Raw genomic sequence first — 55,487 nt, 5'->3', positions numbered from 1 at the left:
CCGCATGACGGAGGAGACCCCGGGCTTCGAGGAGAAGCCCGACGTCCCCTCCGGCGACGCCACCGGCGACGCCGCCGAGGCCGCCGAGACCACTTCGCCGCAGGCGGAGGAGGTCCCGGCGGACCGGGCCGGGGACGCACACGCACAGGTGGCCGGCCTGACGGCCCAGCTGGACCAGACCCGCACCGCGCTCAGCGAGCGCACGGCGGACCTCCAGCGGCTCCAGGCCGAGTACCAGAACTACCGCCGCCGGGTCGAGCGCGACCGGGTGACGGTCAAGGAGCTCGCCGTGGCGAGCCTCCTGACCGAGCTCCTGCCCGTGCTCGACGACATCGGCCGGGCCCGTGAGCACGGCGAGCTGGTGGGCGGCTTCAAGTCGGTGGCCGAATCCCTGGAGACGGTCGCCGCCAAGATGGGCCTGCAGCAGTTCGGCAAGGAGGGCGAGCCCTTCGACCCGACGATCCACGAGGCGCTCATGCACTCGTACGCACCGGACGTCAGCGAGACGACCTGCGTCGCGATCCTGCAGCCCGGGTACCGGATCGGCGAGCGGACCATCCGGCCCGCCCGTGTCGCGGTCGCCGAGCCCCAGCCGGGGGCGGCGCCCAAGGACGCCGGGAGCGCCGCGAAGGAATCCGGTACGGAGGACAAGTCCGCCGACGAGGAGAGCGGTGGCCCCGAGGAGGGCTGACGCGTTGAGGGGTAACCGGGAGGAGGGACGTCGATGAGCACGAAGGACTTCGTGGAGAAGGACTACTACAAGGTTCTCGGCGTCCCCAAGGACGCCACCGAGGCGGAGATCAAGAAGGCGTACCGGAAGCTCGCCCGTGAGTTCCACCCGGACGCCAACAAGGGCGACGCCGCCGCCGAGGCGCGCTTCAAGGAGATCTCCGAGGCGAACGACGTCCTCGGAGACCCGAAGAAGCGCAAGGAGTACGACGAGGCGCGCGCCCTCTTCGGCAACGGTGGCTTCCGCCCCGGCCCCGGTGGGGCCGGCGGCACCTTCAACTTCGACCTGGGCGACCTCTTCGGAGGTGCCCAGGGCGGGGGCGGTGCCGGTGCCGGCGGCTTCGGCGGCGGGCTCGGGGACGTGTTCGGCGGGCTGTTCGGCGGCCGCGGCGGCGCGGGCCCGCGCACGCAGCCGCGCCGTGGCCAGGACATCGAGTCCGAGGTGACGCTCAGCTTCACCGAGGCGGTCGAGGGGGCCACGGTCCCGCTGCGGATGTCCAGCCAGCAGCCGTGCAAGGCGTGTTCGGGGACGGGCGACAAGAACGGCACCCCGCGGGTCTGCCCGACCTGCGTCGGCACCGGCCAGGTGTCGCGCGGCTCGGGCGGCGGCTTCTCGCTGACCGACCCCTGCCGGGACTGCAAGGGCCGCGGCCTGATCGCGGAGAACCCCTGCGAGGTCTGCCACGGCAGCGGCCGCGCCAAGTCGTCGCGCACCATGCAGGTCCGCATCCCGGCGGGCGTGTCCGACGGGCAGCGGATCCGGCTGCGCGGCAAGGGCGCGCCCGGCGAGCGGGGCGGCCCGGCCGGTGACCTGTACGTGGTGGTGCACGTCGGTGCCCACCCGGTCTTCGGCCGCAAGGGCGACAACCTCACCGTCACGGTGCCGGTGTCGTTCGACGAGGCGGCGCTCGGCGGTGAGATAAGGGTTCCCACCCTGGGCGGGCCGCCGGTCACCCTGAAGATCCCGGCCGGTACGCCCAACGGCCGTACGATGCGCGCCCGTGGCAAGGGCGCGGTGCGCAAGGACGGTACGCGCGGGGACCTGCTCGTCACCGTCGAGGTGGCGGTGCCCGAGGGCCTCAACGACAAGGCGCGCGAGGCCCTGGAGACGTACCGTCAGGCGACGGCGGACGAGGATCCGCGAGCTGAGCTGTTCCAGGCCGCGAAGGGGGCTTGAGATGGACGGACGTCGACGCAACCCGTACGAGCTGACCGATGAGACGCCGGTCTACGTCATCTCGGTGGCGGCCCAGCTGAGCGGGCTGCACCCGCAGACGCTGCGGCAGTACGACCGGCTCGGCCTGGTCTCGCCGGACCGTACGGCGGGCCGTGGCCGGCGCTACTCGGCCCGCGACATCGAACTGCTCCGCCAGGTGCAGCAGTTGTCGCAGGACGAGGGCATCAACCTGGCCGGCATCAAGCGGATCATCGAGCTGGAGAACCAGGTCGCCGCACTCCAGGCCCGGGTCGCCGAGCTCAGTGCGGCGGTCGAGGGTGCGGCGGCGGCGATGCGCCAGCGCGAGGCCCAGGTGCACGCCTCCTACCGGCGCGACCTCGTGCCGTACCAGGACGTGCAGCAGGCCAGCGCGCTGGTGGTGTGGCGTCCGGCGGCCAAACGCGGCGAGCAGTGACGACTCCTTCCCCGGGCCCCCTTCGTCGTACGAAGGGGGCCTTCGGGCTGTACGCGGCGGTGGCGGCCCTGGTGGCCCTCACGGCGGCCTGCGACGACGGGACGGGCAGCGCGCCCCTCCCCACCCGTACGAGCGCGTCCACGGCGCCTTCCGGGCCCTCGGTGGCTCCCACCGGTCCGGAGGCCACCGAGGTCCCGGCGGGCGGCGGTGGCGGCGATGCGCGGTGCCCCGGGTCCGGCGTCCGGGTCACGACGGGACCCGTCAGCGCGGCGATGGGGGTGCGCGGCATGGGGGTGTTCCTGGTCAACTGCGGCACGGAGCCGTTCGGGGTGAGCGGTTACCCGGTGCTGGAAGTCCTCGACGAGGAGCGGGAGAAGCTGGACGTCGCCGTACGGCTCGGGGCCCACGTCGACGGCGGGGCGCGGCGCTCGGCGTTCGTGCTGCGGCCGGGGGAGCGGGCGGAGGCGTCGGTGATCTGGCGGAACACGGTGACCCGTACGGACGTCGTGGCGACGAGCGGCGCGTATCTGCGGGTGACGCCCGCGCCGGGTGTCGCGGCGCAGACGGTCGCGCCGGACGACGGCCCGCTGGACCTGGGCAACACCGGTGCGGTGGAGGTGACGCCCTGGGCGCGGCCGCGTGACTGACCTTCCGGCCGGCCCGGGTCAGTGGTCCCGTTCGAGGAGGCCGGACCGGGCGATCAGGTAACCGAGCTGGGCGCGGCTGCCGCTGCCCAGCGCGGAGGCGAGCTTGGCGATGTGCGCCCGGCAGGTCCGTACGTTCATGCCGAGGCGGCGGGCGATCGCCTCGTCGACGTGGCCCTCCACCAGCAGCTTGGCGATGGAGCGCTGAACGCCGCTGATGCCGTGGGGGTGGGGCTCGTAGGTGACGGGCTCGTCCAGCGGGATGGCCTGGAGCCAGAACTGCTCGAAGACGCCGACCAGGTACTCCACCAGCCCGGGGTGGCGCAGTTCCAGGGCGACCTGCCGGTCGCGGCTGGCGGGCACGAAGGCGACCTTGCGGTCGACGATGATGAGCCGGTCGATGATCTCTTCCAGCGTGCGCACCTCGACCTCGGGGCCGATCCGCTCCAGGTAGGACAGGGTGATGGGCTGGTGGCGCGCCGTGTGCTGGTAGAGGGTGCGCATCCGGATGCCCCGGCCCAGGAGCGGGCGGACCCGGCGCAGCGCCTCGCCGAAGGTGTGCGCGCTGCGGCCGCTGCCGGGCTGGACGGTCAGTAGTTCCACCGAGCAGTCCCCGACGGCGCGGTCCAGGCTCGCGTTGATCCGTTTCAGGCCTTCCAGCACGCTGATCGCGTGGGTGGTGGAGGGATCGTGGGCGCTGACCGCCATGAATGGCTCGAAAGCGTCGGCAAGAGCGACGGTGAGCCGCCTGCGCTCCTGTATTTCCTTCTCGATCGGCAGTATCAACTGCGCCAGGGCCGCCGACGGCGGTACGGGCCGCAGCCACTGCGCGTCGTCCGGGTCCGGTCGCAGCAGGTCGAGGTCGAGAAGGCAGGGTGCCGGCGCGACTTCCGCGCGGGAGATGCGCCCGGCCCGTAGAGCATCCGCGTAGAGCTGAGAACCGGTCTCGCAGAGCTCCATGTGGCTATGGGGATGTCCCTGTTCATCCCTATCCGGTTGCATATGTACACCCCCAGGCTTTTCCGATTCAGGAACATGATGCATTGAGCCAGTGGTGGAAGCGTGGGGAGTGAGCCATCGTCATGGCTGCGGGGGAGCGGGATGTATTACCTTCAAGTGAGGTTGCTCGGTCATGGCCAAGAAGCTCATACGCACCGTTGTCGGTGTCGCGCTCTTCGCTGCTGCGGCGGTGGGAACCGTGGCGTCCGCCGGGGATCCTGGCTGGGGCGCGAGGACGCCGCACGTCGCGGAGGCCAAGGATCCGGGCTGGGGTGTGGCGACGCAGAGCGTCACCGCGGCCCAGGACCCGGGCTGGGAGTCGGCTCCCAGCGCCGCCGATCCCGGCTGGGGGTCCGTGGGGGCATGACAGTTCCCGAAGACCCTCGCTTCCGGCGTGAGATGGCGTCCGCCTACCGCTCGGGGTGGCACTTCATCGACCTCGTCACGGCCGTGCCGCACAGTGGCGATTCGTTGATGGTCACCCTCTTCGGAGAGCCGATCGTCATCACGCGCGGCGACGACGAGGACATCCGCGCCTACCGGTGTCTGCGCCGTCCCAGGGGCGCCCCGCAGCCCGTCCGGTGCGCCATTCGTTACGGCATGATTTTCGTCAACCTCGACCAGCGCGATCATCAGCTCGTCGAGGTGGAGACCACCACCGCCACCCCCCGCAGCGCCTGAGCGGTTCCCCCGTCGTTGTAGATCGCTCAGGTGCTTCCCCCACACAGCGGCACCATCGCGGACCTGAAACGCGATGGTGCCGCTGTGCTGTGCCCGCACAGCGACGCGCCGCGCGACCAGGGCCTGTCCTTCGGTACGGCCGGATCAGGGCGCGTGGCCCGGTGCGCGTGCCCGGCAGGATCCGGAAGACCGGCCCTACGCCCGCCCCATCGCCCGCGTCAGCGCGATCTCGATGACGACCCGGTCCGGGTTGGGTGACGGCGTACGGCCGTAGCGCTCCGCGTACCGGGCGACCGCGTCCGCCACGGCCTCCGGCTCCGTCCGGATCCGCGCGACGCCCTCCAGGGTCGCCCAGCGCCCCTTGTCCACCTGGCAGACCGCGACCCGCGCGCCGTCCGTGCCCGCGGCCAGGACGTTGGCCACCTTCCGGCTGCGCTTGTTGGTGATGACCCGGGCGATGCCCTTCTCGCCGCCCTCGGGGTCGTAGGTCACGCCGACCGCGACGACGTGCGGAGTGCCGTCGGGACGGGGCGTCGTCAGGGTGCACATGTGGTACTCGCGCCAGAAGCCGAGGTACGAGTCGCCGGGGTTCCGCAGGTCTATGGCCATGGGCCGGAACCTACCCGGGGCCGCTACCGCCCACCACCTTGAGTGGAATAGACTCAACTTTGTGTACGTTGTATGAGTAAAGGCTTCTCAGGGCTCAGAAGGAGGAGAAAGCGAACGTGGACGCCGAGCTGACCAACCGGAGCCGGGACGCCCTCAACGCCGCCACCAGCCGCGCCGTGTCCGAGGGGCATCCCGATCTGACCCCCGCGCACCTGCTGCTCGCGCTGCTCGAGGGCCAGGACAACGAGAACATCATCGACCTGCTGGCCGCCGTCGAGGCCGACCAGGCCGGCGTGCGCTCGGCGGCCGAGCGGCTGCTCGCCGCCCAGCCCAGCGTCACCGGATCCACCGTCGCGCCCCCGCAGCCCAACCGTGACCTGCTCGCCGTCGTCGCCGACGCCTCGCAGCGCGCCAAGGAGCTCGGCGACGACTACGTGTCGACGGAGCACCTGCTCATCGGCATCGCGGCCAAGGGCGGCCAGGCCGCCGAGGAACTCGACCGGCAGGGCGCGAACGCCAGGAAGCTGCTGGACGCCTTCGAGAAGGCAAGGGGAGGACGCCGGGTGACCACACCCGATCCGGAGGGCCAGTACAAGGCCCTGGAGAAGTTCGGCACCGACTTCACCGCCGCCGCGCGCGAGGGCAAGCTCGACCCGGTCATCGGCCGGGACCAGGAGATCCGCCGCGTGGTGCAGGTGCTGTCCCGCCGTACGAAGAACAACCCGGTGCTCATCGGTGAGCCCGGTGTCGGCAAGACCGCCGTCGTCGAGGGACTCGCCCAGCGCATCGTCAAGGGCGACGTGCCCGAGAGCCTGAAGAACAAGCGGCTGGTCGCGCTCGACCTGGGCGCCATGGTGGCCGGCGCGAAGTACCGCGGCGAGTTCGAGGAGCGGCTGAAGACCGTCCTGTCCGAGATCAAGGACAGCGACGGCCAGATCATCACGTTCATCGACGAGCTGCACACGGTCGTCGGCGCGGGCGCCGGCGGCGACTCCGCCATGGACGCGGGCAACATGCTCAAGCCGATGCTCGCCCGCGGCGAGCTGCGCATGGTCGGCGCCACCACCCTGGACGAGTACCGCGAGCGCATCGAGAAGGACCCCGCCCTGGAACGCCGCTTCCAGCAGGTCCTGGTCGCCGAGCCGACGGTCGAGGACACCATCGCCATCCTCCGCGGCCTCAAGGGCCGGTACGAGGCCCACCACAAGGTCCAGATCGCCGACTCCGCGCTCGTCGCGGCCGCCACGCTCTCCGACCGCTACATCACCTCGCGCTTCCTGCCCGACAAGGCCATCGACCTCGTCGACGAGGCCGCGTCCCGGCTGCGCATGGAGATCGACTCCTCGCCCGTCGAGATCGACGAGCTGCAGCGCGCCGTCGACCGCCTCCGCATGGAGGAGCTGGCGCTGAAGAACGAGTCCGACCCCGGCTCGCTGCAGCGCCTGGAGAAGCTGCGCCGCGACCTCGCCGACAAGGAGGAGGAGCTGCGCGGCCTGACCGCCCGCTGGGAGAAGGAGAAGCAGGGCCTCAACCGCGTCGGTGAGCTGAAGGAGAGGCTGGACGACCTGCGCGGCCAGGCCGAGCGCGCCCAGCGCGACGGTGACTTCGACACCGCCTCCAAGCTGCTGTACGGCGAGATCCCCGCCCTGGAGCGGGAGCTGGAGGCGGCCAGCGAGGCCGAGCAGGAGGCCGCCCGGGACACGATGGTCAAGGACGAGGTCGGCGCCGACGACATCGCCGACGTCGTCGGCTCCTGGACCGGCATCCCGGCCGGCCGCCTGCTGGAGGGCGAGACGCAGAAGCTGCTGCGCATGGAGGAGGAGATCGGCCGCCGCCTGATCGGCCAGAGCGAGGCCGTGCGGGCGGTGTCGGACGCGGTGCGCCGCACCCGCGCCGGCATCTCCGACCCCGACCGCCCCACCGGCTCGTTCCTGTTCCTCGGCCCGACCGGCGTCGGCAAGACCGAGCTGGCCAAGGCGCTCGCCGACTTCCTCTTCGACGACGAGCGGGCCATGGTCCGCATCGACATGAGCGAGTACGGCGAGAAGCACAGCGTCGCCCGGCTCGTCGGCGCGCCCCCCGGCTACGTCGGGTACGAGGAGGGCGGCCAGCTCACCGAAGCGGTCCGCCGCCGCCCGTACAGCGTGGTGCTGCTGGACGAGGTGGAGAAGGCCCACCCGGAGGTCTTCGACATCCTGCTCCAGGTGCTGGACGACGGCCGGCTGACCGACGGGCAGGGCCGCACGGTCGACTTCCGCAACACCATCCTGATCCTCACCTCCAACCTCGGCAGCACCTTCCTGATGGACCCGCTGACCCCGGAGGAGCAGAAGAAGGAGCAGGTGCTGGAGGTGGTGCGGGCCTCCTTCAAGCCGGAGTTCCTCAACCGCCTCGACGACATCGTCGTGTTCACCGCCCTCGACCGGGACCAGCTCGCCCACATCGCGCGGCTCCAGATCGACCGCCTGGCACGGCGCCTCGCCGAGCGCCGGCTCACCCTGGAGGTCACCCCCGAGGCCCTGGACTGGATCGCCGTGGAGGGCTTCGACCCGGCGTACGGCGCCCGCCCGCTGCGCCGTCTGGTCCAGACGGCCATCGGCGACCGGCTCGCCAGGGAGATCCTCGCCGGCGAGGTCAAGGACGGCGACACGGTCCGGGTGGACCGCGCCGGCGACGACCTGATCGTCGGCGTCACCCGGTAGGCGCAGGGGATCCGCCGGCCGTAGGCGGATCCCCGCGGCACGGGCTTGGCACCGACGGCCCGGGATGGGAGAGGATGGCCGCAATCGTACGAAGGGAAATTCACGGTGAGCATCGACCCGTCCTCGATTCCGAATTTCGGGGGCCAGCCCCAGCCGCAGCAGGCCGCAGGACCGGCGGGCCCCGTCGTCCCCGACCAGGACCTCGTCAAGCAGCTCCTCGAGCAGATGGAGCTGAAGTACGTCGTCGACGACGAGGGTGACCTCGCCGCGCCGTGGGAGGAGTTCCGCACCTACTTCATGTTCCGCGGCGAGGGGGACCAGCAGGTCTTCTCGGTGCGGACGTTCTACGACCGGCCGCACCCGGTCGAGAACAAGGAGCGGATCCTGGAGACGATCGACGACTGGAACCGCCGCACCCTGTGGCCCAAGGTCTACACGCACCTCCACGAGGACGAGCAGGGCGGCGCCACCGTCCGGCTCATCGGCGAGGCGCAGATGCTGATCGGCACGGGCGTGAGCCTGGAGCACTTCGTGCAGTCGACGGTCAGCTGGGTCCGCGCGTCGATCGAGTTCGACAAGTGGCTCGTGGAGCAGTTCGGCCTGGAGGGCGCCGAGGGTTCCGAGGGGCCCGAGGGCACCGACGGCGACGGCACCGCCTGAGTCACAGGGCCATGGTGGCGAGCGTCAGTGCGTACGCCCCGTAGGCGAAGGACAGCCCGGCCAGGGCGGCGATCACCACGACCGCCGCCCCGGGCCGGGCTCTGCGCAGGGCGCACGCCACCGGCAGCAGCAGCGGGAACGCCGGCAGCAGGAAGCGCGGCTTCGACTCGAAGAACCCCGAGCCGCCCACCACGATCGCCACCAGGACCGCCGTGTACACCAGCAGCGGCAGCGGCGGCCGCTCCAGCAGGAACAGCGCGAACAGCACGACCCCCACCGCCGTCAGCGCCAGCGACATCGTGAAACCGAGGTCCATGGGCCGCGTCACCACGGTCCGCGCGAAGCGCCAGGTCCCGGCACCGAAGTCGAACCGCGACGTCCAGCCGGCCTGCACCGCGAAGTACCCGCCCAGCACGTCCCCCGTGCGGGCCCCGACCCACAGCACGTACCCCGCCCACCCGGCCGGCGCCACCACGGCCCCCGCCCACAGCCGCCAGTCGCCGCGACCCCGGTTCCCGGCCAGCTCGCACCCGGCGGCCACCAGCACCGCAGCCGCGACCGCGACCCCGTTCGGCCGCGCCGCCCCGGCCAGCGCCGCCAGGGCCCCCGCCCACAGCCATCGGCGGGTGAGCACGGCGTACAGCGACCAGGCCGCGAAGGCGGTCATCACCGGTTCCGTGTACGCCATGGACAGCACGATCGAGTGCGGCAGCAGCCCCCACAGGGCCACCAGTGCCGTCGCCACCGCCCGCCCGTACAGCCGGTCACCGATCCGGAAGACGCCCCACGCGGCCGCCCCCGCCGCCGTCCACGACACCAGCAGCCCCGCCGTGCCGCCCGCCACCGGCAGGACCGCCGTCACCGCCCGCACCAGCCCCGGGTAGAGCGGGAAGAACGCCAGGTCGGACTGGACGGCACCGTCAGGCCAGTGCAGCGTCCGCCCGTAGCCGTGCGCGGCGATCCGCAGGTACCAGTCGGAGTCCCACGACCCGGCCAGCAGTGCGCGCGGCGAGCGTCCGGTGTGCCAGGCCCACAGCGCCATCACCAGCATCCCGGTCAGCCGGGCGGCGGCGAACACCCCCAGTGCCGGCCCCGCGTGCTGCAGCGCGGCGAGCCGGCGCGGAAACCGCCGGGGCCGTGACCGGATGCCCGTACAGGTCTCGGCGGACAGGGTGCACCTCCGTGCGCGCGGGATCGTTCACCCCGACCCTCGGCGGGCCACCGCGGCCACGCGAGCGCAGAGGGCCCGCCCGGGTGGTCGCTCCCCGGGCGGGCCCCGCGCGCGCGTGTCGCCGTGACAGCGGCCCCGGCAGACGCTAGGGCGCGTCCCTGGTTCCGATCATGTGGTGGGGCGGAGGCTGCGGAGCCGGATGACCGCATGGTGGTACACGTGGGCCGATGTCCCATCCGGGGCAACTGCCGGAATGCCGGATGCTCCCGCGCCTCTGGCAGGCTGGGCGCGTGACGTCAGGGATCGCCGAGGAGTTCACTGCCCACCGCCCCAGGATGTTCGGCCTGGCCTACCGGTTGCTCGGTTCCGCCGAGGAGGCGGAGGATGCGGTGCAGGACGCGTATCTGCGCTGGAGCAGCGCCGACCGTGCGGTGATCGATCACCCGGGGGCCTGGCTCGCCAGGGTTGTCACCAACCTCTGCCTCAACCGGATCACCTCGGCCCGTGTGCAGCGCGAGCAGTACGTGGGGCCGTGGTTGCCGGAACCGGTGTTCACGCAGGACGGGTCGCTCGGCCCGATGGAGTCGGCCGAGCAGCGCGATGCCGTGTCGACGGCGCTGCTGGTGCTGTTGGAGCGGCTCACGCCGACGGAGCGTGCGGTCTATGTGCTGCGCGAGGCATTCGGCTACGGTCATCGGGACATCGCCGGGGTGCTTGACCTGAGCGAGGCCAACTGCCGCCAGTTGTACCGCAGGGCCATCCAGCGGGTGGCGACGCCCGAGGCCCGCTTCACACCGGCAGCCGAGCAGCAGCGCGAACTCGTCGAGTCCTTCGTTGCAGCGGCACGTGAGGGCGATCTGGCAGGCCTGGAGAAGCTGCTCGCCGAGGACGTCACCTGGTGGAGCGACGGCGGCGGCAAGGTCACCGCGGCCCGGCGGCCCCTCGTTGGCCGGGAGACGGTCATGCGCTTCCTGGTGGGCGGCGCGCAGCGGTTCGAAGGCGGCCTGGACCTCACGGTCGCCGAGGTCAACGGGGCGCCGGCGCTGGTGGCGCACGCGGCGGAGCAGCTCATCGCCGTCGCCTCCTTCGAACTGCGCGAGGGCGTCATCGCCCAGGTGCGCGTCGTCGTCAACCCGGACAAACTCATCTTCGCGGGCCGCCAGTTCGCCGCCATGGCTCCCGGGGCGTGAGCCGCGTGCGAGTGCAGACACGAGGAGGCTGTCACATCTGTGCACGCTCGTCGGTTCCCAGCGGGTGACGGGCGCTCCACCGGGGAGCGCCCGCCCACCGAAGGGACGACAACTGCGATGACCACGATCCTGGTGACGGGCGGCACCGGAACGCTCGGCCGGCGCCTCACCGAGCGGCTGCGTGCGGACGGGCACGAGGTGAGAGCGCTGAGCCGGCACTCCCGGCCGTACGCCGTGGACCTGCGCGAGGGCACCGGCCTGGCCGCTGCCGTCGCGGGCGTGGACACGGTCGTGCACTGCGCGACCAACCCGCGCGGCGGCGACGAGCAGGCGGCACGCCATCTGATCGAGGCGGCCCGCCGCGCCGGGGTACGACATCTGGCGTACATCTCGATCGTCGGCGTCGACCGGGTGCCGCTTGGCTACTACCGGACCAAGCTTGCCGTCGAAAGGCTGATCGAGGAGTCGGGGCTCGGCTGGACCGTGCTGCGCACGACGCAGTTCCACGACCTGGTGCTGCAGTTCCTCCAGGGCTCGGCGAAGCTCCCGGTCATGCTGCTCCCGGCGCGGGTCGCCGACCAGCCGATCGAGGTGGCGGAGGTCGCCGCCCACCTGGCCGAGCTCGCAACCGGGGCGCCCGCGGGGCGGGTGCCGGACATGGGCGGCCCCGAGGTCCGTACGCTTCCGGAGTTGGCCCGGGCCTATCTGCGCGCAAGCGGACGACGCCGACCCGTGCTGAACGTGCGCCTGCCCGGCAAGGCCTACCGCGGTTTCCTGGCGGGCGGGCATCTGACGCCGGAGCGGGCCGTGGGTGAGGTCACGTTCGAGCAGTTCCTGGCGGGACGTTTTCCTGCGCGAGGCTGACGCCTGGGACGGGGGCGCGTGCCGGGCGGCGTGAGCGCATGCCCCCACGAGCCGGGGTGAGCCCCCAACGTGCGATCCGGCTTCGGGCGAGGTCCTGGCCGGCATGCTCACCGGCGACCAGGACCTGCTCGTCCAGTAGTGCTGTCCCGGGACGTCCTGTCCGCCCGGCCGGGTCACCCCCTGGGGGCGAGCCCCTTGAGCCGGGCGGCGGCCTCCTGGAGGATCTCGGTCCGCTTGCAGAAGGTGAAGCGCACGAACGGCGCGCCCTGGTCGCGGTGGTCGTAGAAGACCGCGTTCGGGATGGCGACGACACCGCAGCGCTCGGGCAGCGCCCGGCAGAAGGCCACGCCGTCCGTCTCGCCGAGGGGGCGGATGTCGGTGGTGACGAAGTACGTCCCGGCCGGCGCGTACACCCCGAAGCCGGCCTGCGCCAGCCCCTGGCACAGCACCTCCCGCTTGGCGCGCAGATCGGCCCGCACGCCGTCGTAGTAGGCGTCGGGCAGGCGCAGCGCCTCGGCGACCGCGTACTGCAACGGCCCCCCGGACACGTACGTGAGGTACTGCTTCACCGACCGCACGGCCCCGACCAGCTCCGGGGACGCGGTGACCCAGCCGATCTTCCAGCCGGTGAACGAGTACGTCTTGCCCGCCGACGAGATGGTCACGGTCCGCTCGCGCATGCCGGGGAACGCGGCGATGGGCAGGTGCTCGGCGGTGCCGAAGACGAGGTGCTCGTACACCTCGTCGGTGACGACGAGCAGGTCCCGCTCGACGGCGAGCGCCGCGACGGCGGCGAGTTCGTCGCGGGACAGGACGGTGCCGGTGGGGTTGTGCGGGGTGTTGAGCAGGATCAGGCGCGTGCGGTCGGTGACGGCGGCCCGCAGTTCGTCGAGGTCGAGCGTGAAGCGGCCGTCCCGGGGGCGGAGGGTGACCGGGACCCGCGTGCCGCCGGCCATGGCGATGCAGGCCGCGTACGAGTCGTAGTACGGCTCCAGGGCGATCACCTCGTCGCCCGGTTCGACCAGCGCCAGCAGCGACGCCGCGATGGCCTCGGTGGCGCCCGCGGTGACCAGCACCTCGGTGTCGGGGTCGTACGCCAGGCCGTAGCGCCGCTGCTGGTGCTCGGCGACGGCGGTGCGCAGTTCGGGGATGCCGGGGCCCGGCGGGTACTGGTTGCCGCGGCCGTCGCGCAGGGCGCGCACCGCCGCTTCCCGGATCTCCTCGGGGCCGTCGGTGTCGGGGAAGCCCTGGCCCAGGTTGATGGAGCCGGTCCGCACGGCCAGCGCGGACATCTCCGCGAAGATCGTGGTGCCGAAGCCGGCGAGGCGGCGGTTGAGCAGCGGTCGCAGCGGTCGTGTCATGGCGGCCATCCTGGGACGAACCTCCGCCCGCCTCAAGTGCGCGCGACGCCGGGTGCGGCGCGTCCGGAGGGACGGGCGGCGCGAAACCTCTGGAGTTCCTCAATTCCGATTAGCGCGTGCGAGGCCATGGGCATTCCCCTGTCACCACCAACACGGGGGAACGGACACGGGGGAAGGTGAGGGCGATGGTGATCGGTCTGGTCTTCGGCGCGGTGCTGATCGTGCTGGGCGTGCTCTTCGTCAGCAGCCTGGCGGGCGGCGGCAGCCGACGCCGGTCGCGCGCACACGGCGGTGGCAGCTGGTGGGCGGGCGGTGGTGGCTCCTCCTGCGGAGGTGCCTCGTCCTGCGGGGGAGGTTCGTCCTGCGGCGGGGGTGGGGGCGGCGGGGGCGGTTGCGGTGGCGGAGGCAGCTGACACGGGGCAGCTGGTCCGCGACCACGGACGGCGCCCGGCGTGGGTGAACTCCCGCCGGGCGCCCTCTGGTTGACCGGTTCCACGGCCATCGGGCCTTTTTTGGTTGAACAGTTGAACCGATAGGCCCCCTGGGGGATGGAAAGCACGTCAAGTTGGGTAAAAACGCTGTGAGTCAGCCGCAGATCGTGATTGCCTCGCTGTCGAGAACATCCAGCCCCGGACCTCGCGTGTGGATTTCGAGACGGAGATCCCCCAGTCCGCTCCCTGAACGTCTCCCGGGACGCTCCCGGTCCACCCGCCAAACCCTGTTTGCGGAGCCGACCCATGCTCACGACGCTCAAGACCGCCTATACCGACACACGCGCCGCCGACCTGGCCTGGGCGCTGGGTCGCGAGGCGCTGCCCGCGCTCGCCGTGCTCGATCTCGAACTGTCCGGCGCCACCCTCCAGCTCAGACTCCTCGGCGCGTCGCACCAGGTCCTGCTGGAGGAGGAGCAGGGCAGCTGCTCGGAGACCGTCGCGTGCATCCCGGGCAGCAACACACCGCTGCCGCTGGGCGTGGCCAAGCGGATCGGGCCGTGGGAGTACGAGTTCGCCGCGCGCGTCGAGACGCTGTCCGAGGGCTCCTTCGCGGGGCGGGCGCAGGAGCTGCTGGCGCTCGTCGCGGACCACCCGAACGGTCTCGCCGGCACGTTCCCCGGCTCGCCGCACGCCTTCACGGCGATGCTGGCGCAGCGGCACGAGGGGCAGGTGCAGTGGCGCACCTGGCACGCGTACCCGCAGGAAGGCCAGCTCGTCGTCACCAGGACGAGTGTGGGCGTCCGTATGCCTGCCACTGCTCAGTTGCACCCTTGTGGGTGACAAAGGGTCATCCTGGTGTGACGTAGCGTTATGGGGTGATCGAAGCGCCGTCCGCTCCTCTGCCCGTGCCGCCGTCCGCGCGGGGCGGGGCGCCGCTGCCGGTGCGGCAGCGCGCGGGCCGGTTCCTGGTGCTGCTGGCGGTCTTCGTCTGCGCCGCCTGCGGTCTGGTGTACGAGCTCGAGCTGGTGGCGCTCGCCTCGTACCTGATCGGGGACTCGGTCACGCAGGCTTCGGTCGTCCTGTCCGTGATGGTGTTCGCCATGGGTGTCGGGTCGCTGCTCGCCAAGCGGCTGCGCTGCCGGGCCGCGGTCGGCTTCGGGCTGGTGGAGGCCGCGCTCGCGCTGGTCGGGGGCTGCTCCGCGCTGGTGCTGTACGCCGCGTTCGCATGGGGCGGGCACATCCTGCCGGCCGACGGGCCGGGCGGCGGGTCACGGCCCGTGCTGGTGGCGTTCTCGCTCGCCATCGGCGTGCTGATCGGGGCGGAGATACCGCTGCTGATGACGCTCATCCAGCGCGTCTCACGGCGGTCCGAGCAGGACGCGGGCGGCACGGTCGCCGACCTGTTCGCCGCGGACTACGTGGGCGCGCTCGTCGGCGGGCTGGCGTTCCCCTTCCTGCTGCTGCCCTGGCTCGGCCAGTTGACCAGCGCGTTGTTCACCGGGGCGGTCAACGCGGTGGCGGGCGGGATGCTGGTGCTGTGGCTGTTCGGCCGCGACCTGACGAGCCGGGAGCGCTGGCTGCTGGTCGCCGCCAACGTGGCGGTCCTCGGGCTGCTGGCGACCGCGGCCGCCCTGGTCGACGACTTCGAGCGCGCGGCGCGGCGGGCGGTCTACGGCGAGCGGGTGCGCGTCGCCGTGCAGACCGGCGTCCAGGAGGTGGTGCTGACCGGCGGGGCGGACGAGTCGCTGGAACTGTTCCTGGACGGGCGGTTGCGGGTGAGCGGCCGCGACGAGCGGCGGTACCACGAGGCGCTGGTGCACCCGGCGATGCGCGGGCGGCACACGCGCGTGCTGATCCTGGGCGGGGGCGACGGACTCGCGCTGCGGGAGGTCCTGCGGTACCGGGACGTGGAGTCCGTGACGGTGGTCGAGCTGGACCCGGGCGTGGTGCGCCTCGCCCGGACGGACCCGGCGCTCTCCCGGCTCAACGGTGGCGCGTACGGCGACGCGCGGGTGCGGGTGGTGCACGGCGACGCCTTCCGCTGGCTGCGCGGGGCGGCGGAGCCGGGCGGGTACGACGTGGTGGTCTCGGACCTGCCGGACCCCGGCATCACCGCCAGCACCAAGCTCTATGCGGAGGAGTTCTACGCCCTGGCCGCGCGGGCCCTGGCGGACGGCGGGCGCCTCGTCGTCCACGCGGGGCCGATGGCGTCCCGCCCGCACACGTACTGGACGGTGGACGCCACGCTGCGGGCCGCGGGGTTCACCACCCGGCCGTACTGCGCGCAGGGCAGGCTGTCCGGGTTCCCCGCCGGGCCCGACCGCTCCGCCGACCGCGGAGGCGCTCCGGAGGACCGGGGCTTCCTCCTCGCGGCGGTGTCCGGACCGCCTCCCCCGCCCGCCGTGCCGCCCGCGACGGCCGGTCGCTGCGCCGTACCGGACCCGCCGCGGGATCTGCCGTCCTCCACACTGGTGCACCCCCGGTACGCCGAGTGACGTGACGGCCGGGCGTCGGTAGGCTCGGCTCCCATGGAGCATGAGGTGTTCGTTCCGGTCACCGTGCAAGCCGTCCGCGACGTGCTGGCGGACCCCGCCCGCGTCGCCCGCTGCGTCCCAGGGCTCCAACAGGACGCCGACGCGTCGGCCGGTCCACTGTCGGGCCGGCTCAAGGTGCGGGCCGGCGGGCACTCCATCACGTACCGCGGCGCCCTGCGCCTCGTCGCGCAGCAGGACGGCACGTACGCCGTCGAGGGCGAGGGCACGGAGGTCCGCGGCTCCGGCTCGGTCAAGCTCGTGCTGACGGTGCGTCTCGCCGAGGCGGAGGGCGGCACGTCCCTCGCCATCAGCGGCTCCGTCCAGGCGGACGGCCGCCTCACGGACCTCCCGCCGGAGGCGGCGGCCGCCACGGCCCACCGTCTGCTGGACCGTTTCGCCGAGTCGCTGACGTCGACGGCCGCGTCGGGCGGCCCCACCGACTCCGCCGGGGACGCGGACGCCGGCGCGGACGGCCTCGACGAGGGCGACAGCGACGAGAGCGACATCGACGACGACGGCGTGGACCACGGGGCGGTGACGGGAATGGGGACGGGAGCGGAAACGGGGCTGTACGACACCCCTGTGCCGCCCCCCGGACTGAGCCCCCTGGACGACGAGGCCGACGACGACTTCATCGCCGGCGTGCCTCCGGCCGAGGCCGCGCACGCCCGCCGGACGATGATCGGCCGCAGCGCCGAGGAGGTCGACCACGCCCCGCCGCGGGGGCGTTACGCCCCCACCCCGGGACCGGAGACGGCGTCGGCCACCGCCACCCTGCGCTGGCTCGCCCCCGCGGCCGTGCTCGCGCTGGCTTCCGCCGTCGTGGTGGGGCGGGCCCTGCGGCGGCGCAAGTAGTGTCGGTGCCGTGACGACTAGCAGCACAGCGAGCGAGAGCGTCCGGCTCCTGGCCGGCGACGTGGAGTTGACCGTCCGTCCGGACAACGGATGCCGTATCGAGAGCCTCCGCATCGGCGGTACGGAGCTGCTCCGCCAGGGGGAGCGGTACGGCTGCTTCCCGATGGTTCCCTGGTGCGGCCGGGTCGCCGACGGCCGGTTCCTCAACGGCGCCACGTGGCACCAGCTGCCGCTGAACTCCCCGCCCCACGCCATCCACGGCACCGGACGGGACGTCGCCTGGCGCACCGCCCGGGCCGACAAGGCGGAGGCGGCGTTCACGTACGACCTCGCCGAGCCCTGGCCGTACTCCGGACGGGTCACGCAGACCTTCGAGCTGACCGAGGACGCGCTCACCCTCCAGCTTGGCGTCGAGACGTACGACGACTCCTTCCCGGCGCAGGCCGGCTGGCACCCGTGGTTCAACCGCACGCTGGGCGGCGGGGAGGCGGTGCGCGTCGATTTCAGCGCCGCCTGGCAGGAGGAGCGCGGGGAGGACCACCTGCCGACCGGCCGGCGGATCGACCCCCGTCCCGGCCCCTGGGACGACTGCTTCGGCATGCCCGACGGCGTCGACGTCACCCTGACCTGGCCCGGGCAGGTGGAACTGAAGGTCGCCAGCCGCGCCGAATGGGTCGTGGTCTACGACGAGCAGGAGGAGGCCGTGTGCGTGGAGCCGCAGACGGGCCCGCCCAACGGCCTCAACACCCACCCGCGCCTGGTCACGCCCATCGAGCCGCTGGAGATCGCCGCCACCTGGACGTGGCGACGGCTCTGAGCGGCGGCGCTTAAGCTCGTGGGCATGACTGACGTACGTGCCGAGCTGCTGCAGCAGATCAAGGACAAGGCCGTGGTGCACGGCAAGGTGACCCTCTCCTCGGGTCTGGAGGCCGACTACTACGTCGACCTGCGCCGGATCACCCTGGACGGCGCCGCGGCGCCGCTCGTCGGTCAGGTCATGCTCGATCTGACCGCCGACCTGGACTACGACGCGGTGGGCGGTCTGACGCTCGGTGCGGACCCGGTCGCCACGTCGATGCTGCACGCCGCCGCCGCGCGCGGCCGGCAGCTCGACGCCTTCGTCGTCCGCAAGGCCGCCAAGGCGCACGGCATGCAGCGCCGGGTCGAGGGCCCGGACATCAAGGGCCGCCGCGTCCTCGTGGTGGAGGACACCTCCACCACCGGCGGCTCGCCGCTCACCGCCGTCGAGGCGGTCCGCGAGGCCGGTGCCGAGGTCGTCGCCGTGGCCACCATCGTGGACCGGGCGACCGGCGCTGCGGAGAAGATCAGCGAGACGGCGGGGGTGCCGTACTTCTACGCGTACGCCCTGGACGAGCTGGGTCTGGCCTGACCCGCAGGGCGCCAGAACGCGCCTGACCTGCGTCTTCCGAGAGGGGCGGACGGTTTCACGTGAAACCGTCCGCCCCTCTCGGCACGTGCTGGTGGAGCCCGCGCGCCGGTCTGGGATGATGAGTGCGACGATGACGTCGCCCCCAGGTCAGGGATAGCAACGAACGCAACCCGCACATCACAAGGAGCGGACACATGCCCATCGCAACCCCCGAGATCTACAACGAGATGCTCGACCGGGCGAAGGCCGGCAAGTTCGCCTACCCCGCCATCAACGTCACCTCGTCGCAGACGCTGCACGCCGCCCTGCGCGGCTTCGCGGAGGCCGAGAGCGACGGCATCATCCAGATCTCGACCGGTGGTGCGGAGTTCCTGGGCGGCCAGCACAACAAGGACATGGTGACCGGTGCGGTCGCCCTGGCCGAGTTCGCGCACATCGTCGCCGCGAAGTACGACGTCACCGTCGCGCTGCACACCGACCACTGCCCGAAGGACAAGCTGGACGGCTACGTACGTCCCCTGCTCGCCGTCTCCGCCGAGCGCGTCGCCAAGGGTGAGAACCCGCTGTTCCAGTCCCACATGTGGGACGGCTCGGCCGAGACCCTCGCCGACAACCTGGCCATCGGCCAGGAGCTGCTCGCGCAGGCCGCCGCCGCCAAGATCATCCTCGAGGTCGAGATCACCCCGACCGGTGGCGAGGAGGACGGCGTCAGCCACGAGATCAACGACGAGCTGTACACGACCGTCGAGGACGCCGTCCGCACCGCCGAGGCGCTGGGCCTGGGCGAGAAGGGCCGCTACCTGCTGGCCGCCTCCTTCGGCAACGTCCACGGCGTGTACAAGCCGGGCAACGTCGTGCTCCGTCCCGAGCTGCTCAAGGACCTCCAGCAGGGCGTCGCCGAGCGCTTCGGCAAGGCCGACCCGTTCGACTTCGTCTTCCACGGCGGCTCCGGCTCCACGGCCGAGGAGATCGCCACCGCGCTGGAGAACGGCGTCGTGAAGATGAACCTCGACACGGACACCCAGTACGCCTTCACCCGTCCGGTCGCGGACCACATGTTCAAGAACTACGACGGTGTGCTGAAGGTCGACGGCGAGGTCGGCTCCAAGAAGACCTACGACCCGCGCACCTGGGGCAAGCTGGCCGAGGCGGGCATGGCCCAGCGGGTGGCCGAGGCCTGCACCGCGCTGCGTTCGGCCGGCACGAAGCTGAAGTAACACCCCGCCCGCGGACACGGGCCCGGCATCGCACCAGCGGTGCCGGGCCTGTGACACTGGGGGCATGGGTATCCACGAAAACCTCCTGGGGGGACCGCCCCCCACCCACCTGCCCGACGACCCCGAGCCGCGCGAGCTGCTGGCGTCGGGCACCGCGCCCGCCGACGTCGCCGCGAAGTACCCGGCGTCCTCGCTGGCCTGGGCCCAGCTCGCCGATGACGCGTTCGCGGGCGGCCGGGTCGTCGAGTCGTACGCCTACGCCCGGACCGGCTACCACCGCGGCCTGGACGCCCTGCGCCGCAACGGCTGGAAGGGGCACGGCCCGGTGCCGTGGGAGCACGAGCCGAACCGCGGCTTCCTGCGCGCCCTGCACGCTCTCGCTCGCGCCGCGGAGTCGATCGGCGAGCAGGAGGAGTACGAGCGCTGCTCGGCGTTCCTGCGCGACTCCTCCACCACGGCGGCCGACACCCTGGGCTGATGCCCGGCCTGGCCCGTCCGTGCCCAGCGCCCGCCCGCTGCCCCCTTTCCGGGGGCGGGGCGGGCGTACCCGTCGGGTCCGCGGCCGCGCGGCAGGAGCCCGGCAAGCGGAGGGGTTCCCTCCGAATGGCGTGAAAGTGATCTCAGCGGCAGGCGCCTGACCGGCCGGTACGATCGCACACACCATCGATCCGGGGGGCATCTGCCGTGGGCAAGCGACGCAAGGGCCGCCGCCGCACCCCGACGGCGCTGCTCACCCTCGCTCTGGCCGCCACGTGTCTCGGCGGGGGCGCCCTGCTCGCACACCGGCAGGGCGACGGCGAGCCGGCCGCCGCCGGGCCTCTCGCGCCGCCCGCGGCCCCGCCGCCCGGCGCCCGGGACGTCGAGCCCGAGCCCGAGAGGTCCGCCTCCGGACCGCCGCCGCGAGGCAGCCGCGACGCTCCGCCGCGCGACGCACCCCCCGCCGTGCCGACCTCCGGCGACGGAACCTTCACCACCGCCCGTACCACCGGGGACAGGACCGGCTCCGGGCCGCTGCGCCGCTACCAGGTCCAGGTCGAGGACGGCACCGGCCTCTCCGCCGCGCAGACGGCCGGCGAGATCCAGCGGATCCTCGCCCACCCGCGGGGCTGGGCCGCCCACGGCCGCGGCTCCTTCCAGCTGGTGACGGAGGACCCCGACTTCGTCATCCGCATCGCCACCCCCGACACCGCCGACGCGCTGTGCCGCGCCGAGGGACTGGACACGGGCGGCGAGCTGAACTGCGAGACGCGCGACGGTGTCGTGGTCAACCTCAAGCGCTGGACGCTCGGCTCGCCGACCTTCAGCGGTCCCCCCGCCGAGTACCGGCACCTGATCATCAACCACGAGATCGGGCACGAGATCGGCCTGCGGGAGCACCTGGGCTGTTCCGGTCCCGGGCGGCCCGCGCCGGTGATGATGCAGCAGATCAAGGGCCTGGACGGGTGCCGGTCCAACGCCTGGCCGTACGCGGAGGACGGCCGGTACATCACCGGGCCCGTCGTGTCATGATGCGTCTGGGGCCGCGCACCCGACGAACACCTGTGCGCGGTTCCGAGGGGACCGGGGCTCTCTCCCGGCGCGAGTGAGCGCCCGGGACGAGGGCAGACCGCTACCCGGTAGCACGCATTGATGGAGACAGCGATGTCTACTGCCCCCGATGCCTCCGCGGCCGGTTCGGACACCCCGAACCTGGACTTCGCAGGCACGACACCGTACGAGGACTACGTCCAGGCGGATGTCCTCACCCACCTCCAGCACCCCCTCTCGGACGATCCGGGAGAGATGGTCTTCCTGGTCACCACCCAGGTCATGGAGCTGTGGTTCACCGTCATCGTCCACGAGTGGGAGACCGCGAGCCGCGCGCTGCGCCGGGACGACGTCCGTGTCGCGATGGACGCGCTGAAGCGCTCCGTCCGCGAGCTGGAGGCGCTGAACGCGTCCTGGACACCGCTCGCGCAGCTGACCCCGGCGCAGTTCAACTCGTACCGCAGCGCCCTGGGCGAGGGTTCGGGCTTCCAGTCGGCGATGTACCGGCGCATGGAGTTCCTCCTCGGTGACAAGTCCGCGTCGATGCTGGTGCCGCACCGCGGCGCGCCGCGCGTCCACGCCGAGCTGGAGAAGGCACTGCACGAGCCGAGCCTGTACGACGAGGTGCTGCGGCTCCTCGCGCGGCGCGGGCTGCCCGTGCCGGCGGAGGTCCTGGAGCGGGACCTGTCGCAGAAGTACGAGCCGTCGCAGGCGGTCGAGGAGATCTGGGCACAGGTGTACGCCGGTCAGGACCAGAACGCCGAGCTGGTGCGGCTCGGCGAGGCCCTGACGGACGTCGCCGAGCTGGTGTGGCGCTGGCGCAACGACCACCTGGTGGCGACGCGCCGCGCGATGGGCTCGAAGACGGGCACGGGCGGCTCCGCCGGCGTGGCCTGGCTGGAGAAGCGGGCCCGCAAGAACGTGTTCCCCGAGCTGTGGACGGCGCGCAGTCATGTCTGATCTGGAGCACAGGGCGCAGGCGCTGGACGCCGGGGACGAACTGGCGAAGCGGCGTGAGCTGTTCGCGCTGGACGACGGTGTCGTCTACCTGGACGGCAATTCGCTCGGCGCGCTGCCCCGCCACGTGCCCGCCCGGATGGCCGATGTGATCTCCCGCGAGTGGGGCGAGCTGCGCATCCGCTCCTGGGAGGAGAGCGGCTGGTGGACCGCGCCGGAGCGGATCGGCGACCGGATCGCGCCGCTCGTCGGCGCGGCACCCGGCCAGGTGGTGGTCGGCGACTCGACCAGCGTCAACGTCTTCAAGGCGCTGGTGGGAGCGGTCAGGCTGGCGGACGAGGGCCGCGACGAGATCGTGGTCGACGCGACGACCTTCCCGACGGACGGGTACATCGCCGAGTCGGCCGCCCGGCTGACCGGCAGCCGCCTGGTGGCCGTCGCTCCCGGCGACGTGCCGGCCGCGGTCGGCCCCCGGACGGCCGCCGCGCTGGTCAACCACGTCGACTACCGCACCGGCCGGCTGCACGACCTGCCCGGCATCACGGCGGCGGTCCGGGCGGCCGGGGCCCTCGCGGTGTGGGACCTGTGCCACAGCGCGGGCGCCCTGCCCGTGGGCCTGGACGCGCACGGCGTGGACCTGGCCGTCGGCTGCACGTACAAGTACCTCAACGGCGGTCCGGGCGCGCCCGCCTACCTGTACGTGGCGGAGCGCCACCAGCGGCGCTTCGACTCGCCGCTGCCGGGCTGGAACTCGCACGCCGACCCCTTCGCCATGACGCCGGGCTACGCGGCGGCCGAGGGCGCGCTGCGCGGGCGCGTCGGCACGCCCGACATCCTCTCCATGCTGGCGCTGGAGGCGGCGCTGGACGTGTGGGACGGGGTGTCGGTCGACGCCGTACGGGCGAAGAGCCTGGCGCTGACGGACTTCTTCCTGGAGTGCGTCGGCGCGTACGTGCCCGAGGGCCGGGTGACGTCCGTGACGCCCCGGGCGCACGGGGAGCGCGGCAGTCAGGTCTCGCTCAGCTGCCCGGACGCGCCGGCCGTGATGAAGGAGCTCGTCGCACGGGGCGTCGTGGGCGATCTGCGCCGCCCCGACGTGCTGCGCTTCGGCTTCACACCGCTGTACGTCGGGTTCGCGGACGCCGAGCGCGCGGCGCGCGTCCTGGCGGAGGTGCTGGGCTGAGGCCGGGCCCGGATTGCGGGGGCGCCGGTCCTGGTACGGTCCCCGCAGTCCGGGCCGACTCGGCCCCGTCACCGAAAGGCTGAGCACCATGCCCGACCCCGCCGCACGCGCCGAGCGCGACGCCGCCGAGGAGGCGTCGGCCCTGTCGCATCCGGCCGTCGACCCGGACTCCACCGCCGCGTACGGTGACCATCCGGACCAGGTGGTGGACTTCTACGCGCCGCGTGAGGGCGGGCCCGGCGGCCGGGGTGACCGGGTGCCGCTCGTGGTCGTGCTGCACGGCGGGGCGTGGCGTGCTCCGTACGACCGCCGCCACATCACGCCCTTCGCGGACCAGCTGGCGCGACGGGGTTTCGCCGTCGCCAACGTCGAGTACCGGCGGGGCGGGGAGATCCCGGCGCCGCGGACGCCCGGGGGGCCGGGGGCGGCCGCCGGCCCGGTCGCCGGACGCTGGCCGGAGACGTTCGACGACGTGGCCGCCGCGCTGGACGCGCTGCCCGGCCTCGCTCGCACGCACCTGCCGCAGGCCGATCCGCGCCGTACGGTCGTCACCGGGCACTCGGCGGGCGGGCACCTGGCGCTGTGGGCCGCGGCCCGGCACGTCCTGCCGGCGGGTGCGGGCGGCTCCCGGTGGCGGCTGGACGCGGCGCCCGAGCTGCGCGGGGTCGTCGCCCTCGCGCCCATCGCACACTTCGGGCGGGCGGTGGAGCTGGACGTGTGCGGTGGCGCGGTGCGTCAACTGCTCGGCCCGCCGGAGGAGTTCGAGGCGCGGGCGGCGGTGGCCGACCCGGCGGTGCTGCTGCCCACCGGGATCGCCACGACCGTCGTCCAGGGCCGTGACGACACCGTCGTCCCGCCGGCCGTCGCCGAGGCGTACGCGGACGCGGCGGCGAAGGCCGGGGAGATGGTCGGCCTGACGCTGCTGGACGGCGTGGGGCACTTCCCGCTGATCGATCCGGCGGCCGACGCGTCCGCGGTGGTCGCGGAGGAGATCGCCCAGCTCGCCTGGTGAAGCCGGCTCCTTGCGGACAGTCCCTGACCGCAAGGGTTCGTAGCGTCGGCTCCATGACGAACCGCATGCACTCCACCGACCGTGTGAACCTCGTGACCGGAGCGACCGGCACCGTCGGCCGCCAGGTGGTCGCCGAGCTGCTCCGTCTCGGACAGCCCGTCCGGGCGCTCACCAGGGACCCCGCCACCGCCGCCCTGCCGGACGGCGTCGAGGTCGTCCGCGGCGACCTCACCGACCCCGGCACCCTCGGCCCCGCCCTGGAGGGGGTCACGGGCCTGCACCTGATCACCTTCGGCGGCGCGTACTTCGCCCCGCTGGAGACCGGACCGCGCATCGTGGAGCTGGCCCGCGAGGCCGGCGTCCGGCGCGTCACCGTGCTCAACGGTGGCGGGCCCACACCGCTGGAGGAGGCCGTGCGGGCGAGCGGCCTGCCCTGGACGGTGGTCATGCCCGTGGAGTTCATGAGCAACGCCCTGGAGTGGGCCGAGCGCATCCGGGCCCACGACGAGGTGCGCGAGCCCTTCACCGGCCGGCTCAGCGCCATGGTCCACGAGGGCGACATCGGCGCGGTCGCGGCCGTCGCCCTCACCGAGGACGGGCACGCGGGACAGGAGTACCTGGTCACCGGCCCCGAGGTGCTCACCCTGCACGACAAGGCCGACGCCATCGCGGCGGCCCGGGGGCGCGCGGTACGGGTGGTGGAGCTGTCCGAGGCGGAAGCCGTCGAGCAGTGGCGGGCGGAGGGCCGGCCGCAGGACGTCATCGACTTCCTCCTGGAGGTCTACGGGAACACGCCCGTGGAGGGCCGTACCGTCCTCGACACCGTGGAGAAGGTCACCGGTCGCCCGGCCCGCAGCTTCCGGCAGTGGGCGCGGGAGCACGCCGAGGCGTTCCGCGCCTGATCAGCGGCGTAGTACTCCAGGGGGACGCGGAAGGATCCGCATCCAAGGTGACGACCGCGTCCCCGCGCCTGCCTACTGTTGCCGACGTGACCGACACCAAGACCCGCAGCCCCGAGTACCGCATGGCGCACGGCATGTTCATGGGCATGCGCCGCGAACTGCTCGACGACGCCCTCGCCTACCGGCCGCTGCTCCCCATGCGGACCGACGGGCCGGTGACCAGGCGGACACCGCGGTTCATACGCGGGTACCTGGCCTGGTTCCCGCATGCCCTCGTGGCCGGGGCGGCCTTCATCGTCCTGTCCCTGGGGTACACCGAGGGCAAGCCGGTCACCGGGCTCATCCCGGCCGTCGCCATCCTGCTGACCCTGGCCCGGCCCGTCGCCGCCTTCTGGCTGTCGCTGGCGACGGCCCCGTTCGTGAGCATCATGTCCGGCTACTGGGACGGCTGGCCCTGGGCGCCGACCACCTTCACCGGGCAGCTCACCGTGATGACGGTGGTCGCGGCCCGGACCCGCCCGCGCACCGCCGCCTGGATGTGGGTGCTGACCGGTGCGTTCGGCTTCTTCTGCGAGACGGTCCTCAGCCGGGGCGTCGGCGCCCATACCGGCCCGCTGCTCGTCGTCTCCGCGATCGCGCTGCTGTGCGTGACCGTCTTCCACACGCGGCGGCAGGCGGAGGAGGAGGTCACGGCGCAGCTGACCGTCACCGAGCGAGAGCGGTCCAAGCGCACGCTGCTGGAGGAGCGCACCACCATCGCCCGCGAGCTGCACGACGTGGTCGCCCACCACATGTCGGTCGTCGCCATCCAGGCCGAGGCCGCCCCGTACCGCGTGGAGAACCCGCCGCCCGAGCTGGAGCAGGCCTTCGCCACGATCCGCGAGAACGCGGTGGCCGCGCTGACCGAGCTGCGCCGCATCCTCGGCGTCGTACGGGCCGAGGACTACGAGGCGCCGGACGCGCCGCAGCCGACGCTCGCCGACCTCGACGGGCTCGTCGCCAACGTCCGCGACGCGGGCCTGGCCGTCGAGGCCACGGTGACGGGAGCGGTGCGCGAGCTGCCGCAGGGTGTGGAGCTGTCCGCGTACCGGATCATCCAGGAGGCGCTGAGCAACGTGCTGCGGCACGCGCCCGGGGCGTCGGCGAAGGTGGAGGTGTCGTACGTGCTCGGCGGCCTCGGCCTGCGGATCGTGAACGGGCCCGCCAAGGGTCTGGTCAAACCCTCCCCGGGGGCCGGGCACGGGATCACGGGCATGCGCGAGCGGGTGGCGATGCTGGACGGCGGGATGACGGCGGAGGCGACGGCGGACGGCGGCTACGAGGTGGCCGTGTTCCTGCCAGTGCCGCACGCGGGCCAGGGGGAGTCGTGACCATCCGGGTACTGATCGTGGACGACCAGATGATGGTGCGCGAGGGCTTCTCGGTCCTGCTCAACGCGATGCCGGACATCGAGGTCGTCGGCGAGGCCGTCAACGGCCGTGAGGCCGTCGCCCAGGTCGCCGCCCTGCGGCCGGACGTCGTGCTGATGGACATCCGCATGCCGGAGATGAACGGCATCGACGCCACCCGGGAGATCGTCGCCGCGGACGGCGACGCCAAGGTGCTGGTGCTGACGACGTTCGACCTGGACGAGTACGTGTACCAGGCGCTGCGCGCGGGGGCGTCCGGCTTTCTGCTGAAGGACGCGTCGGCGCGGCAGCTCGCGGAGGGCGTGCGGGTCGTCGCGGCGGGCGAGGCGCTGCTGGCCCCGACCGTGACCAAGCGCCTGATCACCGAGTTCGCGAAGGCCGCCGAGGCGCCGCGCCCCCCGGCGCTGTCGCAGGTGGGCGAGTTGACGGAACGCGAGACGGAGGTGCTGGTGCTGATCGCCCAGGGCCTGTCGAACTCGGAGATCGCCACGCACCTGGTGGTCGCCGAGTCGACCATCAAGACCCATGTGAGCCGCATCCTGGTGAAGCTGGGGCTGCGGGACCGGACGCAGGCGGCGGTGTTCGCGTACGAGGCGCGGCTGGTGACGCCCGGGTAGCGGGGGCCGGCGGGTCGGGTGCGATGACGCCGGGCGGGTGACGGCGGGGCAGCGGGGACAGCGCCCGGGCCGGTGACGCCGGGGGTGACGGCGGGCCAGCGGGGGACGGCGCACGGGCCGGTGACGCCGGGCGGGTGCGGCGGCTAGCGTCCGTCCATGGACTTCGACCCGTGGTCGCCCGCCTTCGTCGCCGATCCGCACCCCGCCTACGCCGCACTGCGGGAGCGGGGCCGGGTGCACTGGTTCGAGCCGACGCGGCAGTGGCTGGTGCCGCACCACGCCGATGTGTCCGCGTTGCTGCGGGACCGGCGGCTGGGGCGGACGTACCGGCACCGCTTCACGGACGCGGACTTCGGCCGGACGGCGCCGCCCGCCGCGCATGAGCCGTTCCACACCCTCAACGACCACGGCATGCTGGATCTGGAGCCGCCGGACCACACGCGGATCCGGCGCCTGGTGTCCAAGGCGTTCACCCCGCGGACGGTCGAGCGGCTGAAGCCCTACGTCCACCGGCTGGCCGCCGGGCTCGTCGACTCCCTGGTCGCCGAGGGCGGGGGCGATCTGCTGACCGCCGTCGCCGAGCCGCTGCCGGTGGCGGTCATCGCGGAGATGCTCGGTGTCCCGGAGGGGGACCGGGCGCCGCTGCGGCCGTGGTCGGCGGACATCTGCGGGATGTACGAGCTGAACCCGGACGAGGAGACGGCCGCCCGCGCGGTCCGGGCGTCGCTGGAGTTCTCCGCGTACCTGCGCGAGCTGATCGCCGAGCGGCGGACGTCCCCGGGCGAGGACCTGATCAGCGCCCTGATCGCGGCCCACGAGGACGGGGAGCGGCTCACCGAGCAGGAGATGGTCTCCACCTGCGTCCTGCTGCTGAACGCGGGCCACGAGGCGACGGTGAATGCCACGGTCAACGGCTGGTGGGCGCTGTTCCGGCACCCCGGGCAGCTCGCGGCCCTGCGCGAGGGCCGCGTGGAGTTGTCCACAGCTGTGGACGAGCTGCTCCGTCACGACACCCCGCTCCAGCTCTTCGAGCGCTGGGTGCTGGACGACATCGAGATCGGCGGCACGACCGTCCCGCGCGGTGCGGAGGTCGCCCTGCTCTTCGGGTCGGCCAACCGTGACGAGGCCGTCTTCGACCGCCCCGACGCGCTGGACCTGTCCCGGGGGGACAACCCGCACATCTCCTTCGGCGCAGGTATCCACTACTGCATCGGCGCCCCGCTGGCCCGCATCGAGCTGGCGGCGTCGCTGGAGGCGCTGCTCCGGCGGGCCCCGTCGCTCCGTCCCCTCGCGGAGCCGGAGCGCAAGCCGGGGTTCGTGATGCGGGGGGTGCAGGGGCTGCCGGTCGAGGTCTGACCGTCAGGGCAGGACGTCCCGGCCCCGGGCCCGACGCCGCCCCGCGGCGCCGCGCCCGGGGGGCTCAGGCCGGCGGGGCCGAGCGCTGGACCGGGACCGGGACCGTGAGGGACCACGCCTCCGCGCGGACCGTCCACGTCCGGTGGTGCACCGGGCCGCTCACGCGGGTGTCCGCGCGGTAGTGGTACGACGCGCCCGAGACGGTCACCGCCGTCGCCCTCGCCCGTACCGGCTGCAGCGGCCCCGCGGGGCGGACGATCACCTCCGCGATCCCGCCGCGCGAGCTCACCGTCACGTCCTCCACCGGCTCGTCCAGGTCGCTCAGCAGCCTCCCGTCCGCCTCGACGCGCAGCCGGTGGGTGCGTATCGCCGGTGCGGGCGGGGCAGGGCGCACCAGCGTGCGCACCAGCGAGCGGCAGGTGTCCCACACGGTGGGGACCGCCGCCGGCACGGCGGCCGCCGCGGGGATCCGCAGGCCCCCCACGACCACCCCGTCACTGTCGTCGACCAGCAGGTCCAGCCGCCGCGTCACCCCGTCCAGCACCGCCCGCGCGGCGGCCACCGAGCTCAGCGGCACGCCCAGCGACCCGGCCAGCGCCACCGAGCCGCGCGGCCCGACCGGCACCACGGACAGGGCGCCGTCGGCCAGCTCCCGGAACCGGTGCAAATGGGCCACGGCCCGCAGCAGCGCCCGGTCGTCCCCGATCACCACCGGGCGGCGCGATCCGCGCCGGGCCAGCACCCGGGCGAACTCCTCCGGCCCGTCCGGAAGGCAGATTTTCGCATCTGCACCCGCACACAGCACATCTTTCGCGATCCGCACGGACTCGCCGTCACTTCGGCGGGCGACCGGGTCGATGACCACCAGGAGCTGGTCGTGAGCCGACACCTCGGTCCTTCCTCGGGTAGTCTCTTTGTGCAAGAGCCCCTTGCGCTATTGCGCCAGGGGCTTCGTCTATTCCGGGGCACACCAGACAGGCGGCGTTCACGCCCCTGACCTTGGGCATGCCCCGCCCGGAAGGGGTGTACGCCTGTGCCCGCACTTGTGCTGCTCGGTGCTCAGTGGGGTGACGAGGGCAAGGGAAAGGCCACCGACCTGCTCGGTGGATCGGTGGACTATGTGGTGCGCTACCAGGGCGGCAACAACGCCGGCCACACGGTCGTCGTCGGCGACCAGAAGTACGCGCTGCATCTGCTGCCGTCCGGAATCCTCTCCCCGGGTTGCACCCCGGTCATCGGAAACGGCGTCGTCGTCGACCCGGCGGTCCTGCTCTCCGAGCTGAGCGGGCTGAACGAGCGCGGTGTCGACACCTCCAAGCTCCTGATCAGCGGTAACGCGCACCTGATCACCCCGTACAACGTCACCCTCGACAAGGTGACGGAACGGTTCCTCGGCAAGCGCAAGATCGGCACCACCGGCCGCGGCATCGGCCCCACGTACGCCGACAAGATCAACCGCGTCGGCATCCGGGTCCAGGACCTGTACGACGAGTCGATCCTCACCCAGAAGGTCGAGGCGGCGCTGGAGAACAAGAACCAGCTCCTGGCCAAGGTCTTCAACCGCCGCGCGATCGAGACGGACAAGATCGTCGAGGAGATGCTCGGCTACGCGGAGCAGATCAAGCCGTACGTCGCCGACACCACGCTGATCCTGAACGACGCCATCGACGAGGGCAAGGTCGTCCTCTTCGAAGGCGGCCAGGGCACGCTCCTCGACGTCGACCACGGCACGTACCCCTTCGTCACGTCCAGCAACCCGACTGCGGGCGGCGCCTGCACCGGTGCCGGTGTCGGACCGACGAAGATCAGCCGCGTCATCGGCATCCTCAAGGCGTACACCACCCGCGTCGGCGCCGGCCCGTTCCCGACGGAGCTGTTCGACGAGGACGGCGAGGCGCTGCGCCGCATCGGCGGCGAGCGGGGCGTGACCACCGGCCGCGACCGTCGCTGCGGATGGTTCGACGCGGTCATCGCGCGCTACGCGACCCGGGTGAACGGTCTGACCGACTTCTTCCTCACCAAGCTCGACGTGCTCACCGGCTGGGAGCAGATCCCGGTCTGCGTCGCGTACGAGATCGACGGCCGGCGCGTCGAGGAGCTGCCGTACTCGCAGACGGACTTCCACCACGCGAAGCCGGTCTACGAATACCTGCCCGGCTGGTCCGAGGACATCAGCAAGGCGAAGACCTTCTCCGACCTGCCGAAGAACGCGCAGGCGTACGTGAAGGCGCTGGAGGAGATGTCCGGCGCGCCGATCTCGGCCATCGGTGTCGGCCCGGGCCGCACCGAGACGATCGAGATCAACTCCTTCCTGTAGGCGGCCCCGCGGCGGGCCCGGTCAGAACTTCCTGAAGTACTCGCCGGGCTCGCCGTCCGCGGCCATGCCGTACACCAGCAGCCGCTCCTTGCCTTCGAAGCGGTCGACGCGCAGGCTCTGCGACGAGCCCGCGCCGTACTCCTCGCAGCCCGCGTCCGAGCCGTCGTCCGGTGTCGGCGGGCCGATGATCAGCAGGTTGCCGGCGCCGCCGAGGACGGCCGTGCTCGCGCAGTTCAGCGTGCCCCCGGTCGGTTCGCCGGTCTCCTCGTCCGTCTTCGGATAGCTCTCCGAGAAGTGCACGAGCGGTGCGCCGACCGGGCCCTGGCTGATGGTGATCTCCGAGCTGTACAGCTCGCCGCCGTCCCCGGTGACCTCCGGGGGCGGCGCCTGCTTCCACGTCCCGATGAACGCCTTCGGGACCACCTCGGTGGCCGCCCGCACCCTGCGGAAGGCGGCGGTGACCGCGCCCGACCTCCACTGGAGGACGTCGGGGGAGGTCATGGTCAGCGTCTGGTGCGCGGCGGGGGTGCACCGCTTGGCGGGCACGCCGGCCGTCACGTCGCTCTCGCCGAGGACGACCTCGTCCTCGTCGGCCGAGACGAGCGTGGACCGCCCCATGCACAGCCGCTCGCCGGTCACCTGGACCCAGGTGGCCGCCCTGTCGCCGGGCGCCCCGTCGGTGATCTCGATGCGGGCGGTCTCGTACGGGGCGTCCTGCGTGCCCTTGACGACACCCTCCCAGGCGCCCCGGAAGCCGGCGGGGACGGTGCCGGGCGCCTCACGGCCGGTGGAGCCGGTGGCTGAGCCGGCCGGGGTGGTGGGCCGCTCGCCGGGCCACAGGATGAGGGCCCCGGCGACGGCGGCGCCCGTCAGCGCGGCGGCGGCCCCGAGTCCGGCGACCAGCCGGCGCCGGCTCCGGGCGGGCCGCGGGGGCTCCTGCGGCAGGGGCGTCGGGTCGCCGTCCTCGTCCAGCAGCCGCGCCGCGTGACGGCCGAGCCGGGCCAGCAGCCCCGCGGGCAGCCAGGGTTCGGCGGGCTCGACGTGCGCGGCCAGCCACGCGGCGGCCGGCCGGTCGGCCGGGTCCTTGGCCAGGCAGGCGCGGACGAGCTCGTCCAGCTCCGCGGGCAGCCCGGAGAGGTCGGGCTCGTCGTGGGCGATGCGGAACATCATGGCGTGGACGCCGCTGTCGGCCGTACCGAAGGGGGCGCGGCCGGTCGCCGCGTACGCCAGGACCGAGCCGAGGCAGAAGATGTCGGAGGCGGCGGTGACCCGCTCGCCGCGCACCTGCTCGGGCGACATGAAGCCCGGTGAGCCGACGACCGCGCCGGTGCTGGTCAGTCCGCCGTCGGTGACGGTGTCGACGGCGCGCGCGATGCCGAAGTCGATGACGCGCGGCCCGTCCACGGTGAGCAGGACGTTGGCGGGCTTCAGGTCCCGGTGGACCAGCCCCGCGGCGTGGATGTGCTCCAGCGCGCGGGCCAGCCCGGCGGCCAGCGACCGCACGGATGCCGCCGGCAGCGGCCCGTACTCCTTGGCGACCACCGTCCGCAGGGAAGGCCCGGCGACGTACCCGATGGCCACCCAGGGGGCCTCGGCCCCGGTGTCCGCGCCGAGCACGGGTGCGGTGCCGAGTCCGCCGACCCGCTCCAGCGCGGCGACCTCGCGCGCGAAGCGCCTGCGGAACTCGTCCTGCGCGGCGAGTTCGGGATGCACGACCTTCACCGCGACGGTCCGGCCGCCGGCCGACCGCGCGAGATAGACGCGCCCCATGCCGCCGGACCCGAGCCTGCCGAGCAGGCGGAACGGGCCGATCTGCGCGGGGTCGTCCGCGCTCAGGGGTTCCAACGCCGTGACGGGCTCCACAGGTTCCACCCGGAGAGCATGCCAGAGCGGCGCCGCCAGGCGAATGCAACGATGGCTGGTCTAGACCTTGACAGGTACAGACCATTCACGCTTCGGTATGGAGCGACCCACCCCACGAAAGGGTTGTTCTCCATGCTGCGACGTCTGTCGACCCTGCTCGCCGCTTTCGCCACGGCCTTCGGACTGGCCGTGTTCCTCCTGCCCGCAGCCACCGCCTCGGCCGCCGAGTGCGCGGCGCCCTGGAGCTCCTCCACCGTCTACACGGGCGGCAAGACCGCCTCGTACAACGGCCGCAACTGGCTGGCGAAGTGGTGGACCCAGAACGAGCGCCCCGGCAGCTCCGACGTCTGGTCCGACCAGGGCGCGTGCGGCGGCGGCTCCGGTGAGCCCGAACCCTCGCCCTCCGGATTCGTCGTGAGCGAGGCCCAGTTCAACCAGATGTTCCCGAACCGGAACTCGTTCTACACGTACAGCGGCCTGACCGCCGCACTGAGCGCCTACCCCGGCTTCGCCAACACCGGCAGCGACACGGTGAAGAAGCAGGAGGCCGCCGCCTTCCTCGCCAACGTCAGCCACGAGACGGGCGGCCTGGTCCACATCGTGGAGCAGAACACGGCCAACTACCCCCACTACTGCGACCGCAGCCAGCCCTACGGCTGCCCGGCCGGCACCGCCGCGTACTACGGACGCGGCCCGATCCAGCTGAGCTGGAACTTCAATTACAAGGCGGCGGGCGACGCCCTCGGCATCGACCTGCTCAACAACCCCCACCGCGTCGAGCGCGAGCCGGCCGTCGCCTGGAAGACCGGCCTCTGGTACTGGAACACCCAGAACGGCCCCGGCACGATGACAGGGCACCACGCGATGGTGACCGGCGCGGGCTTCGGCCAGACGATCCGCTCGATCAACGGCGCCCTGGAGTGCGACGGCAAGAACCCGGCCCAGGTGCAGAGCCGCATCAACAACTACCAGCGCTTCACGCAGATCCTGGGCGTCCCGACGGGCGCGAACCTGAGCTGCTGAACCGCCCCTCCCTCCGGGGCGGGCCGCCATGCGGCACGCAGGGGGCCGGCCACCGGCGGGTGGCCGGCCCTGTTCGCTTCCTCCGGCCGGGGCGCGCCCGGCCCGGCGTCAGCGCATGTCCATGTGCATCGGTTCGCCGGCCGGCTGCAGCCCCGGCAGCAGCCAGTCCTGGAACGGCGCGAGCCCCGCGAACACCAGGAACACCAGCCCGACCACCGTCGAGAACACCGGCCCCAGCCGCCACAGCTTCTCGACGAAGATCACCGCTGCGATCCCCGCCATCGCCGCGATGTTCATCACGCCCAGCGGGATCAGCACCACCATCAGGCCCCAGCAGCAGCCGACGCAGTACAGCCCGTGGTGCGCCCCCACCCGGAAGTCCCGGGCCGCGTGCCGGAACTGGGCGTACCGCATGAGCTGGGCCATCGGGCTGCGGCAGTGCCGCAGGCACACGTTCTTCAGCGGTCCGAGCTGCTGGAGCCCCGCCAGCGCGAACGCGGCGCAGCCGATCCACCGCCCGGCGCCGGGGTGGTCGTGCACGAGGTCGCCGGTCGCGGCGAGCGCGCCGTACGCGAGCAGCCCGAAGGCCGTCCACACCACCAGGTAGCCCCCGACGAAGGCGGCCGTCCGCCCCGCCCGTACGACGCCCGTCGACCGGCGGGCGATGCCCCGCGCCCAGGTGATCGCCACCGGAGCGACCGACGGCAGCATCATGGCCGCCATCATCGTCAGCCACAGCAGCAGGAACAGGGGGATCGCCATCCCCATGGTCCCCGGCTCGACCCCCATGTCGCGGGCCTGCCCGACCGTGAGCACCCAGGCCAGGACGGCGAGCAGGACGAGCAGGCCCCAGGCGGTCACCAGCGCCCGGGCCGGGAGCAGATTGCCCTGGCGCAGCGGAGGCTCGGTGCCCATCCGGCGGTGATACGCGCGGTGCCGCGTGGGCTCGGTGGTTCCGGAGTGGTTCACAGTGCCCCTCCGCGGTCAGGCCGCCAAGGACAGGGTCACTTCCAGGACAGCACGCGCCCGCAGGGCCCGCACCCCGCGCCCCTCCCCCGGGGAACTGGCCCCGGGCACCCCGGCGGGTGCACGCTGGAGGAAGAGGGCCGGCGCGTGGAAGACCAGGGAGGCCCCGACATGACCGACACCGATTCGGCAGCTGCGACCGTTCCCCGCTGGCGCGTCGCCGGCGACTGGTTCGACACCTGCAAGTGCAACGTTCCGTGTCCGTGCTCGTTCGCCCAGCCACCCACCTTCGGCGACTGCGACGGGGTCCTGGTCTGGCACATCCGGGAGGGCCGGTACGGAGACGTCGTCCTGGACGGGCTCAACGTCCTGATGCTCGGGGCCTTCGTCGGCAACGTCTGGGGAAAGCACTCCGACGCGTACGGCGCCGTCTTCATCGACGAACGGGCCGACACCGGGCAGCGCGACGCCCTCGAGATGATCTTCGGTGGCCGGGCGGGCAGCTGGCCCGCCGCCTTCGTCGAGGTCGCCGGCATGGAGATGCGGGGCATGGAATACGCGCCCATCGAGTTCCGGATCGACGACGACCTCGGCTCCTGGAGCGCCTCCGTCCCCGGCCGGGTCGAAGCCCGCGCCGAGGCGCTCACCGGCCCGACCACCCCCGAGGGCGCGCGCGTGCAGACCACCAACCTGCCCGGGTGCGAGACCGGGCCGGGTCAGGTGGCCACCTGGGGCCGGTCGGTGGTGGACCGCGCCGACGCGTACGGGTTCCGGTGGGGCAGGGAGGGGCAGTCCAGCAAGCACATCACCTTCGACTGGTCGGGCCCCGACTGACCGGTGCCCCTCCCCGGGCGGCTCGGGAGCGGTTCAGGAACCTGCCTCCAGCAGCTCCTTCAGATGCCGCTCGTTCTTCGGCAGCTCCTTCTTGGCGTGCGGGCGGACGACCAGCGGAAGGAGGACCTTGCCGATCCCGTGCGACTCGAAGTCGAGGTCCAGCGTCACGCGCGACCGCTCGCCGTCGCCGACCGGCTCGACCGTGCCCCGCACATGGCCCCGGACGGGTCCGTCGACACCGTCCATGCTCCAGCTCCTCGGAGGGTCGAACTCCCTCACCTCCAGGGTCATCGGGAACTGCCGGCGGCCGATCCGCCGGATCACCCTGACCCGTGAGCCGACGGCCATGGGCGCGTCGCCGACCGGCCGGGCCGCGACCGCGCTCTCCTGCCATTCGGGCAGGTGCGAGGCGTCGGTGAGATAGGAGAAGACGTCCTCGGGACGACGGGAGATCTCGATGCTCTGCCTGATCGCGGACATGTCGCCCCCTTTCGGGTGATTCCACCGACCACCCTACTCGGTGCCGGCCGACACCCTCCGGTGATCGGTACGTAGGCCAAGAGGCCTATCGGACGGTGACCCCCGGCCCGCGCGCGCGTTGCGCCCGGCGTGATCCGGATGACGCTGTGGGCCCTGGGGGCCGGACTGATCGCGCTGGCGGGCGGGCTCCACGCGCCCGGGTCGGCGCGGGCCGCCGACTCGACCGTGACCGTGTTCACCGACGTACTGGAACCGGGCGGGTACCGGGACGTGCCCGGGGCGAGCGTACGGCTCGCCGCCGCGCCCGGACAGCGGTACGTCCTGCACGCGGACCGGTTCGCGATGCGGACCGTCGAACCGCTGACGGGGCGGGACTACCTCGGCACGACGACCGGGCTGTTCTGCTCCGCCGAGGGGAAGCCCAACGGCGCGCACTACGGCAACAACGTCGTGCCTGTGCTCAACGAGACGGTGGAGCCGGCCGTCCGCTGGGTGTTCGAGGCGCCGCACACCTCGGGCGTGCGGGTCTACACGTGCACGGTGGCCGTCGACTTCTACTCCAGCAACGCCCCGGTGGGCACGGACGTACGGGTCACCTCCCTGACCGGGCGGGTGGTGCTGCACGCGGAGGGCGAGCACGGAGGCGTCGCGCACTGGGGGCTGCCCGCCACGCTGGACCCCGTGCAGCAGGCGTGGGACGTGGTCTCCCCCGGCGCGACGGCGGTCGCCCTGGACCGGACGTACGAGCCCGTGTCGGCGACCCGGCCGGCCGTGGCGGTGCGGCAGGACGCCCAACTGTCCACGTGCAAGCGGCAGACGCCCTACCGGGCCTGCCCCATCGGGTCCCACCAGTACAGCGAGGTGTCCACCTGGGTGCAGGCGCAGCCGGTGGACCGGGCGGGCGGCGTGTGCGGCCCGCCGCTGCGGGGGCCGGTCAGCCGTGCCCGGATCTCGGCGGCCGAGCACCACCGGACCATGCCCAACGCGCTGGAGCTGCGCAAGAGGGACCTGCCCGCCGGGTGCGAGCGGCTCCGCCTCTCGCTCCACGTACAGGTCCGGGACGGGGACTTCGTGCTGGTGCACGGCGGCTGGTCGACCGCGGGGCGGATCGCGACGGCGTACAGCCACGGGTACGCCTACGAGTACCGGCCCGGTTCGTCCCTCGCCGACCGGCTCCCGTGGGCGGCTCCGGTGACGGCGGCTCCCGTCACGGTTCCCGCCGCCGCGTCGCGATGACCACCGTGGCGTAGCGGTCCTCGCAGTGCACCACCCGCGGGGTGAGGCCGCCGGCCGCGGTGATCCGCGTGGCCGCGCCGGCCTGGCGCTCGCTGGTCTCGAACAGCAGGCTCCCGCCCGGGGCCAGCCAGGCCGCCGCCTCGGCGGCCACGCGCCGCAGGACGTCCAGCCCGTCCAGGCCTCCGTCGAGCGCGACCCGTGCCTCGTGCACCCGCGCCTCGGCGGGCAGCAGTTCCACCTCCCCGGTGGGGACGTACGGCACGTTGGCGAGCAGCACGTCGACCCGGCCGCGCAGGTCCCGCGGCAGTGGCGCGTACAGGTCGCCCTCGTGGACCCGGCCCCCGGCCGCGGCGATGTTGCGGCGGGCGCACCGCACCGCGGCGGGGTCGATGTCGGCGGCGTGCAGTTCGGCGCCGTCCACTGCCGCGACGAGCGCGGCGCCGAGTGCGCCGGACCCGCAGCACAGGTCGACGACGACGGCGCCGGGCCGCGCGAGCTCCTCGGCCCGTTCGACGAGGAACTCGGTGCGGCGGCGCGGTACGAAGACACCGTCGTCGACGGCGATCCGCAGCCCGCGGAACTCGGCCCAGCCGACGACGTGTTCGAGCGGGCGGCCGGCGGCCCGCTGCCCGATCATCGCGTCGAGCTCCCCGGCGGACCGGGCCGCGGACAGCAGCAACTCCGCCTCCTCCTCGGCGAAGACACAGCCCGCGGCGCGGAGCCGGGCGACGACGGAAGCGCTGACGGAGGAAGCGGCGGCGGGGGCGGAGGAAGCGGCTGAGACAGCGGAGGGGTGTGCGGGACCTGCGGGACGGGACGCGGAATGCGAAGCCATGGAAAGCCTTTCGGGAGCTGCGGGTGCTCCCGAGGGGTCCTGTGTCCCTACGAGCCGTGAGAGGTGAGCACCCGGCCTGACGTGGCGTTGATGGGTCTCACCTCCTGGGTCGTGCCGATGTCGAAGTCCCCACCCTACCCCGGTGGGTCGGCGTCGTCCGTGATGGCGTCGAGGGCCTGCGACAGGCGCTCCAGCGCCCGCGCGGTCTCCGCGAACGCCTCCTCGCCCAGCTCGGCGGCGAGCCGGGCCGCGAGCTCCGCGTGCCCCGGGTCTATTCGGGCGACGGCCTCCCGGCCCGCCCGGGTGGGTGTGAGGAGCTTCGCCCGCCGGTGCGCGGGGTTGGGGACGTACGCGGCGAGGCCCTCCCGGACCAGCAGGTCGGCGATCCGCTGGACGCTCTGGCGGGTGATGCCCATGGCGCGGGCGATCCCCGAGACGGGCAGCGGTTCGCGCAGGACGGCGCCGAGCACCTGCCACCACGCCGCGGTGAGTCCCGCCGGGCGGGCCAGCTTCTCCGAGACGGCGAGCAACTGGCCGTTGAGCCGGAAGACGGCGAGCGCGGTGCCGGTGAGCAGGTCCTGCCGCGCGCGGTCGGGGCCGCTCGGCTCGCTCACCCGTTCAGCTCCTCGTAGGCGGCGGGGTCCGACTCGTGGAACAGCCGGTACCAGGCGTCCAGCTTGGCGCCCTCGAACACGCCGAGCCGGGCCAGGACCTCGCGGGCGAAGGCGACCGGCTCGGTGGGGCCGGCCGTGATGAGGTCGCCGTCGGTGACGGCGTCCGCCTCCACGTAGTGCTCGCCGCCCCGGTAGCCGGTGACCGAGAGGTAGAAGGGGACGGCGCTGGTGTGGGCGCGGTCGTCGAGCACGCCTTCCCGGGCCAGCCCGGCGGTGGCGCCGCAGATCGCGGCGACGGGCACACCCGCGTCCAGGAAGGTGCGCGCCGCCGCGGCGAAGGGTGCCAGGTCGTCGCTGGTGTCCCACAGGTCCGCGCCGGTCAGGATGAGCAGGGCGCTGTCCTCGGGGCGCAGGTCCGCCAGGGCGAGGTCCGGGGTGATGCGCAGGCCGCCGGTGGTGGTGACCGGTTCGGTGGTCGGTCCCACCGTGCGGATCTCGTACCCGCCGCGGGCCAGCCAGGCGGTGGCGTGGCCGGTCTCCCAGTCGGCGTAGGTGTCGTAGACGGCGAGGTGAACGGTCTTCGGTGCGGTGGTGCCGGCCATCGTGGCCTCCTGAGCCTGCGGCTGATGCCGTGTTCCGTCGTTCGGTTCCATCGTTCCAGCAATGACAGAATACTGTCACATCGACAGGATACTGTCAATGCGTGGGGCGCCCGGCCGGCCGGCCCCCGACACCCTGCCGACCCCCGCGCCTTCCGCCATACAAGATGGCCATACCGCCGCCCACCAGCCCGTCCCTACCCTGACCCGCATGACCCCTCAAGCCGATCGCGTCCCCTCCCCCGACCCCCGGGCCGGTGCCGCCGTCAAGGCCGCCGACCGCGCGCACGTGTTCCACTCCTGGTCCGCCCAGGGCCTGATCGACCCGCTCGCCGTCGCCGGCGCCGAGGGGGCGTACTTCTGGGACTACGACGGGAACCGCTACCTCGACTTCACCAGCGGCCTCGTCTACACCAACATCGGCTACCAGCACCCCAAGGTCGTCGCCGCGATCCAGGAGCAGGCCGGGCGGCTCGCCACCTTCGCGCCCGCCTTCGCCGTCGACGTGCGCTCCGAGGCCGCACGCCTCATCGCCGAGCGCACCCCCGGGGACCTCGACAAGATCTTCTTCACCAACGGCGGCGCCGAGGCCGTCGAGAACGCCGCCCGTATGGCCCGGCTGCACACGGGCCGCCCCAAGATCCTGAGCGCCTACCGCTCGTACCACGGCGCCACCTCCACGGCGATCAACCTCACCGGTGACCCGCGCCGCTGGGCCTCCGACACCGCCTCCGCCGGCGTCGTGCACTTCTGGGCGCCCTTCCTCTACCGCTCGCCGTTCTACGCCGGGACCGAGGCGCAGGAGTGCGAGCGGGCACTGCAGCACCTGGAGGACACGATCGCCTTCGAGGGGCCGCAGACGATCGCCGCGATCATCCTGGAGACCGTCCCCGGCACCGCCGGCATCATGACGCCGCCGCCCGGCTACCTCACCGGGGTCCGCGAGATCTGCGACCGGTACGGGATCGTCCTCGTGCTCGACGAGGTCATGACCGGCTTCGGCCGCACCGGCGCCTGGTTCGCCGCCGAGCACTTCGGCGTCGTACCCGACCTGCTCACCTTCGCCAAGGGCGTCAACTCCGGCTACGTGCCGCTCGGCGGCGTCGCGATCTCCGCCGAGATCGCCGCGACCTTCGACAAGCGGCCCTACCCGGGCGGCCTGACGTACTCGGGCCACCCCCTCGCCTGCGCCGCCGCCGTCGCCACCATCCAGGTCATGGCCGAGGAGAAGGTCGTCGAGCACGCCGCCCGCATCGGCGAGACGGTCCTCGGGCCCGGTCTGCGCGAGCTCGCCGAGCGCCACCCCTGCGTCGGCGAGGTCCGCGGCCTCGGCGTCTTCTGGGCCCTCGACCTGGTCCGCAGCAAGGAGACGCGCGAGCCGCTCGTCCCGTACAACGCGACGGGCGAGGCCAACGCGCCCATGGCCGCCTTCGCCGCCGCGGCCAGGAAGAACGGCCTGTGGCCCTTCGTCAACATGAACCGCACCCACGCCGTCCCCGCCTGCAACATCACCGAGGCCGAGGCCAAGGAGGGCCTCGCCGCCCTCGACGCGGCGCTCGCCGTGGCCGACGAGCACACCGTGTGACCACCTCCGTGCGCCCCCTCCGACTGGCTTAAGGTGTCCGGAACCGGACGGAGGGGGCCAGAAGCCATGCCCGCGAGCGGAGCTGTGACCCGCAGCACTCTGCGCCAGCAGATCGCGGACGCGCTGCGTGACGAGGTGCTCGCGGGGCGTCTGCAACCCGGCCAGGAGTTCACCGTCAAGCAGATCGCCGAGCAGTACGGGGTGTCGGCGACACCCGTGCGGGAAGCGCTCGTCGACCTGGCCGCCCAGGGCCTCCTCGACTCCGACCAGCACAAGGGCTTCCGCGTCCACCGGTTCTCGGTGGACGACTACCGGGGCATGGTCGAGGCCCGCGCCCTCATCGTGGACGGCGTCTTCCAGCGGCCGGCCGACCACGTGAAGGCCGTCCAGGGCGCGCCGCTGGTGTCGGTGCGGCGCCGGGCCGAGGAGGCATCCCGCGCGGCACGCGCCGGCGACCTGGACGTCCTCATCGGCTACGACCTGCGGTTCTGGCGCGAGCTCAGCGGCTTCGTGGCCAACCGCTACGTCGCCGAATTCCTGCACCGGCTGCGCGTCCAGGCATGGGTCTTCGCCGTCCCCCACCTGCGCGCCGACGACCGGGCCGCCACCTGGCTGTGGAGCGGCCACGAAGACCTGGTCGACGCGGTCACGTCGGGGGACCCGGCCGCCGTGACCAAGGCCATCGACGCGCACAACGCGCACGCGCTGGCCTGGGCCGACCACCTGGACGGGACCGGCCCCGCGCACCGGCTGGACGGTCGTCAGCGGTGACCGACCTCAGCGTTGTCGTCCCGGCGTACAACGAGGAAGCGCGGTTGCGCCCCACCCTCGACGCCATCCGTGCCCACCTGTCCGCCGACCCCGGCCGCTGGGGCGAGTGGGAGGTCATCGTCGTCGACGACGGCTCCACGGACGCCACCGCGCGGGTGGCGCGGGAGTTCGCCGCCGACGAGCCGCGCGTCCACGTCATCACCGGGGGCCCGGCCAACCGCGGCAAGGGCCACGCCCTGCGGCGCGGCGTCCTCGCCTCCTACGGCCGCCGCGTCCTGGTCACCGACGCCGATCTGGCCACGCCCATCGAGGAGCTCGACCGGCTCGACAAGGAGCTCACCGCCGAAGGCACGGCGGCCGCGATCGGCTCCCGCGCGCACCCCGAGTCCCGCATCGAGATCCACCAGCGGCGGCTGCGCGAGTGGCTCGGCCGCCTCGGCAACCGCCTCATACGGGCCGTCGCCGTCCCCGGGGTGCGCGACACCCAGTGCGGCTTCAAGCTCTTCGACGGCGACAAGGCGCGGGCGGCGTTCGCCGACTCCCGGCTGGACGGGTGGGGGATCGACGTCGAGATCCTGCGCTTCTTCCGCCAGGCCGGCTGGCCGGTGACGGAGGTGCCGGTGCGCTGGGCCCACCAGGAGGGCTCCAAGGTGGCGCCCCTGGACTACGCGCGCGTGCTGGGGGAACTGGTGCGGCTCCGGGCGCGCGCCGTGCGCCGGACCGACCTGGCCGTCGCCGGGCTGTTCCTGCTCGCCTCCGTGCTCCTCTACCGGGGGCTGTGGGCCGATCTGGACCGGGCGTACCTGGCCGACGCGGGCCAGGACCAGAACCAGTGGGAGTGGTTCTTCGCCGTCACCGCCGACAACGTCACCCACCTTCGCAACCCGCTCTTCACCACCGTCCAGAACCATCCCGACGGCGTGAACCTCATGGCCAACACCGTCATGCTGGGCCTGTCCGTCCCCCTCACGCCCGTCACGCTCGCCTTCGGGCCGACCGTGACCTGGGCACTGGTGCTGACCCTGGGCCTGGCCGCGACGGCCTGCTCCTGGTACTGGCTCCTCGCCAGGAGGGTGGTGCGCAACAGGTGGGCGGCCGCGACCGGCGCCGGGCTGGCGGCCTTCGCACCGCCGATGATCTCCCACGGCAACGCCCACCCCAACTTCCTGCTGCTCTTCATGATGCCGGTCCTCGTCGACCGGGCCCTGCGGCTGTGCGAGGGCCGCGCGGTGGTGCGCGACGGGGTGCTGCTCGGACTCTTCACGACGTACCAGATCTTCCTCGGCGAGGAGCCGCTGCTGCTCGCCGCCGTCGGCATGCTGCTCTTCGCCCTGTCGTACGCGCTCGCGCGCCGCGACGTCGCGCGGGCGGCGTGGCGGCCGCTGGCCAAGGGGCTGGGAGTGGCCCTCGCGGTCTGCCTGCCGCTGGTCGCCTTCCCCCTGTACTGGCAGTTCTTCGGCCCGCAGAGCTACCACAGCGTGCTGCACGGCTCGAACGCCGGCAACGGCCCGCTCGCCTTCCTGGAGTTCGCCGGCCGGTCCCTGCTCGGCGACGAGGCCACGGCCGACAGGCTCGCGATGAACCGCACCGAGCAGAACGCCTTCTACGGCTGGCCGCTCGTCGCCCTCGCCTTCGCCGTCGTCGTACGGCTGTGGCACCTGCCCCTGGTGAAGGCGCTGACCGGTACGGCGCTGGGCGCGGCGCTGCTGTCCCTGGGGCCCCGCATCCGCATCCCGTACACGGACGTGATCGTCCCGGGGCCGTGGCGGCTGCTCGCCGACAAGCCGCTGTTCGAGTCGGTCATCGAGTCGCGGGTCGCCATGATCTGCGCTCCGGTCCTCGGGATGCTGGTGGCGCTGGCCGCCGACCGGCTCGCGGCGTCCCGTTCGCGGACGAACCGCGCCGTGGGCTTCGCGGCGGTGGCGCTCGCGCTGCTGCCGATCGTGCCGACGCCGTACCCGGTGCGGGAGCGGGCGGTGGTCCCCGGCTTCATCGCGTACGGCGCCTGGCGGCACTACCTCGGGCCGGGCGAGACGCTCGTGCCGGTACCGCTGCCCGACCCGGGCAGCGCCGACGCGCTGCACTGGCAGGCGACCACCGGTTTCGGCTTCCCGCTGCCCGGCGGGTACTTCAACGGCCCCTACGGCCCGGATCGGGTGGGCATCTACGGGCCCGTGCCCCGGCACACCTCCAACCTGCTGCGCGAGGTGCGGTGGAGCGGCCGCGTGCCGGACATCGGCCCGGAGTGGCAGGCCCAGGCCCGCAAGGACCTGGAGTACTGGCGGGCGGGCGTGGTCGTGCTGCCGGCGCAGTTCAACGACGCGGCCCTTTACGAGACCGTGTCCAAGCTTCTGGGGCGGCCCGGTGAGCGGATCGCCGGTGCGTGGGTATGGGACCTGCACCGAAGCCGTGAGCTCCCGGTCCTGAACTAGGCTTCCCTGACGTTCGCCGTGCCCGACCCCCGTGAGGAGAGCGAGTCTCCCTTGGCCTGTGACCTGTGGTTGGTCCCGCTCGTCGACGTGCTGTGCCACAGCCCCGACAACCCGTTCGCGGAAGAGATCGCCGCGTACGACAAGGCGCTGACCGAGTCCGGTCTGCCCACGGTGCCCGTCTTCGCCTACATGCCGGGCCTCTCGGGCGACGTGGCGCCCGTCGCCGGCTTCGACTACGACGCCCTGCACTTCCTGCGCCGCGCCTACCTGTTGCAGATCTGCGGACTCGCCGTCACCCCCGTGGACGAACTGGGTGGTGACTACGAGCAGTTGCTGGAGATGTTCGAGTCGACGGCCCAGCAGTCGCACCTGGTGTGGCACTACGACCACGCGGGCGCGTACGTCCCCGTCGACTTCCCGGCTCCGCTGTCCACCGACGAACTGCTGGCCGGCGGCGGCCCGCTGGGCTCGGCGCAGGGGCTGCTGCGGGAGCTGGAGTACGTCGCCCCCTCGATCGGCATCGACCCGGCGAACCCGCCCGCGGCGCCGCTGCCGCCCGCCCGCCCGACGGCCCTGGAGGAGCCGGCCGGCCCGATCCCGCACGACGAGAGCCCCTTCGCACGGGAACGGCACGTGTGGCTGGGGCTGCACGCGGCCGCCACCCGGAGCCTCGGACAGGGCTCGATGATCATCTTCAGCTGAACGGCGGGTGCCCCGCCGGTCCGGCCGCACCTCTTCAGCCGGGCGTAAGGCCGCGGACACCTGCGCCCGGTAGGACTTCGGGACATGTCCCTTCAGACCCCCGCGCGGTACGAAGACGTCAAGGGCTGGTTCGCCCCCGTGGACCAGCTGCTGTTCGACTGGATCCTGACCGGCCAGCGGGACGCCGGTGTCCGCGGCGACCTGCTGGAGCTCGGCGCCTACCTGGGCAAGAGCGCGATCTACACGGGCTTCTACCGGGGCGAGGGGGAGCGCTTCACGGTGTGCGACCTGTTCGACTCCCCGGCGCCGGACGAGCCGAACGGCGCCGAGATGACCCGGTCCTACGCCTCGCTGACGCGCCGTGCCTTCGAGACGAACTACCTCGCCTTCCACGAGACCCTGCCGACGGTGGTCCAGGGCCCCACGTCCGTGATCACCGGCCGGGTGCCCGCCGGAAGCTGCCGCTTCGTCCATGTCGACGCCTCGCACCTGTACGAGCACGTGCGCGGCGACGTCGAGGCGGCGCGGGAACTGCTGGCCCCGGACGGCATCGTCGCGTTCGACGACTACCGCGCCGAGCACTGCCCCGGCGTGGCCGCGGCGGTCTGGGGCGCGGTCGCCGCGGGCGGTCTGCGCGTGGTGTGCCTGACCGGCACCAAGCTGTACGGCACCTGGGGCGACCCGGCACCCGCGCGGGAGGCGCTGCTGCGCCGGCTGGAGCCGCGTACGGACGTCCGGCACAGCGTGGAGTCCGTCGCGGGTGCCCCGCTGGTCCGCCTCAAGCCGCAGGGCGTCGTCCCGCCGTGGACCCCGCGGCCCCGGCACGCGCCCGCGGCGGGCGCCGGTCCTGCGGAACCCGGGCCGGCTCCCGCCCCCGCGGCGCCGCGTCCCGCGGCCACCGCCCCGGCTTCCCGCGGGGGCCGTCTGCGCCGCCTGGCCCGCGCGCTGGGGCGCTGAGCCCCGGTGAGGGCGCTTCCGGACGCCCGGGCCCCACGGTGGCCCCGGCGGGCGCTACCGCGGCTCCGGGGGCCGCTGCCGGGGCATGTTCGGGCGGGTGCCCGGCGGCAGCGGGAAGCGGCCGGGGGAGGGCGGGGCGTCGGTGCGCGGAGGGGGCGGGAGCGTGGACTGCAGCACCAGGGGGGCCGAACCCGAGCGGAACTCCACCATCCAGTCCGCCGTCTCGGCGCGCACCAGCTCCGTCACGTCCTCCGCGAACCGCCGCAGCACCCCCAGGCAGCGCTCCGCCGCCTCGCTCGCCGTGCCCTCCGCCGGGCCCAGCACCTCCCGCACGCTCTCCGAGGCCCAGTCGAACTGGAGCGCCTGGAGCCGCCGCTGCACCGCCTGCGCCGTCGCCACGTCCCGCATCCAGCCCGAGGTGAGTCCGAAGTACCGGTCGCCGATCACGCACGCCGCCGCGACCAGCAGCGACACGTACCCCCACTCCCACCGCCCCAGCAGCGGCAGCGCGGCGCCGACGACCGCGCCCAGCGCCGTACCGACCCGCAGCGCCCGGGCGCAGCGGCGCTTCCAGACGCGGTCCGACAGGTACCACTCGGCCGTGCGCAGCGCATTGCTCTCGACCCACCGGTACAGCTCGTCCAGCCGCTGCGCCGGCTCGCCCCAGTCACCGAGCGGAAACGGCCGTCCGGTCAGGTCGCCGCCGTACCCCTCCGGGCTGTCGCCCTCCCCCCGGGCCGGGCCCCCGGGCTGCATCTCCGGCTGGCTCACCGGGGCACTCCTCTGCGCTCAACGTGACATATCGATGACGTGACGTGCGGTGACCTACGGTGCGCGGGGTGCGCATGCCCCCTTCCTACCGCCGAATGGTGGGTGGGCGGCCTGGATTCCCGGTATTTCCGCCCGCAAGAGGGTCCTGATCGGGTAGAAGGCACGCCCGTTTTTCACCCGGACGAGTGGAGCCACGTGGGTGCGGCACACCGTCCGGCGACCACGTAGGCTCGGCATACCGAATACTCATCGTCGAAATACCAGGAGTGACCGTGATTCCCGGTGGCGGCCAGCCCAACATGCAGCAGATCCTCCAGCAGGCCCAGAAGATGCAGCAGGACCTCGCCCGCGCCCAGGAGGAGCTGGCGCAGACCGAGGTCGACGGCCAGGCCGGCGGCGGCCTGGTGAAGGCCACCGTCACCGGCGCCGGTGAGCTGCGCGCCCTGGTCATCGACCCCAAGGCGGTCGACCCGGAGGACACCGAGACCCTCGCCGACCTCGTCGTCGCCGCCGTCCAGGCCGCGAACGAGAACGCGCAGGCGCTGCAGCAGGCCAAGCTCGGCCCGCTCGCGCAGGGCCTGGGCGGGATGCCGGGCCTGCCCTTCTAACCCGTACGCCGAGCAACTACCGTAAGCATCACAGCACTCCAGGAGAGGCGTCCCGTGTACGAAGGCGTGGTTCAGGACCTCATCGACGAACTGGGCAGACTGCCCGGCGTCGGTCCGAAGAGCGCGCAGCGGATCGCCTTCCACGTCCTGCAGGCCGAGCCCACCGACGTACGCCGCCTCGCCCATGCCCTCCTGGAGGTCAAGGACAAGGTGCGCTTCTGCGCCGTGTGCGGCAACGTCGCACAGGAGGAGCGGTGCGGCATCTGCCGCGACCCGCGCCGGGACGAGGCGGTCATCTGCGTGGTCGAGGAGCCGAAGGACGTCGTCGCGATCGAGCGGACGCGCGAGTTCCGCGGCAAGTACCACGTGCTCGGCGGCGCGATCAGCCCGATCGAGGGCGTGGGCCCGGACGATCTGCGGATCCGGGAGCTGCTGGCCCGGCTCGCCGACGGCACGGTCACCGAGCTGATTCTGGCGACTGACCCGAACCTGGAAGGGGAGGCCACCGCGACGTACCTGGCGCGGATGGTCAAACCCATGGGCCTGAAGGTCACGCGCCTCGCCAGCGGTCTCCCCGTTGGCGGAGACCTGGAATACGCCGACGAGGTCACGCTCGGGCGAGCGTTCGAAGGGAGACGACTCCTCGATGTCTGACGCCACTCTGCACGCGCACTCGCTGGATCCGGACAGCTTCGCGGTCCAGATCGCCGACTCGATCGAGTCCTTCATCGTCGCGACCACGGAAGTGGCCAAGGGCGACGAGCCCGACAGCGCCGTTCCCTTCCTGCTCCTGGAGGTCTCCCAGCTGCTGCTCGCCGGGGGCCGGCTCGGCGCGCACGAGGACATCGTCCCCGAGGAGCGGTACGAGCCCGACCCGGGTCCCGACATGGACGTGGACGAGCTGCGGATGCGCTTCGCGGCCATGCTCGACCCGGTGGACGTGTTCTCCGAGGTCTTCGACCCGTACGAGCCGCGCAAGGCACCCGTGCCCTGCCGGATCTCCGACAACCTCGCCGACATCGTCATGGACCTGCGGCACGGGCTCGCCCACTACCGGGCGGGCCGCACCACCGAGGCCCTGTGGTGGTGGCAGTTCTCGTACTTCTCCAACTGGGGCCCGACGGCCTCGGCGACCCTGCGCGCCCTGCAGTCACTGGTCTCGCACGTGCGGCTGGACCAGCCGCTGGAGGAGCTCGACGGGCTCGACACGGACGAGGACCTCACCGAGGAGGCGCTCGCGGAGGAGGCCGGCCGGGTGATGGTCCAGGAGATCGCGGGCCCGCTCGGACTCCGCACCCGCAAGTAACCGGCGGCCGACGGCCGGCAGGCGGTGGATCAGGCATTCCAGGTCGTACGGACCCGGTCGCGCAGCCAGCTGTGCGCCGGGTCCGCGTCGTTGCGCGGGTGCCAGGCCATGCCCAGCGCCACGGGCGGCAGGTCCAGCGGAACCTCGAAGGTGTGCAGGCCGAACGCGCCGGCGGCCCCGGCGGGGGCCAGGCACACCAGATCGGTCCCGCGGCACAGGTGGAGCGCGGCGGTCCAGCTGGGGACGACGGCGACGACCCGCCGGCGCAGCCCGCGTGCGGCGAGCGCCTCGTCGACCGGGCCGCGCACCCGTCCCTGCCGCGAGACGCCGAGGTGGTCGGCGGCGGCGAAGGCACGCGCGGAGACCTTCGTACGGCCGGCGGCCAGCGGATGGTCCGTGCGGACGGCTGCCACGAGCCGGGCCTCGCCGAGCGGCTCGACCAGCGTCTCGGGGTCCGGGTGCCCGATGACGCCGAGCTCCAGGTCGAGGCGTCCGTCGCGCAGCGCCGGGGTGCCCTCCAGGCTCTCGGGCAGGAAGCGCAGCGTGACGCCCGGCGCCTCACGGGCGACGGCGGTGATCAGCCGGGCGGCGAACCCGGCCAGGAGCAGGTCGCTCGACTGGACGGCGAACGCGCGGACCATCACCGCCGGGTCCGCGGCCGGGGCCGGGGCGAGCAGCCCGCGCGCCTGGCGGACGACGGCGCTCACGCGCGGACGCAGCTCGACGGCGCGCGGCGTGGGGACGAGGTGCCGCCCGGCACGGACGAGCACGGGGTCGCCCAGCACGGCACGGATGCGGCCCAGGGTGCGGCTCATGGCGGGGGCGGACACATGGAGGCGGGCGGCGGCGCGGGTGACGCTCTCCTCCTCGAGCAGGGCGTCGAGGGCGACGAGCAGGTTCAGATCGAGGGCCCCCACGGCCTCCTCCACCGCTTCCATGGTGTGACTCCCCTCACGGACGGGCGCGTGCTGCCGCGACACGACCGCGTTCTTTGCGTCCGGTGCAAGGACACCTTGCCAGGATTGCACTGGAGTCAACCGACCGCCCTTGCGGAAGCTGAGCCCATGACCCGGAACCAGAACGATGTCCTGGCGGTGGCGAGCCAGAGCGGCGCCACCGTGACCTTCTTCGACGCGGTGACGTACGACCGGCTCGGCGAGGTCGCCGTCCCGCGGGAACCCCACGAGCTGTGCTTCGACGCGGCCCGGCGCCTGCTGTACTGCACGATCACCTACCGCTCGGGCTACTACCACGCCAACGGCGGCCGGGCGCGGGAGCTGGCCGTCATCGACCCGGACTCGCGCCGGCTGGTCGACGTCGTCGACCTCGGGCCCGAGCGGGGCCCGCACGGGATCGCCCTGGACCCCTCGGGCGAGCTGCTGTGGGTGAGCGTCGAGGCGTACGGCGACGAGAGCGGGGGCCTGCTCGCGCTGGACGCGGAGACTCTCGAGCCGGTGCGGCGCGTGCCGGCCGGTGCGCCCGGACCGCACTGGTTCGTCATCACCCCGGACGGCCGGCGCGCCTGCACGGCGAACAAGGAGGCGCCCTTCGTCTCGGTCCTCGACCTGGCGTCGGGCGAGCTGCTCGACCGCGTGGCGCTCCCGGGCGGCAGCGAGGGCATCGCGGTGTCGGGGGACGGGCGGCACCTGTACGTGGCGGGGCCGAAGGCGGACTTCGGCGCCGGCGCCCCGGTGCGGGACGGGGGTGTGCGGATCGTCGACACGGCGACCGGCGCCGTGGCGGGCACCCTGCCCGCGGACGGGTACGTCTTCCCCGTCCACGTGACCGCCACCGGGCTGCTCCTGGCCGGCGAGCTGCGCACGACGGAGGGCGACTCGGCGCTGGGAGGGCAGGCCCCGGGCCTCCTGCGCGTGTACGACGGCGCGGGCCGCCAGGAGCCGGCACGCGTGCCGGTGGGCGCCTTCCCGCTGACGATCACCTCCTCGCCGGACGGCCGGTACGGGTACGTGGCCGCGGTCGTCTCCAGCACGGTGACGGTCGTGGACCTCGCGGCGGCGACGGCGGTCGCGACGCTGGAGGTGGGCAGGTCCGGCGAACCGGGCGCGCACGGTCTGGCGTACGTGCCCGCGGCGTGACCCGCCCCACATTGCGCGTACCCGGCCCGGGGAGGGGCAGGCACAGCCCGAGCGGCCGTGAGCGCCCCCGGGTGCGATCACTGAGTGAGCGGGACATCTCACCATGTGATATAGGAGGGGCGATTCCCGGCCGCTCGTTAGACTGAGCTGACCGCAAACGGACTGAGCGAGGAGCGCACGTGGGCCTTGTCGTGCAGAAGTACGGAGGCTCCTCCGTTGCCGATGCCGAAGGCATCAAGCGCGTCGCCAAGCGAATCGTCGATGCCAAGAAGAACGGCCACCAAGTGGTCGTCGTGGTTTCGGCGATGGGCGACACGACGGACGAGTTGATCGATCTCGCCGAGCAGGTATCCCCGATCCCTGCCGGGCGTGAGTTCGACATGCTGCTGACCGCCGGAGAGCGCATCTCCATGGCGCTGCTGGCCATGGCGATCAAAAACCTGGGCCACGAGGCCCAGTCGTTCACCGGCAGCCAGGCGGGCGTCATCACCGACTCGGTCCACAACAAAGCGCGCATCATCGATGTCACGCCGGGCCGGATCCGTACGGCGCTGGACGAGGGCAACATCGCCATCGTGGCCGGCTTCCAGGGTGTGTCCCAGGACAAGAAGGACATCACCACCCTCGGCCGCGGCGGTTCGGACACGACCGCCGTCGCCCTGGCCGCCGCGCTGGACGCCGAGGTCTGCGAGATCTACACGGACGTCGACGGTGTGTTCACCGCCGACCCGCGGGTCGTGAAGAAGGCCCGGAAGATCGACTGGATCTCCTTCGAGGACATGCTGGAGCTCGCCAGCTCCGGCTCCAAGGTGCTGCTGCACCGCTGCGTCGAGTACGCACGCCGTTACAACATCCCGATCCACGTCCGGTCCTCCTTCTCGGGACTCCAGGGCACGTGGGTCAGCAACGAACCGCGAGGGGACCGCAAGGTGGAGCAGGCCATCATCTCCGGTGTCGCCCACGACACCTCCGAGGCGAAGATCACCGTCGTCGGGGTGCCGGACAAGCCGGGCGAGGCCGCCGCGATCTTCCGCACCATCGCGGACAACGAGATCAACATCGACATGGTGGTGCAGAACGTCTCCGCCGCGTCGACCGGTCTGACGGACATCTCCTTCACGCTGCCCAAGGCGGAGGGCCGCAAGGCCATCGACGCCCTGGAGAAGCGCAAGGACGTCATCGGCTTCGACTCGCTGCGCTACGACGACCAGATCGCCAAGATCTCGCTCGTCGGTGCCGGCATGAAGACCAACCCCGGCGTCACGGCCGGCTTCTTCGAGGCGCTGTCCGACGCGGGCGTGAACATCGAGCTGATCTCGACCTCCGAGATCCGCATCTCGGTCGTGACCCGCGCCGACGACGTCAACGAGGCCGTCCGCGCCGTCCACACCGCCTTCGGTCTCGACTCCGACTCCGACGAGGCAGTGGTGTACGGAGGCACCGGGCGGTGACGCTCCGCAAGCCGACGCTCGCGGTCGTGGGAGCGACCGGAGCGGTCGGTGCGGTGATGCTCCAGATCCTGTCCCAGCACGCCGACGTCTGGGGCGACATCCGTCTGGTCGCCTCGCCGCGCTCGGCCGGCCGCAAGCTGGCCGTGCGCGGTGTGGAGACCGAGGTCGTCGCGCTCTCGGAGGAGGCGCTGGCGGGCACCGACGTGGCGCTCTTCCTGGCGCCGGAGGAGGTCGCCGCCCACTGGGCGCCGGTCGCCGCCGCCGGGGGCTGCGTCGTGGTCGACACCTCGCCGGCCTTCCGCGACGACCCGGACGTGCCGCTGGCCGTACCGGAGATCAATCCCCACTGCGTACGGTCCCGGCCGCGCGGCATCGTGGCCTGCCCGGGCGACACCACGCTGGCGCTGATCGTGGCGGTGGGCGCGCTGCACGCCGAATTCGGGGTGTGCGAGCTCGTCGTCTCCGCGTACCAGGCCGCCAGCGGTGCGGGGCGCGGCGGCGTCGAGGCCCTGCGGAGCCAGCTGGCGCGCGTGGCGGGCGCCGGTGCGGGCTCCGGCGCCGGTGCCGCTCCCGGTGCCGGTCCGGCTGCCGTCGCGGGGCTGGGCACCACCCCGGGCGATGTGCGCCGGGCCGTGGGCGACGACACCGGTCCCTTCCCCGCCCCGCTCGCGCTGAACGTGGTGCCCTGGTCCGGCTCCCTGCGGGAGGGCGGCTGGTCCTCCGAGGAGCTGCGCGTGCGCGACGAGGTCCGCAAGGTCCTGGACCTGCCCGGGCTCCCGGTGGCGGCGACCTGCGTCCGCGTGCCGGTGGTGACCGCGCACTCCGTCTCCGTGCACGCGCGCTTCGAGCGCGAGGTGACCGTCGCGCGGGCGCACGAGATCCTGGCGACCTCGCCGGGTGTGGTGCTCTACGACGACCCGGCGGCCGGTGACTTCCCCACGCCCGCCGACGTGGTGGGCACCGATCCGACATGGGTGGGGCGGGTGCGCCGGTCGCTGGACGACCCGCGGGCCCTGGAGCTGTTCGTGTGCGGGGACAACCTGCGCAAGGGCGCCGCCCTGAACGCCGCTCAGGTCGCCGAGGCGATCGCCGCCGAATTGTCGGTGGACTGATCAACGGACTTTGTAGGATCTGTGAACGCCCTGTGAGCAAGTCTTCGGTCGGGACCGCTTGAACTGGGGCGATGGCATGTTCGACGATGCTCTTCCCCCTTGCTGCAACCGGTAGTTGGGCGGGAAGCGTCTCTGCGGTCGCCCCTGCGAGGCACCGTGGAAACTGGGGCAATGGGGAAGAGCGGGTACGCATGAGGGCAAACGACGCACCGTCAAAAGCGGTGGCGTGCGCGTACAACCCTGACGGGGGGAAGCGTGTCCAACAGGCGTGGCAGAGGTACTCGACATCACAGCGGCGGCCCCGCTTCGCGGCGCCGTGGCCCCGCTGCGCGCCGGGCCGGCGTCCGGGGCACCGGCGCGGGCCGGCGGGCCGGGGAGCGGCGTCCTGCGAGCCGGCGGCAGTACGGTGCGACCGCTCCGGCGGCCCCGTCAGCCCGGCGGCATGCCGGTGATCGCCCCCATGCCCGCGGCTAGGCGTACCACCCGCATACCGTCCCAGCGCGGCGCCGACGGCGCCCAGGGCGTCCAGGACGCCACCGCCGGGGCGACGACCGCGGGAACGACCGTCGACCACCTCACCGAGACCTACCGCGCCCACTACCGGTCGCTGCTGGGTCTCGCCGCGCTGCTGCTGGACGACACCGCCTCGTGCGAGGACGTCGTCCAAGAGGCGTTCATCCGCGTCCACTCGGCACGGCGTCGCGTACGCGACCCGGAGAAGACCCTCGCGTACCTGCGGCAGACCGTGGTCAACCTGTCCCGGTCCGCCCTGCGCCGCCGCATCCTCGGGCTGAAGCTGCTCTCCAAGCCGATGCCCGACATGGCGAGCGCCGAGGAAGGCGCGTACGACCAGTTGGAGCGCGACGCGCTGATCAAGGCGATGCGCGGGCTGCAGCGCCGGCAGCGCGAAGTACTGGTGCTGCGGTACTTCGCGGACATGACCGAGGCCCAGGTCGCCGAGACCCTGGGCATATCGCTGGGCTCGGTGAAGGCCTACGGCTCACGTGGCATCGCGGCGCTGCGCGTCGCCATGGAGGCCACGGCATGAGCGAGCAGCACAAGGACAGCTTCGAGCAGTACGGGCCGGACGGACCGTTGAACGACCGGACTGGGAACGGAATTGTGAACGACGGCGACGGCGACGACGAGCGCGGCGGCGACCGCCTGGACGGTTTCGGCGGGGACGGCTTCGGCGAGGACGGCTTCGGCGGGGACGAGCTGGCGCTGCGCCGGATGCTCCAGGGGGCGGTGGAGGACCTGCGGCCCTCCGACGGCGCCCTCGACCACCTGCGCCGGGCGGTCCCCGCGCGGCGGGCGCGCAAGCGGCAGGCCCTCGTCGGCATGGCCGCGGCGGCGCTGCTCTTCGGCACGGCGGTGCCCGCCTTCGTCCACGTCGCGAGCTCCGACAGCACCTCCGACGACCGCCCGGTCAACGCCGGGCACGGCGAGGAGGCGCAGGGCGGTACGGGCGAGGCGAACGGCGGTGAGGGCGGCGAGGCCGGCCCCGGCGGCGGCCCGGGGGGCAGCGGCCACGGCACGGACGGCGCCGCCAGCAGCGGGCAGGGCGACGAGGACAAGCCGACGGAGTCGGCCTCCGGCGCCTCGGACGGCACGGCCGGCGGCACCGCGGCCCCGACCACCTCGGTGCCGGTGAGCACGCCGGTGTGCACGGCCGCCCAGCTGGGCGTGGCCGCGACGCAGACGGACAAGCCGGACGCGGACGGCACGGTGTACGGCTCCTTCCGCGTCGGCAACGTCTCCGGCACGGACTGCGTGGTCGGCGGCGACGGGACGGTCGGCCGCCAGGCGAACGGCGCGGCCGACCCGGCGAAGATCACGGTCGTCCAGCACACGGCGGGCGACGGGGCGCCGGGCCTGCCGGACCCCGCGCAGCAGGCGGCCGAGCCGCTGCTGCTGAAGGCGTCGGCGGCGTACGAGGTGAAGTTCGCCTGGGTGCCGAGCGAGACCTGTCCGGCTCCGACGGGTGGCGGCGGCGCCTCGCCGGACCCGACCCCGCCGGGCGAGAGCACGTCCTCGAGCGGTTCGGCCGGTACGGCCGCGGAGGGTACGCAGCCCCAGCTCGCCGCGGAGGACACCCCGGTGGAGGGCAGCGTCACCGTGTCCTACACCCCGGACGCGGGCGGCCCCGCGGTCGAGACCACGATCCCCAACGCCTGCGCGGGCACGGTGTACCACACCGCCCCGCGCCCGGCGGAGTAACCGGGGCCGCAGGGCGTCACCGGGGCGCCCGCACGCGTGCGGCGGTTCCGCGAAGGGCTGGGACGCGGGCCAGGA

General features: G+C 73.1%; 56 protein-coding genes. 43 read left to right on the top strand and 13 right to left on the bottom strand.

All coding sequences use genetic code 11. The features are described 5' to 3' along the window. Positions 1-4 precede the first annotated feature (4 nt). The 4 genes from grpE to IH00_RS0126205 are packed head-to-tail and all read left to right on the top strand — an operon-like array spanning position 5 to position 3,007. A complete protein-coding gene (grpE, locus tag IH00_RS0126220) occupies positions 5-691 on the top strand; it encodes a nucleotide exchange factor GrpE (RefSeq protein WP_031077746.1) in 687 nt (228 codons plus the stop codon). A 33-nt stretch (positions 692-724) separates the two neighbouring features. Continuing rightward, positions 725-1,906, top strand: coding sequence for a molecular chaperone DnaJ (gene dnaJ, locus IH00_RS0126215; RefSeq protein WP_031077744.1), 1,182 nt, complete (start codon positions 725-727; stop codon positions 1,904-1,906). 1 nt (position 1,907) lies between these two features. Continuing rightward, positions 1,908-2,360: a heat shock protein transcriptional repressor HspR gene (locus IH00_RS0126210; protein ID WP_031077743.1), complete on the top strand. Its 453-nt coding sequence runs from the start codon at positions 1,908-1,910 to the stop codon at positions 2,358-2,360. Continuing rightward, entirely contained in the window at positions 2,357-3,007 is a 651-nt protein-coding gene (locus IH00_RS0126205) for a DUF4232 domain-containing protein (RefSeq protein WP_199819809.1), read from the top strand. Before IH00_RS0126210 ends, IH00_RS0126205 begins: the two co-directional genes overlap by 4 nt. Positions 3,008-3,025: 18 nt before the next feature. On the opposite strand, the gene IH00_RS0126200 is transcribed toward IH00_RS0126205, so the two are convergent. After that, positions 3,026-3,964, bottom strand: coding sequence for a helix-turn-helix transcriptional regulator (locus IH00_RS0126200; RefSeq protein ID WP_234334959.1), 939 nt, complete (start codon positions 3,962-3,964; stop codon positions 3,026-3,028). A gap of 172 nt (positions 3,965-4,136) precedes the next feature. Between IH00_RS0126200 and IH00_RS0126195 the strand changes: the two genes are divergently transcribed. Together IH00_RS0126195 and IH00_RS0126190 are read left to right on the top strand one after the other, a co-directional pair. After that, complete coding sequence (locus tag IH00_RS0126195) at positions 4,137-4,370, top strand: hypothetical protein (RefSeq protein WP_031077736.1); 234 nt, start codon at positions 4,137-4,139, stop codon at positions 4,368-4,370. Next, positions 4,367-4,684, top strand: coding sequence for a Rieske (2Fe-2S) protein (locus IH00_RS0126190; RefSeq protein ID WP_078887968.1), 318 nt, complete (start codon positions 4,367-4,369; stop codon positions 4,682-4,684). Before IH00_RS0126195 ends, IH00_RS0126190 begins: the two co-directional genes overlap by 4 nt. Positions 4,685-4,879: 195 nt before the next feature. On the opposite strand, the gene IH00_RS0126185 is transcribed toward IH00_RS0126190, so the two are convergent. Beyond that, positions 4,880-5,293 (bottom strand): pyridoxamine 5'-phosphate oxidase family protein, encoded by a 414-nt coding sequence (locus IH00_RS0126185; protein WP_031077731.1) that lies wholly within the window; start codon positions 5,291-5,293, stop codon positions 4,880-4,882. Between the two features lie 116 nt (positions 5,294-5,409). On the opposite strand from IH00_RS0126185, the gene clpB reads away from it, so the two are divergent. Further along, a complete protein-coding gene (gene clpB, locus IH00_RS0126180) occupies positions 5,410-7,995 on the top strand; it encodes an ATP-dependent chaperone ClpB (protein WP_031077728.1) in 2,586 nt (861 codons plus the stop codon). A 105-nt stretch (positions 7,996-8,100) separates the two neighbouring features. Next, positions 8,101-8,655 carry a type III secretion system chaperone family protein gene (locus IH00_RS0126175; RefSeq protein ID WP_031077726.1) on the top strand — a complete coding sequence of 185 codons (555 nt, stop codon included), beginning with the start codon at positions 8,101-8,103 and terminating at the stop codon, positions 8,653-8,655. Between the two features lies 1 nt (position 8,656). Here the strand turns inward: IH00_RS0126175 and IH00_RS0126170 are convergent, their stop codons facing one another. Further along, the gene (locus IH00_RS0126170; RefSeq protein WP_031077725.1) at positions 8,657-9,826 is read right to left on the bottom strand and encodes a hypothetical protein; all 1,170 of its coding nucleotides are present in this window, start codon (positions 9,824-9,826) and stop codon (positions 8,657-8,659) included. A 290-nt stretch (positions 9,827-10,116) separates the two neighbouring features. On the opposite strand from IH00_RS0126170, the gene IH00_RS0126165 reads away from it, so the two are divergent. Both IH00_RS0126165 and IH00_RS0126160 read left to right on the top strand, forming a co-directional pair. Then, the gene (locus tag IH00_RS0126165; RefSeq protein ID WP_031077723.1) at positions 10,117-11,016 is read left to right on the top strand and encodes an RNA polymerase sigma-70 factor; all 900 of its coding nucleotides are present in this window, start codon (positions 10,117-10,119) and stop codon (positions 11,014-11,016) included. A 117-nt stretch (positions 11,017-11,133) separates the two neighbouring features. Then, the gene (locus IH00_RS0126160; RefSeq protein ID WP_031077720.1) at positions 11,134-11,880 is read left to right on the top strand and encodes an SDR family oxidoreductase; all 747 of its coding nucleotides are present in this window, start codon (positions 11,134-11,136) and stop codon (positions 11,878-11,880) included. A gap of 173 nt (positions 11,881-12,053) precedes the next feature. On the opposite strand, the gene IH00_RS0126155 is transcribed toward IH00_RS0126160, so the two are convergent. Beyond that, entirely contained in the window at positions 12,054-13,241 is a 1,188-nt protein-coding gene (locus IH00_RS0126155) for a pyridoxal phosphate-dependent aminotransferase (RefSeq protein ID WP_039947437.1), read from the bottom strand. Between the two features lie 185 nt (positions 13,242-13,426). Between IH00_RS0126155 and IH00_RS40550 the strand changes: the two genes are divergently transcribed. The 16 genes from IH00_RS40550 to IH00_RS0126080 all read left to right on the top strand — a co-directional run bounded on the left by IH00_RS40550 (position 13,427) and on the right by IH00_RS0126080 (position 28,634). Continuing rightward, positions 13,427-13,654 (top strand): hypothetical protein, encoded by a 228-nt coding sequence (locus tag IH00_RS40550; protein ID WP_107064515.1) that lies wholly within the window; start codon positions 13,427-13,429, stop codon positions 13,652-13,654. Positions 13,655-13,978: 324 nt separating this feature from the next. Next, positions 13,979-14,515, top strand: coding sequence for a DUF2617 family protein (locus IH00_RS0126150; RefSeq protein ID WP_031077715.1), 537 nt, complete (start codon positions 13,979-13,981; stop codon positions 14,513-14,515). A gap of 35 nt (positions 14,516-14,550) precedes the next feature. Then, positions 14,551-16,170 carry a polyamine aminopropyltransferase gene (locus IH00_RS0126145; protein ID WP_078887967.1) on the top strand — a complete coding sequence of 540 codons (1,620 nt, stop codon included), beginning with the start codon at positions 14,551-14,553 and terminating at the stop codon, positions 16,168-16,170. 33 nt (positions 16,171-16,203) lie between these two features. Beyond that, the gene (locus tag IH00_RS0126140; RefSeq protein ID WP_031077712.1) at positions 16,204-17,064 is read left to right on the top strand and encodes an SRPBCC domain-containing protein; all 861 of its coding nucleotides are present in this window, start codon (positions 16,204-16,206) and stop codon (positions 17,062-17,064) included. Between the two features lie 10 nt (positions 17,065-17,074). Beyond that, positions 17,075-17,881 (top strand): aldose epimerase family protein, encoded by an 807-nt coding sequence (locus IH00_RS0126135; RefSeq protein ID WP_031077710.1) that lies wholly within the window; start codon positions 17,075-17,077, stop codon positions 17,879-17,881. A 24-nt stretch (positions 17,882-17,905) separates the two neighbouring features. Further along, positions 17,906-18,454, top strand: coding sequence for an orotate phosphoribosyltransferase (gene pyrE, locus IH00_RS0126130; protein ID WP_031077707.1), 549 nt, complete (start codon positions 17,906-17,908; stop codon positions 18,452-18,454). 194 nt (positions 18,455-18,648) lie between these two features. Further along, the gene (gene fbaA, locus IH00_RS0126125) at positions 18,649-19,671 is read left to right on the top strand and encodes a class II fructose-bisphosphate aldolase (protein WP_031077706.1); all 1,023 of its coding nucleotides are present in this window, start codon (positions 18,649-18,651) and stop codon (positions 19,669-19,671) included. A 64-nt stretch (positions 19,672-19,735) separates the two neighbouring features. Further along, a complete protein-coding gene (locus tag IH00_RS0126120) occupies positions 19,736-20,149 on the top strand; it encodes a DUF3151 domain-containing protein (RefSeq protein WP_031077704.1) in 414 nt (137 codons plus the stop codon). 206 nt (positions 20,150-20,355) lie between these two features. Further along, the gene (locus IH00_RS0126115; protein ID WP_234334958.1) at positions 20,356-21,180 is read left to right on the top strand and encodes a DUF3152 domain-containing protein; all 825 of its coding nucleotides are present in this window, start codon (positions 20,356-20,358) and stop codon (positions 21,178-21,180) included. Between the two features lie 132 nt (positions 21,181-21,312). Then, entirely contained in the window at positions 21,313-22,158 is an 846-nt protein-coding gene (gene kynA, locus IH00_RS0126110; protein ID WP_031077701.1) for a tryptophan 2,3-dioxygenase, read from the top strand. Then, a complete protein-coding gene (gene kynU, locus IH00_RS0126105; RefSeq protein ID WP_031077698.1) occupies positions 22,151-23,338 on the top strand; it encodes a kynureninase in 1,188 nt (395 codons plus the stop codon). The genes kynA and kynU overlap by 8 nt, the downstream gene beginning before the upstream one ends. A gap of 88 nt (positions 23,339-23,426) precedes the next feature. Then, complete coding sequence (locus tag IH00_RS0126100; protein WP_031077696.1) at positions 23,427-24,350, top strand: alpha/beta hydrolase; 924 nt, start codon at positions 23,427-23,429, stop codon at positions 24,348-24,350. Between the two features lie 53 nt (positions 24,351-24,403). Beyond that, the gene (locus IH00_RS0126095) at positions 24,404-25,252 is read left to right on the top strand and encodes an NmrA family NAD(P)-binding protein (protein ID WP_234334957.1); all 849 of its coding nucleotides are present in this window, start codon (positions 24,404-24,406) and stop codon (positions 25,250-25,252) included. An 86-nt stretch (positions 25,253-25,338) separates the two neighbouring features. Beyond that, positions 25,339-26,622, top strand: a complete 1,284-nt coding sequence (locus IH00_RS0126090) for a sensor histidine kinase (protein ID WP_031077692.1) — start codon at positions 25,339-25,341, stop codon at positions 26,620-26,622. Then, positions 26,619-27,278: a response regulator gene (locus IH00_RS0126085; protein ID WP_031077690.1), complete on the top strand. Its 660-nt coding sequence runs from the start codon at positions 26,619-26,621 to the stop codon at positions 27,276-27,278. Before IH00_RS0126090 ends, IH00_RS0126085 begins: the two co-directional genes overlap by 4 nt. A gap of 156 nt (positions 27,279-27,434) precedes the next feature. Beyond that, positions 27,435-28,634: a cytochrome P450 gene (locus tag IH00_RS0126080; RefSeq protein ID WP_031077687.1), complete on the top strand. Its 1,200-nt coding sequence runs from the start codon at positions 27,435-27,437 to the stop codon at positions 28,632-28,634. 64 nt (positions 28,635-28,698) lie between these two features. Here IH00_RS0126080 and IH00_RS0126075 read toward each other — a convergent pair whose 3' ends face one another. After that, on the bottom strand, positions 28,699-29,523 hold the full coding sequence (locus IH00_RS0126075) for a diacylglycerol kinase family protein (protein WP_031077685.1): 825 nt from the start codon (positions 29,521-29,523) through the stop codon (positions 28,699-28,701). A 144-nt stretch (positions 29,524-29,667) separates the two neighbouring features. On the opposite strand from IH00_RS0126075, the gene IH00_RS0126070 reads away from it, so the two are divergent. After that, complete coding sequence (locus IH00_RS0126070) at positions 29,668-30,951, top strand: adenylosuccinate synthase (protein ID WP_031077683.1); 1,284 nt, start codon at positions 29,668-29,670, stop codon at positions 30,949-30,951. Between the two features lie 21 nt (positions 30,952-30,972). Here IH00_RS0126070 and IH00_RS0126065 read toward each other — a convergent pair whose 3' ends face one another. Continuing rightward, complete coding sequence (locus IH00_RS0126065; RefSeq protein ID WP_234334956.1) at positions 30,973-32,823, bottom strand: serine/threonine-protein kinase; 1,851 nt, start codon at positions 32,821-32,823, stop codon at positions 30,973-30,975. A 123-nt stretch (positions 32,824-32,946) separates the two neighbouring features. On the opposite strand from IH00_RS0126065, the gene IH00_RS0126060 reads away from it, so the two are divergent. Beyond that, positions 32,947-33,837: a glycoside hydrolase family 19 protein gene (locus tag IH00_RS0126060; protein WP_031077679.1), complete on the top strand. Its 891-nt coding sequence runs from the start codon at positions 32,947-32,949 to the stop codon at positions 33,835-33,837. A gap of 108 nt (positions 33,838-33,945) precedes the next feature. Here the strand turns inward: IH00_RS0126060 and IH00_RS0126055 are convergent, their stop codons facing one another. Beyond that, entirely contained in the window at positions 33,946-34,752 is an 807-nt protein-coding gene (locus tag IH00_RS0126055) for a DUF2182 domain-containing protein (RefSeq protein WP_039947435.1), read from the bottom strand. 222 nt (positions 34,753-34,974) lie between these two features. On the opposite strand from IH00_RS0126055, the gene IH00_RS0126050 reads away from it, so the two are divergent. Beyond that, positions 34,975-35,637, top strand: a complete 663-nt coding sequence (locus IH00_RS0126050) for a DUF1326 domain-containing protein (RefSeq protein WP_031077676.1) — start codon at positions 34,975-34,977, stop codon at positions 35,635-35,637. A 33-nt stretch (positions 35,638-35,670) separates the two neighbouring features. Here the strand turns inward: IH00_RS0126050 and IH00_RS0126045 are convergent, their stop codons facing one another. After that, entirely contained in the window at positions 35,671-36,117 is a 447-nt protein-coding gene (locus IH00_RS0126045) for an SRPBCC family protein (RefSeq protein ID WP_031077674.1), read from the bottom strand. Positions 36,118-36,255: 138 nt separating this feature from the next. Here IH00_RS0126045 and IH00_RS0126040 point away from each other — a divergent pair, with 138 nt between their 5' ends. After that, positions 36,256-37,353 carry a hypothetical protein gene (locus tag IH00_RS0126040; RefSeq protein WP_158827932.1) on the top strand — a complete coding sequence of 366 codons (1,098 nt, stop codon included), beginning with the start codon at positions 36,256-36,258 and terminating at the stop codon, positions 37,351-37,353. On the opposite strand, the gene IH00_RS0126035 is transcribed toward IH00_RS0126040, so the two are convergent. The 3 genes from IH00_RS0126035 to IH00_RS0126025 all read right to left on the bottom strand — a co-directional run bounded on the left by IH00_RS0126035 (position 37,325) and on the right by IH00_RS0126025 (position 39,404). Beyond that, on the bottom strand, positions 37,325-38,188 hold the full coding sequence (locus IH00_RS0126035; protein ID WP_078887965.1) for a putative protein N(5)-glutamine methyltransferase: 864 nt from the start codon (positions 38,186-38,188) through the stop codon (positions 37,325-37,327). The two genes, IH00_RS0126040 and IH00_RS0126035, sit on opposite strands and share 29 nt — an antisense overlap. Before the next feature lie 134 nt (positions 38,189-38,322). Next, positions 38,323-38,802 carry a MarR family winged helix-turn-helix transcriptional regulator gene (locus tag IH00_RS0126030; RefSeq protein WP_031077669.1) on the bottom strand — a complete coding sequence of 160 codons (480 nt, stop codon included), beginning with the start codon at positions 38,800-38,802 and terminating at the stop codon, positions 38,323-38,325. Then, the gene (locus tag IH00_RS0126025; protein ID WP_031077666.1) at positions 38,799-39,404 is read right to left on the bottom strand and encodes a type 1 glutamine amidotransferase family protein; all 606 of its coding nucleotides are present in this window, start codon (positions 39,402-39,404) and stop codon (positions 38,799-38,801) included. The genes IH00_RS0126030 and IH00_RS0126025 overlap by 4 nt, the downstream gene beginning before the upstream one ends. 208 nt (positions 39,405-39,612) lie before the next feature. Between IH00_RS0126025 and IH00_RS0126020 the strand changes: the two genes are divergently transcribed. From IH00_RS0126020 to IH00_RS0126000, 5 genes are all read left to right on the top strand, one after another. Next, on the top strand, positions 39,613-40,986 hold the full coding sequence (locus IH00_RS0126020; RefSeq protein ID WP_031077664.1) for an aspartate aminotransferase family protein: 1,374 nt from the start codon (positions 39,613-39,615) through the stop codon (positions 40,984-40,986). Positions 40,987-41,052: 66 nt separating this feature from the next. Further along, complete coding sequence (locus IH00_RS0126015) at positions 41,053-41,757, top strand: GntR family transcriptional regulator (RefSeq protein WP_031077662.1); 705 nt, start codon at positions 41,053-41,055, stop codon at positions 41,755-41,757. After that, positions 41,754-44,189 carry a dolichyl-phosphate beta-glucosyltransferase gene (locus tag IH00_RS0126010; protein WP_031077653.1) on the top strand — a complete coding sequence of 812 codons (2,436 nt, stop codon included), beginning with the start codon at positions 41,754-41,756 and terminating at the stop codon, positions 44,187-44,189. The genes IH00_RS0126015 and IH00_RS0126010 overlap by 4 nt, the downstream gene beginning before the upstream one ends. Before the next feature lie 51 nt (positions 44,190-44,240). Beyond that, the gene (locus IH00_RS0126005) at positions 44,241-44,891 is read left to right on the top strand and encodes a hypothetical protein (protein WP_031077651.1); all 651 of its coding nucleotides are present in this window, start codon (positions 44,241-44,243) and stop codon (positions 44,889-44,891) included. A gap of 84 nt (positions 44,892-44,975) precedes the next feature. After that, positions 44,976-45,848, top strand: a complete 873-nt coding sequence (locus IH00_RS0126000) for a class I SAM-dependent methyltransferase (RefSeq protein ID WP_052411632.1) — start codon at positions 44,976-44,978, stop codon at positions 45,846-45,848. 54 nt (positions 45,849-45,902) lie between these two features. Here the strand turns inward: IH00_RS0126000 and IH00_RS0125995 are convergent, their stop codons facing one another. Then, complete coding sequence (locus IH00_RS0125995; protein ID WP_031077647.1) at positions 45,903-46,619, bottom strand: SLATT domain-containing protein; 717 nt, start codon at positions 46,617-46,619, stop codon at positions 45,903-45,905. Positions 46,620-46,891: 272 nt separating this feature from the next. On the opposite strand from IH00_RS0125995, the gene IH00_RS0125990 reads away from it, so the two are divergent. The 3 genes from IH00_RS0125990 to IH00_RS0125980 are packed head-to-tail and all read left to right on the top strand — an operon-like array spanning position 46,892 to position 48,533. Then, the gene (locus tag IH00_RS0125990) at positions 46,892-47,227 is read left to right on the top strand and encodes a YbaB/EbfC family nucleoid-associated protein (protein WP_078887963.1); all 336 of its coding nucleotides are present in this window, start codon (positions 46,892-46,894) and stop codon (positions 47,225-47,227) included. Between the two features lie 54 nt (positions 47,228-47,281). Further along, a complete protein-coding gene (gene recR, locus IH00_RS0125985; RefSeq protein ID WP_031077643.1) occupies positions 47,282-47,881 on the top strand; it encodes a recombination mediator RecR in 600 nt (199 codons plus the stop codon). Beyond that, positions 47,874-48,533 (top strand): DUF5063 domain-containing protein, encoded by a 660-nt coding sequence (locus IH00_RS0125980; RefSeq protein WP_031077641.1) that lies wholly within the window; start codon positions 47,874-47,876, stop codon positions 48,531-48,533. Before recR ends, IH00_RS0125980 begins: the two co-directional genes overlap by 8 nt. 29 nt (positions 48,534-48,562) lie before the next feature. Here the strand turns inward: IH00_RS0125980 and IH00_RS0125975 are convergent, their stop codons facing one another. After that, on the bottom strand, positions 48,563-49,471 hold the full coding sequence (locus tag IH00_RS0125975) for a LysR family transcriptional regulator (protein WP_031077640.1): 909 nt from the start codon (positions 49,469-49,471) through the stop codon (positions 48,563-48,565). 126 nt (positions 49,472-49,597) lie between these two features. Here IH00_RS0125975 and IH00_RS0125970 point away from each other — a divergent pair, with 126 nt between their 5' ends. From IH00_RS0125970 to IH00_RS0125950, 5 genes are all read left to right on the top strand, one after another. Beyond that, the gene (locus IH00_RS0125970) at positions 49,598-50,629 is read left to right on the top strand and encodes a YncE family protein (protein WP_031077639.1); all 1,032 of its coding nucleotides are present in this window, start codon (positions 49,598-49,600) and stop codon (positions 50,627-50,629) included. A gap of 179 nt (positions 50,630-50,808) precedes the next feature. After that, positions 50,809-52,080 carry an aspartate kinase gene (locus tag IH00_RS0125965; protein WP_031077638.1) on the top strand — a complete coding sequence of 424 codons (1,272 nt, stop codon included), beginning with the start codon at positions 50,809-50,811 and terminating at the stop codon, positions 52,078-52,080. Then, complete coding sequence (locus tag IH00_RS0125960) at positions 52,077-53,192, top strand: aspartate-semialdehyde dehydrogenase (RefSeq protein WP_031077636.1); 1,116 nt, start codon at positions 52,077-52,079, stop codon at positions 53,190-53,192. The genes IH00_RS0125965 and IH00_RS0125960 overlap by 4 nt, the downstream gene beginning before the upstream one ends. 268 nt (positions 53,193-53,460) lie before the next feature. After that, complete coding sequence (locus IH00_RS0125955) at positions 53,461-54,240, top strand: SigE family RNA polymerase sigma factor (RefSeq protein WP_078887962.1); 780 nt, start codon at positions 53,461-53,463, stop codon at positions 54,238-54,240. Then, positions 54,237-55,412 carry a hypothetical protein gene (locus IH00_RS0125950; RefSeq protein WP_234334955.1) on the top strand — a complete coding sequence of 392 codons (1,176 nt, stop codon included), beginning with the start codon at positions 54,237-54,239 and terminating at the stop codon, positions 55,410-55,412. The genes IH00_RS0125955 and IH00_RS0125950 overlap by 4 nt, the downstream gene beginning before the upstream one ends. The last annotated feature ends 75 nt before the right edge of the window (positions 55,413-55,487 follow it).

This window comes from Streptomyces sp. NRRL S-118 (genome assembly GCF_000716335.1).
Lineage (GTDB): Bacteria > Actinomycetota > Actinomycetes > Streptomycetales > Streptomycetaceae > Streptomyces.
This window is presented reverse-complemented; position numbering and strand designations above follow the sequence as displayed.

What these genes read in the sequence shown, in the direction of transcription:
- IH00_RS0126150 (WP_031077715.1), top strand. Translation starts at nt 13,979, where the DNA reads ATGCTCACGACGCTCAAGACCGCCTATACCGACACACGCGCCGCCGAC.
- IH00_RS0126190 (WP_078887968.1), top strand. Translation starts at nt 4,367, where the DNA reads ATGACAGTTCCCGAAGACCCTCGCTTCCGGCGTGAGATGGCGTCCGCC.
- IH00_RS0126100 (WP_031077696.1), top strand. Translation starts at nt 23,427, where the DNA reads ATGCCCGACCCCGCCGCACGCGCCGAGCGCGACGCCGCCGAGGAGGCG.
- IH00_RS0125975 (WP_031077640.1), bottom strand. Translation starts at nt 49,471, where the DNA reads ATGGAAGCGGTGGAGGAGGCCGTGGGGGCCCTCGATCTGAACCTGCTC.
- pyrE (WP_031077707.1), top strand. Translation starts at nt 17,906, where the DNA reads ATGACTGACGTACGTGCCGAGCTGCTGCAGCAGATCAAGGACAAGGCC.
- IH00_RS0125950 (WP_234334955.1), top strand. Translation starts at nt 54,237, where the DNA reads ATGAGCGAGCAGCACAAGGACAGCTTCGAGCAGTACGGGCCGGACGGA.
- IH00_RS0126015 (WP_031077662.1), top strand. Translation starts at nt 41,053, where the DNA reads ATGCCCGCGAGCGGAGCTGTGACCCGCAGCACTCTGCGCCAGCAGATC.
- fbaA (WP_031077706.1), top strand. Translation starts at nt 18,649, where the DNA reads ATGCCCATCGCAACCCCCGAGATCTACAACGAGATGCTCGACCGGGCG.
- IH00_RS0126080 (WP_031077687.1), top strand. Translation starts at nt 27,435, where the DNA reads ATGGACTTCGACCCGTGGTCGCCCGCCTTCGTCGCCGATCCGCACCCC.
- IH00_RS0126210 (WP_031077743.1), top strand. Translation starts at nt 1,908, where the DNA reads ATGGACGGACGTCGACGCAACCCGTACGAGCTGACCGATGAGACGCCG.
- IH00_RS0126040 (WP_158827932.1), top strand. Translation starts at nt 36,256, where the DNA reads ATGACGCTGTGGGCCCTGGGGGCCGGACTGATCGCGCTGGCGGGCGGG.
- IH00_RS0126160 (WP_031077720.1), top strand. Translation starts at nt 11,134, where the DNA reads ATGACCACGATCCTGGTGACGGGCGGCACCGGAACGCTCGGCCGGCGC.
- IH00_RS0126025 (WP_031077666.1), bottom strand. Translation starts at nt 39,404, where the DNA reads ATGGCCGGCACCACCGCACCGAAGACCGTTCACCTCGCCGTCTACGAC.
- kynA (WP_031077701.1), top strand. Translation starts at nt 21,313, where the DNA reads ATGTCTACTGCCCCCGATGCCTCCGCGGCCGGTTCGGACACCCCGAAC.
- dnaJ (WP_031077744.1), top strand. Translation starts at nt 725, where the DNA reads ATGAGCACGAAGGACTTCGTGGAGAAGGACTACTACAAGGTTCTCGGC.
- IH00_RS0126195 (WP_031077736.1), top strand. Translation starts at nt 4,137, where the DNA reads ATGGCCAAGAAGCTCATACGCACCGTTGTCGGTGTCGCGCTCTTCGCT.
- IH00_RS40550 (WP_107064515.1), top strand. Translation starts at nt 13,427, where the DNA reads ATGGTGATCGGTCTGGTCTTCGGCGCGGTGCTGATCGTGCTGGGCGTG.
- grpE (WP_031077746.1), top strand. Translation starts at nt 5, where the DNA reads ATGACGGAGGAGACCCCGGGCTTCGAGGAGAAGCCCGACGTCCCCTCC.
- IH00_RS0126020 (WP_031077664.1), top strand. Translation starts at nt 39,613, where the DNA reads ATGACCCCTCAAGCCGATCGCGTCCCCTCCCCCGACCCCCGGGCCGGT.
- IH00_RS0126120 (WP_031077704.1), top strand. Translation starts at nt 19,736, where the DNA reads ATGGGTATCCACGAAAACCTCCTGGGGGGACCGCCCCCCACCCACCTG.
- IH00_RS0126200 (WP_234334959.1), bottom strand. Translation starts at nt 3,964, where the DNA reads ATGGAGCTCTGCGAGACCGGTTCTCAGCTCTACGCGGATGCTCTACGG.
- IH00_RS0126155 (WP_039947437.1), bottom strand. Translation starts at nt 13,241, where the DNA reads ATGACACGACCGCTGCGACCGCTGCTCAACCGCCGCCTCGCCGGCTTC.
- IH00_RS0126050 (WP_031077676.1), top strand. Translation starts at nt 34,975, where the DNA reads ATGACCGACACCGATTCGGCAGCTGCGACCGTTCCCCGCTGGCGCGTC.
- IH00_RS0126140 (WP_031077712.1), top strand. Translation starts at nt 16,204, where the DNA reads ATGGAGCATGAGGTGTTCGTTCCGGTCACCGTGCAAGCCGTCCGCGAC.
- IH00_RS0126055 (WP_039947435.1), bottom strand. Translation starts at nt 34,752, where the DNA reads ATGGGCACCGAGCCTCCGCTGCGCCAGGGCAATCTGCTCCCGGCCCGG.
- IH00_RS0126060 (WP_031077679.1), top strand. Translation starts at nt 32,947, where the DNA reads ATGCTGCGACGTCTGTCGACCCTGCTCGCCGCTTTCGCCACGGCCTTC.
- IH00_RS0126035 (WP_078887965.1), bottom strand. Translation starts at nt 38,188, where the DNA reads ATGGCTTCGCATTCCGCGTCCCGTCCCGCAGGTCCCGCACACCCCTCC.
- IH00_RS0126185 (WP_031077731.1), bottom strand. Translation starts at nt 5,293, where the DNA reads ATGGCCATAGACCTGCGGAACCCCGGCGACTCGTACCTCGGCTTCTGG.
- IH00_RS0126045 (WP_031077674.1), bottom strand. Translation starts at nt 36,117, where the DNA reads ATGTCCGCGATCAGGCAGAGCATCGAGATCTCCCGTCGTCCCGAGGAC.
- kynU (WP_031077698.1), top strand. Translation starts at nt 22,151, where the DNA reads ATGTCTGATCTGGAGCACAGGGCGCAGGCGCTGGACGCCGGGGACGAA.
- IH00_RS0125980 (WP_031077641.1), top strand. Translation starts at nt 47,874, where the DNA reads ATGTCTGACGCCACTCTGCACGCGCACTCGCTGGATCCGGACAGCTTC.
- IH00_RS0125970 (WP_031077639.1), top strand. Translation starts at nt 49,598, where the DNA reads ATGACCCGGAACCAGAACGATGTCCTGGCGGTGGCGAGCCAGAGCGGC.
- IH00_RS0126000 (WP_052411632.1), top strand. Translation starts at nt 44,976, where the DNA reads ATGTCCCTTCAGACCCCCGCGCGGTACGAAGACGTCAAGGGCTGGTTC.
- IH00_RS0126095 (WP_234334957.1), top strand. Translation starts at nt 24,404, where the DNA reads ATGACGAACCGCATGCACTCCACCGACCGTGTGAACCTCGTGACCGGA.